This window comes from Acidobacteriota bacterium, from assembly GCA_016184105.1.
Classification (GTDB): Bacteria; Acidobacteriota; Vicinamibacteria; order Vicinamibacterales; family 2-12-FULL-66-21; genus JACPDI01.
This window is the reverse complement of record JACPDI010000027.1, coordinates 57672-115342: the sequence shown is the minus strand read 5'-3', so window position 1 is coordinate 115342 and position 57671 is coordinate 57672. Positions and strand designations below refer to the sequence as shown.

The window sequence follows — 57671 nt, the reverse complement described above, 5'->3', positions numbered from 1 at the left end:
GAACCCCGATCCGATGAGCGCGCTCACGTCGGGCCGCATGCGCACGGTCATCGACGAAGCGCGGGAGACGTTCGAATGGGTGATCATCGACACGCCGCCGGTGACGCTCATCACGGATGCGGCGCTGCTCGCGGCGATGGTCGACGGGATCGTGCTCGTCGTGCAGGCGGCGGCGACGCCCTACACGCTCGTCCGCCGCACCATCGATACCGTGGGGCGCGGGCGGATCGTGGGCGTCGTCCTGAACCGTGCGGCGGAGGCGGCGCCCCGGGCGTCCTACTACGCCAGTTACCTCGCGCACAGTCAATCCGGCCGCGGACTCGCGAGAGGCTGACGTGCAGCGTCCCAACCCCCGGGTTGTCGCGCTCGTGGTCTTCGAGACCGCGCTCATTCTCGGGGCGATCGTCCTGGCGGTCTACGTGCGGTCGGGCTCGCGGGCCGGCATCGTCATCCTGCAGGAGCACGCGCTGGCCAAGGGGCTGGTGATCGCGTTCATCTGCCAGGTGTGCCTGTACTTCTCGGACCTCTACGACCTGCGTCTCATCTCGGATCGGCGGGAGCTGTTTGTCCGCACGGTGCAGGCGCTGGGCGTCACGTCGCTGGTGCTGGCGACGCTGTACTTCTGGTTCCCCGATCTGATCATCGGGCGCGGCGTCTTCGCGATCGCGGTGACGTTCGTGATTTCCGCCGTCACGGGATGGCGGCTCGCGTTCGAGTGGCTCGTCGGGCGTGTCCGCCCGCGCGAGCGGGTGCTGCTCGTGGGCACCGGCGCCGCCGCGGTCAGCCTGGCGAAGGAACTGCACTCGCGGCGCGAGCTGGGCGTCGAGATCGTCGGCTTCGTCGACAGCGACCCCGCCCTGGTCGGCACGCGCCTGTTCAACCCCGGCGTCATCGGGACGATCGACGACATCCCGGACATCGTGCGGAACGCGGTCGTCGATCGGGTGGTCATCAGCCTCGCGGATGCGCGCGGCAGGCTGCCGATGGACCGCCTGCTCGACATGAAGCTGCGCGGCGTCGCGTTCGATCATCTCGCGTCCCTCTACGAGAAGTACACCGGAAAGATCGCGGTCGAGAACCTGCGTCCGAGCTGGCTCCTGTTTGCCGACGGCTTCCACAACAAGCGCCTGGTCCTTCACCTCAAACGCGCGTTCGACGTGGCGGCGTCCCTCTTCGGGCTGCTGCTCGCGCTGCCGCTGATGGCGGCCGCGGCCATCGCGATCCGCGCGACGTCGCGCGGCCCTGTCTTCTACCATCAGCAGCGCGTCGGCCAGAACGGCGTCGTGTTCACCGTCCACAAGTTCCGTTCGATGCGCGTGGATGCGGAGGCCGCCTCGGGGGCCGTCTGGGCCCGCCCCGACGACGACCGCGTCACGCGCGTGGGCCGGTGGATGCGGCTCACCCGCGTGGACGAACTGCCGCAGCTCTGGAACGTGCTCGTGGGCGAGATGAGCTTCGTCGGCCCGCGCCCCGAGCGGCCCGAGTTCGTCGGGACGCTGACGAGGGACATCCCGTTTTACGGCCAGCGACACGTCGTCAAGCCGGGGGTGACGGGGTGGGCGCAGGTGTCGTACTCGTACGGCGCCAGCGTCGAGGACGCGCTGCAGAAACTCCAGTACGACCTGTACTACATCAAGAACACCTCCCTCGCGCTCGACCTGTTCATCATGCTGAAGACGGTCAAGGTCGTCCTCCTCCGCCGCGGCGCGGCCTGATGGCAGACGAAAGTCGGCGGGCGCGCGGACTTGAGGTGCCGCAGGGGGTGCCGTGACCGCGAAGTCCTCCGAACCCGCCACTTTTGCGCCGCTCGCGTTGGCATGCAGGTCGCAGCCCGGGCGCCTTGAATGCACTCGCAGGCGACGGGCGTGACCAACGCCATGACGGTGGACGTCGAGGACTACTTCCAGGTCAGCGCGTTCGACGACGTGGTGGGCCGGCACCAGTGGGACCGGCTCGAAAGCCGCGTCTGCGCCAACACGGATCGGCTGCTGCGGATGTTTGCAGACCACCGCGTGCGCGCGACCTTCTTCGTCCTCGGGTGGGTGGCCGAGCGATTCCCCGCCCTGATCCGCCGCATCGCCGCCGCGGGGCACGAGCTGGCGTCGCACGGTTATTCGCACCGCCTGATTTACGCGATGACGCCGGAGGAATTCCGCGCGGACGTGCGGCGGTCGCGGTACGCGATCGAATCCGCGGCTTCGATGCCGGTTCTCGGGTACCGCGCGCCGAGCTACTCGGTGACCGCGGCTTCGCTATGGGCGCTGGACATCCTGATCGAAGAAGGGTTCGTCTACGACGCCAGTGTGTTTCCGATCCATCACGATCGCTACGGCCTGCCCTCGGCGCCGCGGCATCCTCACACGGTCCGGCGCCCCGGCGGCACGCTCCTCGAGGTGCCCGGGTCGACGATCCGCTGCGGCGCCGTCAATCTTCCCATCGGCGGGGGCGGATACTTCCGCATGCTGCCGTACGCCTGGACGTCGTTCGGCATTCGCCGCCTCAATCTGGTCGAGCGGAAGCCCGCCGTGTTTTACGTGCACCCGTGGGAGATCGATCCGGCGCAGCCCAGGTTCGCGGCGCCCTGGCTGTCGCGCCTTCGCCATTATCGAAACCTTCACCGGACCGAGTCCCGCCTGCGCCGCCTGCTGGCGGAATTCCGGTTCGACACGGTCAGTGCCGCGGTGGGGCTCGCAGCCGTAAGAGCGGGGGCCGCATGAATGTGGGGGTGATCGGCGCGGGATACGTCGGACTGGTCACGGGCGCGTGCCTGGCCGACTTCGGGCACACGGTGACGTGCGTCGATGCGGACGCGGACCGGATCGAAGGGCTCTGCCGCGGCGCGCTCCCGTTTCACGAGCCCGGCGCCTCCGAGCTGGTGCACCACAATGTCGCCGCCGGCCGCCTGCGGTTTTCGCATCGGCTGAAGGACGGCGTCGCCGGCACGCGCGTCATCATCCTGGCGGTCGGGACGCCGGACGACGGCGCGGGAAGCCCCGATCTCACGCAACTGGACCGCGCGATCGTGGAGGTCGCGCGGGAGCTGGACGGCTACCACGTCATCGCCATCAAGAGCACCGTGCCGGTCGGCACCAACCGCCGCGTGTCGGAGCTCGTGCGCGCGCACCTGCTGCAGCCGGCGCGGGTGGACGTCGTCTCGAATCCCGAGTTCCTCCGCGAGGGGTCCGCCGTGGGCGATTTCATGCGCCCGGACCGCGTGGTCATCGGGTCGAACAGCGCGCAGGCGTCCGCAATCATGCGCGACCTGTATCGACCGCTGTACCTGATCGACACGCCGGTTGTCTGCACCGATCCGGAGACGGCGGAGCTGATCAAGTACGCGTGCAACGCGTTCCTGGCGACGAAGATCAGCTTCGTGAACGAGATCGCGAACCTCTGCGACGAGGTCGGCGTGGACGTGCACGTCGTCGCGAAGGCGATGGGGCTCGACAAGCGGATCGGGCCGAAGTTCCTTCACGCAGGCCCCGGCTTCGGTGGATCGTGTTTTCCGAAAGACACGAGGGCGCTCGCCACGCTCGGACGCCGATACGGCGTGCCCCTGCGGATCGTCGAGTCGGCCATCGCCGTCAACATCGCGCAGGGGGAGGCCGTCGTGGCGAAGGTCGCCGCAGCGGTGGCGGGACTCGCGGGCCGGACGATCGCGGTGCTCGGGCTCGCGTTCAAGCCGAACACGAGCGACGTCCGCGAGTCGCCGGCGATCCATCTGTGCATCCGGCTGGTCGAGGAAGGCGCGATCGTACGGGCGTTCGATCCGGTGGCCTGCGCGTCGGCGGCGGCGGTCATCGAGGCGGACGCGGTGACGTACGCGGAGTCCGCCTACGAGGCGGCCGATGGCGCCGATGCCGTGGTCATCATGACCGAGTGGAACGAATTCCGCAGCCTCGACCTGCACCGCCTGCAGGGAGTCATGCGGGACGCCGTCATCGTGGACGTGCGGAACGTGCTGGATCCGGCGCGGGTGCGATCGCTGGGATTCACGTATGTCGCCACCGGACGCCGCGCCCCGCTGGTCGCGGTCGAGAGGGCGGCGCGATGAAGGTCACGCCGGAGCAGCTCGGCGCCCGGTATCTTCCGGCGGACCCCGCCGCGCGGCCGACGCTCTGTGTCGTCGTCGACACGGAAGAGGAGTTCGACTGGGACGCCCCGTTCTCCCGCCAGAACACCCGCGTGCGCGCGATCGAGCAGCTGCCGGTCGCGCAGGCCGTGTTCCGCCGGTACGGCGTCGTCCCCACCTACGTTGTCGACTTTCCCGTTGCCGCCGATGCGAATGCCACCGGCATGCTCCGATCGCTGCTCGCGTCGGGGGAATGCGCGATCGGCGCGCACCTTCATCCGTGGGTCACGCCCCCTTTCCTGGAGCGGCTGAGCGCGGCGAACAGCTTCAGCTGCAACCTCGGCGTGCTGCAGGAGGCCAAGCTCCAGCGGCTCAAGGAACGCATCACGGAGAGTTTCGGCCGCGCGCCGCGGGTGTACAAGGCGGGCCGCTACGGTTTCGATCGGACGACCGTGCGCGTGCTGCAGAAGCTGCAGTTCGGCATCGACGTGAGCGTGTGCCCGCACATGACGTTCGAGGCGTCGGGCGGGCCGTCGTTCACCGCGTTCGACGCGAGGCCGTTTGCCCTCGGGCGCGATGCGGCGCTGCTGGAGCTTCCCTGCACGGCGGGCTTCACCGGGATCGCCGGAAGCGCCCGGCGCGCGCTTCGAGCCCTGGCGGAGCATCCGCGGGCGGCCCGGCTCCACCTCGCAGGCGCGCTGTCCCGTGCGCGCATCACGGACCGCGTGATGCTGAGCCCCGAAGGTCACAGCCTGGCCGAGATGTGCCGGCTGACCCGCACGCTGCTCGCCGAGGGGCTGCGGACGTTCACGCTGTCGTTTCACAGCCCGTCGCTCGAACCGGGCCACACGCCGTACGTCCGCGATCGCGCCGGCCTCCAGCGATTCATTGCGACGCTGGATCGTTACCTGGAGTTCTTCCTCACCGCGGCTGACGGCGTCACCTGCACGCTGGAGGAGTTCCGCGACCGGACGTTCTCGCACCGGCCCCGGCGAATCGCCGCCGGACTGGTGCACTGAGGGCACGAGCTGTCATATGAAGGTACTGGCGATTTCACCGCTCGACACCGACTCCACCGTGACCCTGCTCGAGGACGGACGCATCCTGTTCGCGGCCGGCGAAGAGCGCTTCACCCGTCAGAAGCTGCAGAGCGGATTTCCGTGGCGCGCGCTGCAGGGCGCGCTCGACTGCACGGGCACGGATCCGTCCGAGATCGACGTGGTCACCTACCCGTTCCTCACGTGGGAAGAGGAGACGCGCCTGTTCGAGCGCAATATCGCGCGCGAGCGGGAGCGGCTGCAGCGCACGGAGCCCGCGCCGGTCCAGCAATTGATCGACGACGCGCGCCGGCGCGTGCCGGCGCGCCGCGACCCGGTGCCGGGGCTGCGGCAGCCGAATCAACGCAAGGAAAAACCGCTGATGAAGCGGCTCGCATACCGGGTGGCGTCCGTCGACGGCGTCGTGTCCAGGAACGTGGCGAAGCGCGCGCTGAGCCAGTGGGGGAAGGCGGCCACCGCGTACCACATGCAGTGGCAGGCGGAGCTCGAGACGGCCCTCGACGAACTGGGCCTGCGCGACCGCCTGCGCCGGGTCGAGCACCACGAGAGCCACGCAGCCAACGCGTTCTACACGTCGGGGTTCGACGAGGCGCTGGTGGTCACGCTCGACGGCTACGGCTCCGGCCTGGCCGGGTCCGTCAGCGTGGGACGGGAGGGACGCATCGAACGCCTGTTCGACCTCGAGTACCCGCACTCGCTGGGCACCTTCTACGAGTCGGTCACCTCGGGCCTCGGGTTCCGGCCGTGCCGCCACGAGGGGAAGATCGTCGGGCTCGCGGCCTACGGCGATCCGTCCGTCCTCGGCGACGTCGTGCGCTCGCGGTTCGAGATCCTCGCCGGCGCCTTCCGCATCATCGAGAGCAACAACGTGTTCTTCGTGCGCATGCTCGCCAGCGACTTTCCGATGCAGGACGTCGCGGCCGCGTACCAGCGCGTGCTCGAGGACGTGTCGGTGGGCTTCGTCCGCCACTATCTTCAGAAGACGGGGCTCCGGCACCTCGTGCTCTCGGGCGGCGTCACGGCGAACGTGAAGTTGAACCAGCGGCTCCGCGAGATTCCCGAAGTGGACGCGATCTTCATCCACCCCCACATGGGCGACGGCGGCTGCGGCACCGGTGCGGGCCTTCTCGCGTTTGCCGGCAACGGCTTCCGCGGATCCGCCCTCGACGACGTGTTCTTCGGTCCGTGCTACGGCGAGACCGAGATCGCCGCGTCGCTGCGCAGCGCGGGACTGCCGTTCGACCGCTACTCGCCAATCGAGAAGAAGATCGCCAGCCTGGCGGCGGCGGGCAAGGTGGTGGCGCGCTTCAACGGGCGGATGGAGTACGGTCCGCGGGCGCTGGGGAACCGGTCGATTCTGTACCACGCGCAGGAACCGGCGGTGAACCAGTGGCTCAACCAGCGGCTCGGCCGGACCGAGTTCATGCCGTTCGCGCCCGCGACGCTCTACGAGCACCGCCACGAGTGCTACCAGCGGGTGGATGGCGCCGACTACGCCGCTCAGTTCATGACGATTACCTTCGACTGCACGGAACGGATGAAGACGGACTGCCCGGCGGCCGTGCACGTGGACGGCACGGCGCGCCCCCAGCTGGTGACGAGCCGATCGAACCCGAGCTTCCATCGGATCCTCTCCGAGTATTACGCCCTCACCGGTATTCCCTCGCTCATCAACACGAGCTTCAACATGCACGAGGAGCCGATCGTCTGCACGCCCGATGATGCGGTGCGGGCGTTCCTGGCGGGCAACCTCGATTACCTGGCCATCGGGGACTTCCTCGTGGCGCACCCGTCGGTGCGGCGGTAGCCATGGGTGTCGTGCTGGGCATCGGCGGCCGGAGCGGCGAGGCCGCCGCGGCGCTGTCGGTGAACGGCCAGGTCGTCGCCGCGGTGTCGGAGTGCAGCGTGTCGAGAAACGCTGCGGGCGCTGGCGTCCGGAGCCCCGGCGTGCCGATGGCGGCGCTGGCCGCGTGCCTGGAACGCGCGCACCTGCCTGCGCACGCCGTGACGGCCATCGCGCTCGCCGACCGCGGGGCCGCCGGCGCGGCCGACGTGCGGGCGTTGCGCCGCGGCCTGCGCCTGCGGGCGCGGCTCAACACGGGCCACGCGCGTCTCGCCCTGGCGGATGCCCTCGACGAAAAGCCCGCGTGGCTGGTCGAGGGGCTTCGCGCGCAGGCGCTGCAGGTCGCGGCCTCTTCATCTGCCGAGCGCATGGCCATCGTCATTGTCGATGGAGTCGCGCGCCGCGGGTCGTTGTTCTACAAGGATGGCCCCGTCATCGGGCGCGTGATGGCGATTGGCGGCGTGGAGCGTCTCATCGCGGCGGCTGCCGACCTGGCCGCGCGGCTTGGCTGCGCCGCCGGCGACGGGGCGCTCGATGCGCTCGAGCGGTTGGGCTCCGCCGGGGACGCCACGTTCGCGCAGGCCTTCGGTACGGTGATCGGCTGGAGCGCGCAGCCGGGCTTCTACTTCGACGAATCGCGCCTCGACGCGCTCGTGGCGGGGGCGGCGTCGGGAATCGGCGACCTGGCGCAGGCCGACAGCCTCCACGCGCGTGTGCGCCAGCGACGGCGGGACCTGGCAGCCGGCTTCTGCATTCGCGTCCACGAACTGGCGGCGCGCCTGTGTCACGCGGCCGCGGCGCTGCTCCACGTCGACGCGGTTGGGCTCGGGGGCAGTGTGTTCGGATCGGACGCCGTGAACACCGCGGTCCGCCTCGAGCTCGGGGATCGGGTCTGGGTGGCGCCCGTGCCCGAAGAAGCGGGCGGCGCGATCGGCGCCGCGGTGGCCACCGATTCCGCGGCATCGCGGTTCGACGGGCTGTCGCTCGGTCCCGCGTTCTCGGAACCGGAGATGAAGCAGACGATCGAGAACTGCCGTCTCGACTACGTCTACGAGCCTGCATGGGAACGGCTGCTGACGCGCGTGTCGCGCCTGCTCGAGTCCGGAAAGACGATCGCCTGGTTCCAGGGCGCGCTCGATTTCGGTGCGCGCTCGCTGGGCAGCCGCAGCATTCTCTGCGATCCGTCGCGACCCTACGCGCGCGAGAACCTCACCCACTATCTCGGTCGTCCCACCGACGAGGCGTGGCTGCCCGTGTCGCTGACCGACGCCGCGGCGGACGCGTGCCTGGACGTGCCGCTGCGGTCCCCCTTCATGTTGCTGCGGGGAACCGTTCGTCCGGAGGCGCGGCCGCTGCTGCGCGCGGCGCTCGACGCGCGCAACGCCATGACCGTCCACACCGTCGACCCGGCGCAGGCGCCCGAGCTGGCCGAGCTGCTGCGCATCCATCGCACGCGCACCGGCGTGCCCGGGCTGATCAACACGCCGCTGACCGCCCACGGCGAGCCGACCGCGTGTGCGCCGCGCGACGCGATCCGGACGACGTTCTCGTCCGCCATCGATGCGCTGGTGATGGGCCGGTTCCTGATGATGAAGGACTACTGGCTGCTCAGGAGCGACACCGATGTCTGACGCGCCGCTCTCCGTGACCGAGGCCACCTGCCGCGAGGAATGGGACGCGTTCGTCGACGGGCACCCTGAGGCCGCCGTCTACCACCGCTGGGAGTGGCGGGCGATCATCGCGCGGGCGTTCGGGCACCAGACCAGATATCTGGTGGCAAGGACCGGCGGCGTGATGGCCGGGGTGCTGCCGCTCGTCGCAATGCGGTCGCCGGTCTTCGGGCGCTTCGTCGTGTCGCTGCCGTTCGTGAATTACGGCGGCGTGCTGGCGTCCGCCGCGCGCACGGCCGACGCGCTGCTCGGCGCGGCCGGCGCGCTGGCCCGCGCCGGGGGCTACAGCCACGTGGAGCTGCGCCACCGCGCGCGCCGATTCGGCTCGCTGCCGTTCCGCGCCCACAAGGTGGCGATGGAGCTGGCGCTGCCGTCCACCCGCGACGCGCTGTTCGGGCTGTTCGACCGCAAGCTGCGGAACCAGATTCGCAAGTCGGAGAAGAGCGGCCTGGACGTTGCCGCCGGAGGGCGGGAGCTGCTCGACGCCTTCTATGAGATCTTCGCGACCAACATGCGCGACCTGGGCACGCCGGTGTACGGCCGCAACCTCTGCGAAGAAGTCCTGCAGGAGGTTGGCCCGCGCGCGGCGGTGATCGTGGTCAGCCGCGGCGGAGAGCCGCTGGCGGCGGGCATCACGATCACGTACCGCGACCGCGTGGAGATGCCGTGGGCGTCGGCCCTGCGCCGCGGCCGCGAGTGGTGTGCGAACCAGATGCTCTACTGGGCGGCCATCGGGCGGGCCGTCGACGCGCACGCGCGGCAGTTCGATTTCGGCCGGTCCACCATCGGCGACAGCCACTTCGAGTTCAAGAAACAGTGGGGGGCCGTCCCGGACGCGCTCCACTGGGAGTACCTCCAGGTCGGCGGCGCCGCGCTGCCTGACTTCAGCCCCGCCAGCGCGAAATACCGCCGCGCGGTTGCGATCTGGAAACGCCTGCCGCTGCCGGTGACCCGCCTGGTTGGACCGCACATCGTGCGGTGCATTCCGTAGGGCGATCGCGGCCCGTCACCAGTCTCCGTCGCGTTCGTACCCCAGCTCGATCAGCAGGTCGCCGGCGATCTCCTTGAACCGGCGCTTGTCCTCGTCGGTGAAGTGATTCCGCCAGTCGCCGCGGACGCCCCTGCGGTAGAAACTTCCTCGGTCCTCGTCTCCCGGCCGGCGCCCGGTCATGAAACTGATCGACGAGTAGCGCAGCATCGCGGACACGTGCTCGTCGGCGGGGAGCCCCAGGAACCGCAGCAGCCCGGCGACCGTCCCGGCGCCATCCTCGAGCAGCGACTCGTAAGCGCAGGTGAAGATGCCGTACTTCGACGCGTACGCGCGCTGCGCTTCGATCAGCCGGCGCCAGTATTCGACGCTCGCCGCGAAATTCCACGCCCGGCCGCGCCGCGCCGAGAAGAACCGATCGGAGACGACGACATCGCGCCCGTCGCGATACACGGCGACGAGCCGTGCCTCGGGAAAGACCGACCGGATGAACGGGGTCACGAGCACGTGATTGGGCGTCTTCTCGACCAGGTACGCGCGCGGCTTGAGGCGCGCGCCCACGAAGTCGAAGAAGCGGCGGCAGTAATCCTCGCCCGACCTGCTGGCCAGCAGCTCGCGCCTGAGCGCGCGCTGGTCGAGCAGGCTGAGATCCAGCAGCGTCGAGGGACGCGCGGTCCGCGGGGGGGCCTGCCGCCACAGCCCCTGCACAGCGGCCGCCGCGACCGCCAGCCGATGCCGCGGCAGCCTGGCGAGGCCGCCGCCGCTCCAGTACGAGCTGGTAAACAGGTTACGCGTGGCCGTGGCGATGTCCTGCGTGGCCGCATAACGAAAGACGTTCGTCTCGCCGAGGCAGCGGATATCCGGATGCAGGGCCAGCAGGTTCGCCAGCCACGTGCTCCCGCTCTTGTAGTGCCCGACGATGAACGCGTAATTGGCCCCCGTCGGGGAGGGCATCGCCGCGGGCTCCGGCACTCGAACGGCCGCTGTTCCGGTGGTCATCAGTCGCCTTTCGCGCTCCTCGGGCGACTGCAAGAGTGTCGCCCGGGAGCCGGGCGCCAGGCCACACCGCGCCAGGCGATTGTCTCCTTCGCGGAAGACTTTGGTCTTCCCGGAGGCGGTCAGATGCCGATCGTGACGCTGCTGAGGCGGAAGAAGTCTGCCCCCAGGTGGCCGGCGGTTTGCGAGCGTGCACGGAGGAATGCTGCGCAATCTGTTCGTCATGAGCATCGCCGGCGTGGGTATCTTCTACGGCCTTCGCGGCCCGTTCTACGTCCTCCTCCTCTACCTCTGGATTGCGTACTTCAGACCGGAGCAGTGGGTGTGGGGTGATTTCGTCGGACAGCTCAATCTGTCGTTCATCGCCGGATTGGCGCTCGTGGGATCGCTGTTGCTTTCTCGGGAGCGCGAGCGGATCCGGCTCGACCTGCGGACGGTCGTGCTCTTCCTGTTCCTGCTTCAGAGCATTCTCTCCACGGCGCTGGGTCCGCACGCGGAGTACTCGTGGGCTTACTGGCCCGATCTGGCGAAATCCCTCGTGGTGACGTACGCGGTGGCGACGCTCGTGAGCGATCGGCTGCGCTTCCGGCTCACGCTCCTGGTGATTGCCGTATCGCTCGGGTTCGAGGCGTCGAAGCAGGGATGGTTGCAACTGCTGCTCAACCCGGGAGCAAAGAACGTCAACCGCATTCCACCGTTCGGCGATGAAAACGGTGCCGCGCTGGCGATGTTCATGCTAACGCCGCTGCTGCTCGCGCTCGCGAGCACCGCCGCCCGGCGATCGGAAGCGGTCGTGCACCGTTTCATGGCAGTCGGGGTCGTGTTCCGGGGGATCGCGACCTATTCCCGCGGTGGATTCCTGTCAGCCGGCGTCCTCGGCATGCTGTATTTCCTGCGCTCGCGGCACAAGGTGCGCGCGGCAGTTGGAGTGGGGCTGCTGGCGGGGCTCATTCTGACCGTCTTTCCCGAGAAGTTCTGGGACCGGATGGAGACGATTCGCTTGGCGGCCGATCGCGTCATCAATCGCGACGATGACGGCGGCCCGGAGACTGATCGCGGGGACCGGTCGGCCATGGGACGGCTTCACTTCTGGACGGTCGCCGTCGACATGGCGCGCGACCGCCCGCTGACCGGTGTGGGTTATCTCGGTTACAACCCAAGCTTCGACGCGTACGATTTTTCGGGCGGCGAGTTCGGTACCCACCGCTCCGTCCACAGCGCGTGGTTCGGGGTGCTGGCGGAGCTTGGTTTCCCGGGTCTCATGCTGTTCGGCTCCACCATGCTGCTTGCCCTGATTGCCTGCCGGCGGGCGCGCCGGCAGGCCCGACAGGGCACGATCGACGCCGAGTTCGGCGTGTATGCGACCGCGCTGGAAACCAGTCTCTTCGTCTATGCGGTGGGGGCGTGCTTCATTCCCTTCCAGTACGTGCATATCTTCTGGAACATCGCCGGACTGACGATGGCGCTCGATCGGATCACGAAGACGGCTGTGGCGGCCCGGGCGGTGGATAACGCGCCCGCGCCGGCGTTCGGGGACGCGCCGGTACCATCCGCGGTCGTGTAGGCGCCGGTCAGGCGCACGCCGGATGGTCACGCGTCCGGTGGGGATCGCCTTCTGGCGTTCCTCAGAGCGCCGCGAGGAGCAGCAGCAGCGTGGCCGCCATGATCAGGGCGGCTGCGGAGGCCAGGCGCCGCGCGGCGCGCTGGCGCTGCGACACGAACGGCGCCGGGTGTCCGAAATCCTCGACGGGATCGGGCGATGCGTCGGCGGGGACGGTGAGCCGCGCAGGGGGCGCGACGGTGTTGGTGATGAGCAGCACGAGCGGACGGGTCAGCGTTCGCGTGGGCGCGTTGCGCAGACCACCGATCGCGCGGTCGTAAAAATACTCCGATCGCTCCACATACACCGGCCGGCGCTCGCTCGTGCCGTACGCCGCGGCGAGGCGGAACACATCCGCTTTGCGGAGCTCCTGCGCGGCCCACGTCTCGGTCGGAAACTCGAGCGCCTCCGGATGATCGAGGTAGGCGCGCTCGTGCGCCGCCATCCAGTCGGCGTAGGCGAGCAGGCTGCACCGCGCGTAGCGGTACATTCGATCGCGCTCGCCGCGCTCGCGCTTGATATCGAGATACTTGCCGAGCGCCTGGAGGAACACGGTATAGGACCAGCGCCGCTCGGCGTCCAGCAGCGCGCGCGCCGCGATGTCGTCGCGCGGATGGATGCACCGGCGGATGAACCGCTCGGCGGCCTCGAGATAGCGCGCCTCGCCCGTCAGGCGGAACGCGTCCAGCATCGCGTTGATCGAGTTGCCCGCGCCGCGGCCGGGGCCGTGATAGAGCGGCGACACCGTCCGCGTCGCGGCGCCGGAGGGGGGACGCGCGATCCACCGCAGGATCGCACGCCCCCCCTCTTCCATCTGCAGCACCCACCCGGCGAGCTCCAGCACCGCATCCCGGGACCGGCGCGAGCCGGTCATGAACCAGTGGAGCATGAGCCCCGTCGTGTAGTTGTGCTCGGCGGAAGGGCCTCCGCCGCCGGCGGCGCTGGAGCGCGCGTACGTCCGGTGCGTCGAGCGTCCCGCATCGACGTAGTGGGCGGTGTGCCAGAAGAGCCCGTGGCTGTACTCGGAGCGATCCTCGCCGGTGTGATAGATGTCCACGTCCACGACGTGCGCCGCAAGATCGTCCATCAGCTCGCGCCAGCGCAGGTCGCCGTCGCGAAGGTGCTGGCAGGCGAATCCCGCGACGGCGTCGTACTGGTTGTTGTAGTGGGAGATCAGCGGCCGTTCCGCCGGCGCGTGAACCGACTCGTGGTCCGCGTAGAGATCGCCGAAGTGACGCCAGCCGTATTCGTCGACGACCTCGCGCCTCGCGGCAAACGCGGTGGGACCCTCGATGGCGGCGCGTGCGAGCCGCACGCAGTCCTCGCGAGCATCCTCGGCGAGCGGCAGGACAGAGCCGAACGCGCCGGTGGCGCAGGCCCAGGCGGGATCGACCCACGCGCAGAGCGGCGAGCGAACCCAGTCGAGCGGCTCGTCGGTGATCGCGTCGGCGCCGAAGCCGATGAAGAACGCGTGCGTCTTCTGCTCGCCCCCCTGGATCTCGTGCAGATCCGCCGCCTGCCGCGGGAAGAGCGACAGCCGAAGGCAGTCGCGCTCCCACGCGAGACACTTCGGGAAGTTCTGCCAGAACTGCCGCATGGCGATCGACACGTGCGCGCGCCCGCTCCACGCCGAGACGATGGGCGTCGCACGCCAGCCGCGGCCCTGCCTGCCGGCAACCCTGAACCGATACCCGCGAAACGCCACCGTGGTGCGCCCGTGGCGGCTCACGTGGTTGCGGCTCTGCCAATTGCTGCCGCCGCTCGAGTCCTGGTACAACTCCATCGGGGCGGTCAGGTCGGCGAACGGCGCGCCGGTCTCCGGTGAGCACCGCGCGCGGGCCTCGCCTGCAGGAAGGCGGATCGACACCGTCAGCTCGCGGAGCAGAACAGATCCGCCGCCGCCCAGCTCCCAGTACCCCCCTGGATGCGACGCGCGCCTGGGATTTCGCGTCGTCAGCTCGAAGAGGGCGACCGTCGATCCGCGGTAGAAGTGCATCAGAAGCGCCAGCTCGAGGAGCGCACGCTGGCGCCTCCCTCCGATCCGGCCATCGGCGCGGACAGTCGCCCGCAGCGGGCCGTTCTCCTCGATCGCGACCGACGTGAACGTCGCGTCGAGCCGGTGGCCGTCTTCGTCCTCGATCTCCAGCGCCATCGCGGCAGGGCCCGCGGTCAGAGGAAATTCCCGGCCGCTTCGCGCCTCGAAGCGGGTGGGTCCGGTATCGATCTCGACGGTGCCGTCCGCACGTTCTCGCGCGAGCGACGGCAAGGGCGGCTGAATCGAGCAACCTCGCTCGAGTTGGTAGGTTCCGCGCTCGCCCGCGAGCGTGACCTGAAAATCCAGCAGGAGCCACCGGACGCTGGTATCGCTCCAGAGATCCACCGGCGTCGCCTGAAGCGGGACCTCGCGGCCCGCCGCATCGCGCAGGCGGACCTGCCGGGGATCGCTCAGCCATTCCCGCGGCAGCGGAACGCCCAGTCTGAGCGGCTGGCCGCGGTACATCCGCACGCGGCCGGCGGCCGGCGCCAGCGGCGCAACGTAAACGGCGCACGACGAACGGGGGCCGGCCGGCATGGCTCAGAAGGGGAACACCAGGGGTGTCACCAGCACGGTGACGATCATCAGCAGCAGATCGAGCGGCAGGCCGATGCGGACGAAATCGCCGAACCGGTATCCTCCCGGCCCGTACACCATCATGTGCGTCTGGTAGCCGAGCGGCGTCGCAAACCCGGACGATGCGGCCACCATGACCGTTGCCGCAAACGGCACGAAGTCCACGCCCATGCCGCGCGCCGCGGCGAGCGCGATCGGGAAAGCCAGTGCGGCGGCGGCGTTGTTGGTGACGATTTCCGTGAAGACCAGCGTCAGCAGGTAGATTCCCGCGAGCACGGCCCACGGCCCGGCGGGGCGAAGCGCGTCGACGAGCGTGGCCGCCGCGATGGCCGCGAGGCCTGTTGACTCGATCGCGCGCCCGATGCCGATCGCGGCGCCAATCGCGATGAGAGTCGACCAGTCGATGCTGCGCCGCGCCTGCTCGGCCGAGCAGCAGCGCGTCAGACCCATGAGCGCCGCCGCGAGCAGTCCAATGTTCAGCAGGCTCAACCCGAGGCTCCCCTCGAACGCCGCGGCGACCACCAGAGCGGCGAAGATCGCCAGGGCGATCCAGGCGCGGTCGTGGCGGACCGGACGGGATCCGGGGACGGCGGAGCTGAGGAAGAAGTCGCCGTTGTTCCGGTGCTTCCGGTGAAACCATGGGCGGGTCTGCAGCAACAGCGTGTCGCCGACTTTCAGCACGATGTCGCCAATCTTTTCCTGGATACGCTCGCCGTGCCGGTGCACGGCCAGGACCACGGCGTCGTAGCGGTTCCTGAACTGCCCCTCCCGGATGCTCTTGCCGACAAGAGGGCATCGCGGGCTGACGACCACCTCGGTCAGGCACCGATCCTCGCGCCGATCGTTCACGCGGTACGTGTGCTCGAGCGGCGGCGACAGCCCGCGGACGTTCTGCAGCTCGACGAGCGAGTCCACGATGCCCACAAACACCAGCCGATCCTCGGCGAGCAGGCGCTGCCCCGGCCCGATGCCGGCGAGCGATTCGGCGCCGCGCTGGATAGCCATCAGGTAGGCGCCCGGCAGGTGCCGAAGGCCGGCGTCTTCGACCGTCTTTCCGACGATCGGGCTGTTGCGCCTGACGAGCAGCTCCGCGGTGTACTGTCGCGTCTCGTCGCCGTTCCAGGCGGGCTGTCGCCGATCGGGCAGCAGCCGCGGCGCGAGGACGACCAGGTACGCCAGCCCGGCGAGGGCGACGGGCAGGCCGAGCGGCGTAATCGTGAACATCCCGAACGGCCGGATCGAGGGATCCGTCTTGTTCGCCTCGATCAGCATCCCCTGGACGACGAGGTTCGTGCTGGTGCCGATGAGCGTGCAGACCCCGCCGAGAATGGCGGCATAGCTGAGCGGAATGAAGAGTTTCGACGGGCTCTGGCGTGTCTTCTTGCACCACTCGCCGATGACGGGCACGAACATCGCCACGACCGGCGTGTTGTTGATGAACGCGCTGGTGACGGCCACCGGCACGATCATCCGGACGAGGGCGCGCAGGAGCGTGGCCGGACGGCCCAGGAGGCGTTCGGTCAGCAGCGCGATTCCGCCCGTTTCGGTGAGCCCCGCGGCAATGACGAACAGGACGCCGACTGTCAGCAGTCCCTCGTTGCCGAACGCCAGGGCGGCCTCGCGGGGGGTCGGGAAGCGGCCGGAGAACGCGCTGAGCGACATCAGCGCCGTCAGCCCGCCAACCAGCGTGACATCGGGCGGCGCAAGGTTCCGCCCCAATATATAAAGGATAGCGACAAGGAGGGCGAGCGCGACGAGCGGTTCCCAGCTCATGCGAGGCCCAATGCCGCGGCGCTCTCCCGGCTGAAGGCCGCGGCTTCAAGGATGGCCGGGAGCGCCGCCAGCCGTTGCGGCCAGCCGAGCGACGCCAGGTCGGCGCCCGCGACGAGCGCGCGACGCTCGTCGTCGGCGAGGTGGAGGAGGCGCGCAAGCGCGACGGCGAATGCGTCCGCGTCGGCCGCCTGCACGCACGCGGGCAGCACTTCGTGGGGGAGGCCTTCCGCCACCTGCGGCGTGACGACGCAGGGGGTTCCGGCGGCCACGGCTTCGAGCACCTTGTTCTGAACGCCGCGCGCCGTGGCGAGCGGCGCCGCGGCAGCGACCGCCTGCCAGAGATACGGCCGGACGTCCGATACCGTGCCGGTCACCTCGATCTGCTGGCGTGGCGAGGCCAGCGCGCGGACGGCAGCGGTTGGATCGGCGCCGACGATCAGGAGTCTCGCGTCGGCCACGTCGCGCCGGACGCGCGGCCACACGTCGCGCGCCAGCCACCGCGCGGCGTCCGCGTTAGGGCCGTAGTTCATGACGCCGCAGAAGACGACGTCGCGTCGCCGGGGCACATCCGCCGGAGGCGCGAACGATTCCAGATCCACGCCGTTGGGCACGATTCTCACGTACGCGTCGGGCGCCAGGCGGACGAGCGCCGCGCGCTCGCGCTCGTTCACGACGAGCGCCGCGCGCGCGGCAAGGCTGGCACGCGCCTCGAACGCCCGCAGGCGCTGCGCCTCGCGGGCATAGACTCGACCGAGCGGTCCGCGCGTGGCGAGAGCCAGCTCCGCCCATTTCAGCGAGTCGACGTCGACGAGATCGAGCACGAACGGAATGTCTGCAAGCGGCGGCTCCGCCGCGAAGCGCGCCATGCCCGAGCAGTACGCCAGGACGACCTCCGGCTGCCGGCGCCGCACGATCCGCTCGAGCGCCGGCCGCATCCCGGAGGCGTCGAGCAGGCAGTGCGTCAGCGGACGGCCGGTGGCGAGCCCGCGTGCCGCCCGCACGGCCTGCCCTGCACGCGACACCCGCACGATTTCCAGGTCACGCACCAGCGGTCGAAGCGCCGAGAGGTCGCGCGTCTCCTCCCGGCCGTGCGCCAGCGAGACCAGCGAGACCTGGTGTTCGGCCGCCAGCAGGCGCAGCGCGTGAAACGCGCGCAGGCGGTCGCCGCGGTTCGGCGCGTACGGCACCCGGTGCGTGAGGTAGAGAATCTTCACGACACCAACGCCTCGGGACGGTCGGCATCGGCGGCAACCGCGCGCGCCCGGATGATGCGCGCGGGCACACCGGCCGCGATGACGCAGTCGGGCAGCGGTCGCGTCACGACCGCCCCGGCGGCGACGACCGTGCCGCGCCCGACGTCGGCCATGACCACGCTGCCGCTGCCGATCCACGAGCCCGCACCGATGCGGACCAGCCGCGGCGTTCCGGGCTGCTCGCGGATCGGAATCGTCAGGTCTGCGATCCCGTGCGTGGCCGGCCCGCTCGTCACGTGAACCGCGGCGCCGAGCAGGACGTCGCGCTCGAGGTGCACGAGGCCGAGGTGCGATCCGGGCCCGACATACACGTGCGGCTCGATGCGGGCACCCGCCTGCGAGAACAGCACGCCGAACTCGATCGCCACTTCAGCACTGCATTCCTGGAGTACCCGGCGAAGGAACGCCGCCCGCAGGTACCGTCCGGGGAGCCCCGGAATCAGCGACAGCGCCTGCGTCGATCCGGCCAGCGCACGGTCCCGGCCGAACACGCGGGCACGGATCCAGTAGGACACGAGCGCGGGGGCGACCGCCACGGTCGCGAGGGCCCGCGCAATCGCCTTGGCGGTCGCGCGTATCCCTGTCATCCATGCCTCCGCCGCGATGCGGTACCGTGCTGCCGGTAGACCTCCTCGAGCGCGCGCGTGCGCGCCTCGAACGACAGGGTGGTCTCGACGCGTGCCCTCGCCGATGCCGCCCTGCGCCGCATCGCGTCCGGATTCCGCACGGCCTCATCGATCGCAGCGACGAGCCCCCGCACGTCACGCGGCTCGACCACGAGTGCGTCGATGCCATCACGCACCAGTTCCGCGGTCCCGCCGGCGGCCGTGGCGACCACCGGCGTTTCCAGGGCCATCGCTTCGAGCACCGCGTTGGGCGTGCCTTCGTACTCGGACGACTGCACGAAGAGATCGAATCCGTGGTGCAGGGTCACGATGTCGCCGCGCGCGCCCAGCAGCCGCACCGATCCGTTCAACCGCAGCCGATCGGCCTGGGCCCTGAGCGCGGCTTCGAGCGAACCGCCGCCGGCGACGGCCAGACGCAGCTGCGGATGCCGGCTCGAGAGCTGCGCGAAGGCGTCGAGCAGCAGGTCGAACCGCTTCTGGCGCTCGAGGCGGCCGATCGCGCCGACGATGATGGCGCCGGGCGGGAAACCGAGCGCGCGGCGGGCGGCCGCTTCCCTCGACCGCTCGCGGCGAAACGCCCCGGGATCGATACCGTTGAGGATCGTGCGGACGCGCGCCGCCGGGACTCCCGACCGGACGAGCACATCGCGGATCTCGGAGGACACCGCAATCACGCACGGAAACCGGCGGAGCAGGAGCCGATCCGCGGGGTAGTACACCCGTCGCTCGCGCCAGGACTGGCCGGTCCACCCGTGAGCGGTCGTGAGCGGCGTGACGCCGTCACGCCGGGCGAGCAGCAGCGCCAGCAGGTCGGTCTTGTAGTCGTGCGAGTGCACCAGATCGATCCGCCGTTCGGCGACCGTGCGACGGAGGGCAGGCCAGATCCGCGGGTCGAAGGAACGGCGCTCGACGACTTCCAGGTAGCGGACGCCGGCCGCACCGGCCCGTCGATCGACGTCGAACACGTCGTCCCGCCGATCGCGGATGTAACAGACGGTGACGTCGAACTCCGCGGGATCGTGCCGGGCCGCGCCGAGCAGGATGGTCTTCTCCGGGCCGCCGCCGGTACCGCGGACCGTCCGCAGCTCGAGCACACGAAGCGGCCGCGTCATGGGACGCCAGCCTCGGGACGCCGCCGGGAATAGGCGGCCCCCAGGATGACGGCGAACGCGCGGCCCGAATCGTACGCGCCGGCCACCAGAACGGCCTGCACCGCGTCGGCGAGGCGAACCTGGCGGCCGCGCCGCAGCATGCGCAGGGCCCGCGCGCCGATCAACGCGAAGGGAACCGCGGCTGCGCCGCCAGCCAGCCACGCCACGCCGGGCGGGGCGGCGACGAGGAAGATCGCCGTTGCGGCAAGCGCGGCGAGGTCGAGGACGGGGATGACGGCGCTGGCGAGGGATCGCCACGAGCGCGGCGCGCGCAGGCTGACGCGCAGGTTGTCGCGGCCCCGCCACAACTCGCCGAAGAACACCGAACCGAGCGTGCGGGGGTCGCCGTGGTGCACGCTCCGCATTCGCGGCTCGGCGACGACGGCATAGCCCGCGAGGCGCAAGCGCCGGCAGAAGTCCACGTCCTCGCAGGTTTCGAGCGCTGCGTCGAAGCCCCCCACCGCGTCAAACGCCGCCCGCCACACGGCCATGTTGCCGCTCGCCAGCCACTCGGCGTCCCGCCGTTCCGCCGGCCGCTCCCGCAGCGCGTCGTACGTGCGCTGCACCCATCCGGCGGCGGGCGGCGGCGAGTACGCGGCGCCGGCGGCGCCGGCGCCGGGTTCCGCCAGTGAATCGACAGCGGCCGCGAGCCAGCCCGGATCGAGTTCATGGTCCGCATCGACGAAGGCGAGCAGGGCTCCCGCTGCGCTGCGGGCACCGCGGTTGCGCAGGCCGGCGACGCGCCCGCCCGGCATTTCCAGCACCCGGGCTCCGGCCGTGGCGGCGACGCCGGGCGAGCCGTCGCGCGAACCGTTGTCGACGACGATCGTTTCCACGAGGTCTCGCGGGTAGCGCAGTGTGCCAATCGACGCGAGGCACCGCGCGAGGCACGCCGCGTCGTTGCGCACCGGGACGATGAAGGAGACCCGGGGCAGCGTGCGGCTCATCGTGGTCCGCCACTTCCGCGGGCGGCGGGGGCCGCGCCCGCGTACTCGAACGCGCCGGCGTCTGGCGCCCGCCCGACGCTGCGGCTTCGGCGATCGAAGTCCGTCATCCGTGCATCGACCGGCACTCCCGCGTCGATCGCGCCGGCGGCACGGCCGGTCAGATGGAGATCGGCCGCGGCCGGGTCGACAAACCAGTCGCGGCGTGCGCCCGTGACGTTGCCTTTCATCACGGCCGCGCCGCCGTTGCGGAACTTGATCTCGCGGCTGGTGAGATTGTTCGCGACGGTTCCGCGCGTTTCCGGGAAGCGCACGCTGATCGACCAGTCGAGCGATCCCTCGACGACCACGGTGTTGTGTTCGACCGTGACGTCCCGCGCGCTGTTGACCTCGATGCCTTCGTTCGCCCATCGGGACAGGTTGACGACGACGTTGTTGCGAATCAGCCCGCCATCGTGATCGAACGCGGTTTCCTGGCCGCGCGCCCGCTTGCTTCGTCCCGCCCGCACGCCGAGCGCGATGCCGCGGTACGAGTCCACGATCAGGTTGCGCTCCACGACCGTGCCGCCGGAAGCGGCCCAGAACAGGATCGCCGGACCCGCTTCCCGGCCCCGGGATTCCGGCCCCCGGATGCGCTCGAACCGGCTGTCGCGCACGGTCCAGCCGCGCGCCGCGAGGACGTCGATGCCATTGGTGTAGTCGCTCGGCGCGGCGTCGGTGTACTCGAACAGCGAGCACGCGACGAGGCCGTTGTCCGCATGTTCGCCGTTGGCGGCGACGCTGCCCTTGAGCAGTTGCTCTCCGGTGTCCACGATGCGGACGTTGTGCACGACGAAGCCGCCGGCGCCGCGCTCGCCGCGGACCTGGATGCCGTGGTGCGAGACCCAGCCGACGGTCAGGTCGGCGATGGTGACGTCGCGGGCGTTGACCGCAATGCCGACGCCGACCCTGCCTCCCGTCATCCCCGCGCCGCGCAGGATGACCCGGTCGCGATTGCCGCTGGCGCCGCGCAGCACGAGGCCCGGCACGTCGATCCTGATCGTGCGATCGAGCTGGTACTCGCCATCCGCCAGAAGGATCGTCGCCCCCGGGTCCGCCTCCCTCATCGCCTTGCGAAGCGCCGCGAGACCGCGCACGATCCTCACGCTTCCGGCCTGTCGCGGCGCCCACCCGCAGCGCGGACAGACGGTGGCGGCTGCGCGCGGCCGCACCGCGGTGGCAGAGGTGGGAGGATGCCGGCGCTGCCGCTGGCGCGGCTGCGCCTCCATGCCGGCCGAGCCGGCGAGCCATGCGACGAGGCAGGCGGCGGCGATCGCGCGTGTGGTGATCTGGCGCGTCATGAGTCACACTCCTCGAGCCACAGCTCGACGTTCAGCATCACTTGCAGCAGATAGCCGTAATCCACAATCCCGCCACGGGTGCGGTCCACGGCAGCCCGGACGGTCCCGGCGTCCCACAGGCCGCGATCCTGGCATCGGGGCGAGAGCAGGACCTGCTCGACCGAGTCGAGGAGCATGCGCTTCATCCACACGTCGAATGCGTGGTAGTGCCGGAACCCGGGAACGTGCAGGCGCCGCAGCGCGGTGTTCATCTTGTCGAACAGCGCCTCGACGAGCGGGCCGGCCCCGGCCGGCGCGCCGGTGTTGGCGTTGCGCACGCGAAGCATCTGCGGCGCGCACGCCGCGATCACCGCCCGGTGCAGGCCGGTGTCACGACGCCACTCGGATGGTCCGCGGAAGACGGCCGCGAGCACGTCCTCGTCCACAAACGGCAGCCTCACATCGACCGCGTGCCGGAACAGCTCGAGCGACGCAACCGTGAAGCGCCGATGGTGCTCCCGCAAGTACACGTACGTGCAGAGGTCGTCCGCCGACAGATTCACGCCGTCCAGCGCCCGTTCGAGCGTGGCGGCCGGAGCCGCGGCCGCCCGGGCACGGTGTGGCTCGGCGAAGAGCGATGCGATCGGAAGATCGCGCCGGACGTAGTCCGTGCGCTGAAGCAGATACGGCACGAACTCACGAGGCGACATCTGGCCCGTGTGCGCGTCGGTGTGGAACGGCCAGGCGAGACGCGACTTCAGCAGCTCACCGCCGTGCCCGCGCAGCAGCACGGCGAAGTCCGCCCTCTCGAAGAAGCCGAGCGCGAGCATCTCCGTGAGGCCGTGGCTGAGGTACATGCCGTCGGTGAGCGCCACCATCCGCCGCAGCTGCGGAAGAAAGGCGGAGAGGTACTCCTGGCCGAGCGGCAGGAACCGGTGGCGCGTTCCCGCGGACGTGGCCAGTTGCGCGGCGATCGCCTGATCGGCGCATCCCTCGACACCCACGGTGCACGTGGTCAGCCGCGGTGCCTGCCCGTCGACCGCGCTCAGAATGGCCCGGCTGTCGAGGCCGCCCGACAACGAGAGCCCAATCCGGCAGTCACCCTCCACGCTCCGGCGGACCGCGTGCCGGAACGTCTCGACTACCTCATGGACGTAGTCCTCGCGTCTCCCGCGCGGGCCGCTGAAGTAGTCGGCTGCCTGCGCGTACGTCAGCTCCCCAACGGTTCCCGTCCGCAGGTCGCACGAAACGACCGCGGCTGCGGGGACGAGGCGGACATCCTCGTGAAGCGTGCGGGCGCCGAACGGAAAGCCGAACGCGAGATACGAGGACACCGCCTCGATGTCCACGCTCGTCTTCAACGCGAGCGCCCGGACCACCGGAGCCACAGCCGGACCGAACGCGAAGGTGCCGTCGGCGCGGCGGCAGTAGTACAGCGGGTACGATCCGACCGCATCGCTGACGAGGATCAGCCGGCCGCGTGCCTGGTCCAGCACGGCGAGCGCGAACTGCCCCTTCAGGTGCCTCGGAAACTCGTCGCCGTGGCGCGCGTACAGTTCGGCGATCCGCCGTCCGGCGTCGCGAGTCTCGTCTCCCGCGAGCGCGCAGAGTTCCGCGACGCTGTGCAGGTCGCCGTGGAACAGCACGTGTACGGCGTCGGCCGCGTCAAGCTGCGCGTGCGGGTTGAGCACTCCCAGGTGCGCGCGGCCGATCGCCCAACCGCCGTCGGGCGCCGCAAGCGACTCGACACGCACGCGGCTCCCCACGGCCAGCTCCCGAACGAGCCGGTCGAACACCGCCGCTGTCGCGGGCGCCGGACCGGAGACTCCACAGAGCCCAGGCACGTTGGATCACCCTCGAATGCCCGCGGTCAGCGCGGGGAAGCGGCGCCGACCGTCCACAAAGGATCGGCGCGCGACGGCTCGACGTTGAACCAGTCGTACAACGCCGGCACGCGGGTGAACATCAGGAGGACGAAGAGCACGAACGTGGTGGTGATGTAGGCGAAGAACTTTCTCTCCTTGTAGAGTTTTTCGGGATTCTGGATGGGGCTGTCCGGCTGCAGCCCGATCCGGAGATAGTAGGCGAGCACGCCCGCCGCCGCCGGCACGAACAGGATCAGCTCGAGGTGGTAGCGGACGATGAAGATGCCGGAAAACAGCGCGCAGGTCGTCGCGTAGAACACGATGCTGACGATGAGCCGTTCCTCGGTGTAGTGGCGGAACGACCGGCGGTAGGCCGCCGCGACGGCCGGGTTGCCGATATAGCGATATTCGGCGAGCCGCTTGGTGGCCATGAAGAACGCGCCCACCATCCAGTACGCGATCACGAGCGAGACGGGCGGCACGCGGTCCGGGATCAGCGCGAACCACCCAAGCAGGAGGCGGAGCGCGTTGTTGACCGATTCGGACAAAACGTCGACATAGGGCCATTCCTTCATGCGGATCGGCGGCACGTTGTACAGCACGCCCATGATCCACAGCGCGGACGCCGAGGCGGCGAACATCGGGTTCACCGCGCTCGCGATGGCGAGCCCTGCGGCGCCGACGAGCAGCCATTCCGCGTAGGCGATCGACGGGCGCACCAGGCCCGCGGCGGCGGGGCGCAGCCGTTTGGTCGGGTGCGCGCGGTCGGTCGCCGCGTCGAGCATCTCGTTGAGCACGTAATTGCTCGACGCCACGATGCACGTGGCGAACACGGCGATCGCGAGCGGGACGATCGCCGCCGGCGCGAACAGCGCGGGCTCGTAGAAGAGCGCGAGCACGACGCCGAGCACCATGAAGACGCTCTTGAACCAGTGATCGACCCGCGCGAGCTGGATGTACGGCCAGAGGCTCCAGGTCTCAACAGCGGGCGAGATGACGACCGATCGAGGCGAGCCGGCGGCCGTGAGCCTCCGGTCCGCGGCGCCGGCGCCCGACGAGGACGCAGGATATTCCAGCGGCGTTGGCGCCTGCCGCATCAGTTTCCGGTCGATCGCCGACATAGAGAACCTCCTCCGGAGGAATGCCCAGCCGCTCGCACGCGCGGAGGAATCCGCGCGGGTGCGGCTTGAACGCGTTGATATCGGGGTCGGTCGTGCACAACACCACCGAGAAGACGTCGGGCAGCGCCAGCGCGTGCAGCTTTGCGGCGGCCGGGTAGTCCGACAGCACGCCGAGCGCGACGCGCCGGGCCGCCGCCGTGGCGAGGAGCCGGGGCAGGCCGGGACGCCGGCAGGCGCGCAGGTACTTCAGCGGCCGGCGCTGCACCCATTCCTCGACGAGCCGTGCGACCTCCGCGGGCGGCACGCCCAGCCGGTCACCGGCGATCCCGAACGACACGGCCTCGAGCGATTCGCCGGCCGGCTCGATCCCCCGCAGTTCTTCCCGGACGCGCCGGAACTCCGCGAGCACGCGCGCGGTGCGCGCCGCCCCCCGCGGCGAGCGCAGCGCCGCAGCCGCCAGCTCGCCCGCCATGCACGCGCGAAGCGGCGGCTGCCGGTACAGCGTGCCGTCCACGTCGAAGACGACCGCACGGATGCGATCCGGCAGCGGCAGCACGTCAGCCCACCTTGTCCATCAGCTCGCGAATCCTCGCGGCATCCGTCGTCACCACCTGGCGCGTCCAGATGAACAGCAGGAGGCACACGGCGGCGGCCGGCGCGAGCAGCGCCGGAACGCGTGCCCGCGCCCCGCGCCACGCGCGGCGGTCGATCGCCGTTGCGGCGTAGACGGCGAGCAGCGGCACCAGCGGGAGGTGATAGCGCGGATGGCCGAAGACCACCGTGTGTACGGCGCAGATGAACGCCATGATGCCGAGCAGCACCGCGTGCCCGCGCCGGTCGTCAGGCGGCACGAGGAACACCGCGAGGACCGCAAGAATGGTCAGCGCGATGTACGCGCCTGTCGTCACGGCGGCGATCGCGAACGCCGCCCCGCGTGACGGGCGATACAGCCCCTGCCTGACGCCCCCCAGGTAGTCCCGCTCGAGACCCCAGAAGTCCGCAAACTTGATCGCCGATCGCCGCAGCGTCAGGCCGGGATTCGCCCACATGTACGCGAGCGCCCGCCGCGCGGCCCACTTCTCCTTCTGGCCGTCGGTCCACTTGATGCCGTCCGGGTAGAGCCGCTTCAGCTCGTAGGACCAGTTCTGCTCGCCCCGGATCGCGACGGCGCTCCACATCCGATCCTCGGGCGTGTGCTCGTAGTTGCCCATCCGCAGGTTCATGCCGCCCATCGTGTCGACGACCGTGAACACGCCCTGGAGCCGCGTGTTGCGCAGCGCCCACGGTGCGATGACAACGCCGCAGGCCAGCACGAGGACGAGCGCCGCCTGCGCGCGGCGCGGGAGCGTGCCCGGACCGGCCATCAGCGTCAGGGGCGCGAGGAGCAACGGAAACGGCCACATCACGCTCCGCGTGAGGGCCGCGCACGCGAGCAGGGCTCCCGCGCCGGCGGCGACCGCCAGGTGATCGGTGCGCAGGTACCGCACGTACGCGAGCGCGAAGGCGACGAGCAGGCCCGTAAAGAGCGGCTCGGTCAGGACGAGGACGTTCGAAAAGAGCAGCGAGGGATAGAAGGCGACGATCGCCGCCGCGATGAGCCCGGCGCGCTCGCCGGCAAGCGCGCGGCCGAGCAGGAACACGAGCCATACCGTGAGCAGGCTGATGACGGCCTGCGCCGTGCGCACGGTGAGCAGGCTGCGGGTCCCCGTGGCGGTCCAGAGCCCGGCGATGAGCGCCGGGAAAAGCGGGGGCCGCATCGAGGTCGGCCGGCCGGGCGCCGTCGCGAACCCGTGGCCGTCGGCGATGTTGCCGGCGAGCCGCAGGTAGTGGCGCTCGTCGACGATCTTCGGCTGCGCGTCGGCGCTGGCGACGAGGAGCAGCGCGCGGAGCGCGGCGGCCACGAGCAGCACAGCCACGATTGGCCGCCGCCGCGCGCCGAGCGGGCCCGCGAGCGCACGAAACTTGCTCCGCGTGGGGACGCGTTCTCCAGACATGGTGCGGCGGTTGTGGTGGACGTCTGAGCAAAGACGCGGCCACCGGAAGGGACCGATGCAGAGCGAGGCCACCCGCGTTGGCGATGCGAGCGGAGCCCCAGGCAGGAAGAAGTCACCGTTTTGCGACCAGGATGTCTCGCGTTCGGCAGACTACTTTCGCCGGGGCGCGCGACACAGGGCGCGACGGAGGCTGACAATCGCGGGGATCGCGCTGCTCGTCGCAGCGCCCCTCGCCGTGGCCGCGTGCCGACACGCCGGCGTTGCGCTCGTGCGGACCGTGCCCGTGTCGGATCCGGACGCGATCGTCGTGCTGGCCAGCCACGAGCGCGCGAGGCTGGCCGAAGCGCGCCGCATGGCCCTCCGGTACCGGCGCGCCAGGGTGCTGCTGACCACGCCCAACCATCCCATCGAGACGCCGGCGACGAAAGGGGACGGACGCGTCGAGTGGCTGGTGCAGAACGGCGTCAGGCGTGACCGCATCCACGTCATCCCGGCGCTCGCGCGCAACACGCGTGACGAAGCACGGACCGTGGCGTCCGAGCTGGCGAGGAGCGGCGGCCGGCAGCTTCTCATCGTGACCTCGGCCTATCACACGCGGCGCGCCATCGCGGTGTTCCGGTCTGAATTGGGCGGCGCGGCGGTCAGCGTCGGGATCCAGCCGGCTCCCTCGGGGGTCCGGCCTGCGAGATGGTGGACGCGAAGGTACGACCGGCTGTACGTGGCCTACGAATGGGCGGCGATCGCGACCTACGCGCTCCGATACCGCATCTGGTCGTGAAAGGAGCGCGTCAGGAAGCCTGAAGTCTCCATGACGGCTGACAAAAGTTCGCCGTCTCGAAGGATCGAGCCCGCAGCGCAGACAGCAATCCCGTCCGAAGCTGGTGGCACGGGATTGGCGATGCCGGGCAGCACCCGGTATCGCACCGCAAGACGGCCACCCAGGCGGGGGTTCCCGCGTTTACTGTGCCGCTCGGTTGCGTCCGGAGCGCGGAGGAGAGTGTCTCGCGTCGAGCAAATCGTGTGGCACACCGACGGGCACGCAGCGGGGCAGGTCGCTTCCGCGGGCGTGCCGCCGATTCTGCTGGTCAGCGAGCTCTTTCCTCCCGCCATCGGCGGCAGCGGGGTGCTGTTGAAGAACGTGTACGGCCGCCTGGCCGGCATCCCCGTCGACGTGCTGACCGATGCCGGCCAAGCTGTCGAAGACGTTTCCGACGGGGAGATGAGAATTCTGCGGCGGCGGATCGCCGCGCGCGACTGGGGTGTGCGGCGCCCATCCGCACTGGTGCATCACCTCACGGTCGCTGCCCGCATCCGCGCGCTGAGCCGTCACGCGGCCCCCGTCGTCCACTGTGCGCGCGTGCTCCCCGAAGGGCTTGCGGCGTGGCTTGCGGCGCGCCTCGGGGGTCCCCGCTATGTGTGCTGGACCCACGGCGAGGAGCTGGCGTACGCGCGCGCGTCGCGCGAGCTGACCGCGCTGATGCGGATCGTGCACCGGGGGGCCGCGGCGATTGTCGCCAACAGCCGCAACACGGCTGGGCTGCTCGAGGGCCTCGGCGTCGCCGCCGAACGCATCCATGTCGTGCATCCCGGCGTGGATGCCGATCGCTTTCATCCCGACGCGGACCAGGGCATCGGTCTCCGGCCGACACTCGGGGCGCCCGATGAGGTCATCGTCCTGTCGGTCGGCAGGCTGCAGCGGCGCAAGGGGCACGACCTCGCGCTTCGAGCCGTCGCGGCGCTGAAGCACGTCTCGCCGCGCATCAAGTACGTCGTCGTCGGGGACGGGCGCGAGCGTGTGGCGCTGCGGGAAATGGCGCAGGCGCTCGAGATTGAGGACCGTGTGATGTTTGCCGGCGCGGTCGATGACGCCGTGCTTCCGGCGTATTTCGCCGCGTGCGACGTGTTCCTGTTGCCCAACCGCGTCGAAGGGATCGACTTCGAGGGATTCGGGATCGTCTTCCTGGAAGCGGCCGCATCGGGGAAACCGGCCATCGGCGGCGCCACCGGCGGCGTGTCAGAGGCGATCGAGAACGGGGTCACGGGCCTGCTGGTCGGCGGGAGAGACGTCGGCGAGCTGGCGTCGGCGCTGGAGCGCCTCGTCGGCGCGCCGCGGTTGCGGGCGCGCATGGGTGATGCCGCGCGGAAGCGCGCGCAGCGCGAGTTCGGCTGGCGCCGTGCGGCTGCCGCGGTCGAGCGGCTTCACAGAAATATCGGGATGGCCTGATGCAGTCTGCCGCGTTGGCTCGGTCGGCGGCGGCCGTTCCGGTTGCGCACGCGCACGTGCGGGCAGCCAGGGTGCGTGTCATGCACGTCGTGCTCAGCCTCGACCCGGGCGGCACCGAGCGCCTCGTCCTCGATCTCGTCGGCCGTCTCGAGGCCGAGGCCGAATCCGTCGTGTGCTGCCTGGACTCGCGAGGCCGATGGGGCGCGGCGCTCGCGCAGGACGGGGTGCCCGTTTACGCGCTCGGGCGGCGGCCCGGATTCGACGGCCCTCTCGGCTGGCGGATCGCGGCGCTCGCCGCGCGCCACGACGTCAGCGTCCTCCACTGTCATCATTACTCGCCGTTCGTGTACGGGAGGCTGGCGGCGATGCTGCGTTCCGGCCTCCGCGTCGTGTTCACCGAGCACGGCCGGCTCTCGGATGCCGGCCCCTCCCGGAAGCGGCGGTGGATCAACCCGTTCCTCTCGAGGCTGCCGGCGCGCATCTTCGCGGTCTCCGAGGACCTGCGCAACCACATGGTGGCGGAGGGGATTGCGCCGCGCCGCGTTCGCGTCCTCTATAACGGCATCGATCCCGGGCGGCCGACGACTCGCGCGCTGCGGCGCGCCGCCCGCGCCCTGCTCGGGCTCCCGGAACACGCGACGGTCGTCGGCACGGTCGCGCGGCTGGACGCCGTCAAAGATCTCGGCACGTTGATCCAGGGATTCGCCGCGCTGCCTGCCGCGGGCCAGGACGACCTGCTCGTCATCGCCGGCGACGGGCCGGAGCTGGAGTCGCTGCGGGAGCAGTGCCGCGCTGCGGGGGTCGGCGGCCGCGTCAGGTTTGTCGGCCACCAGAGCGACGTCCGCGCGATCCTGCCCGCCTTCGACGCGTACGCGAACTCGTCGGTGCACGAAGGCGTGTCGCTGACGATTCTCGAGGCGATGGCTGCGTCGCTGCCCGTCGTGGCCACGCGGGTCGGCGGCACTCCCGAAGTGATCGTCGACGGCGAAACCGGCGTCCTGGTGCCGCCGCGCGCGCCGCGCGCGATCGCGCGCGCGCTGGCCTCGGTCCTCGCGCGTCCGGACCGCGGGCAGCGCCTGGGAGAGGCCGGGCGGTTTCGGGTCGAAGCCCACTTTCACATCGACCAGATGCTCGCCGCATACCTGCGCGAGTACGAGGCGGGCGGCTGAGATGTGCGGCATCTGCGGCGCCGTCGCGCTCACCGGGCCGATCGCGCCGGAGGTTCGCGCCTCCGTGCGGCGGATGGCGGCGGCGCTCGGTCATCGGGGGCCGGACGGCGACGGCTTCTTCGCAGACGAGCGGGCCGCGCTCGGCCACCGGCGGCTCGCCATCATCGACCGCGCCGGCGGCGCGCAGCCGATGTCGAACGAGGACGGCACCTGCCGGATCGTCTTCAACGGAGAGATCTACAACCACCGGGACGTCCGGCGGAGGCTGCTCGCGCACGGCCACCGCTTCCAGACGGCATGCGACACGGAAGTCATCGTCCATGCGTACGAGCAGTACGGGCCGGACTGCGTCGCGCACCTCGAGGGCATGTTCGCGTTCGCCATCTACGACCAGCGCGACGGGTCCGTCCTGCTGGCGCGGGACCGCCTCGGGAAGAAGCCGCTCTACCACGCGGTCCTGAACGGCGTTCTTCATTTCGCGAGCGAGATCAAGGCCCTGCGGGCGAGTCCCGCGTGGGACGGCACGGTCGATCTTGGCGCCCTCGAGACGTATTTCGCCCTCGGGTACCAGCTCGCGCCGCGGACCATCTATCGTCACGTGTCGCAGCTCGAGCCCGGGCACTGGCTGCGCGCGAAAGACGGGCGCGTGCAGGTGCGCCGCTACTGGGATGTCGAACAGTTCGGTCACGACGACCGGCCCACGCCCTTGCTGCTCGAGGATCTGACCGCCGAACTGCGCAGCGCCGTGGACGCGCGCCTCGAGAGCGAGGTCCCGCTGGGCGCGTTCCTGTCCGGCGGCGTGGACTCGGGGCTGGTGGTGTCGTTCATGGCCGAGGCGAACACGTCTCCGGTCACGACCTGCACGGTGGGCTTCGGCGCCGCGGCTCACAACGAACTTCACGCCGCGTCGCTCACTGCTGCCAGGTTCGGCACCCGTCACGAAGCGGTCACGCTCGAGCCGGATCTCGACCAGGTCCTGGACTGCATTGCGGCGTCGTTCGACGAACCCTTCGCCGACGCGTCGGCGGTCCCGACCTACTACGTGTCGCAGCGCGCGCGGCAGCACGTGACGGTTGCCTTGAGCGGCGATGGCGGCGACGAGACGTTCGGCGGCTACGATTTCCGGTACGTCCCCCACGGCCTCGAGGCCGCGGCGCGGCACCTCATTCCCGGCGGCCAACTGGGCACCGCGGGGGAGTGGCTGGGATCGGTGTGGCCGCGGCACGTGCCGCGCCCGCTGCGGCTCGGGACGACGCTGCAGAACCTGTCACGCGACCCGGCGGTTTCCTATTACATGGATCTCTGCTTCCTCAAGCCGGCGGCCGTGTCCCGGCTGCTCGGCTGGGCTCCCGGTACGCCGCTCACCGACAGCCCCGCGCTCGCGGCGGTGACCGACGCCTATCGGCGCTGCCCCGCGAGCGATGCGGTGCTCAAGGCGCAGTACGCGGATCTGAAGATCTATCTGCCGAACGACGTGCTCGTGAAGGTGGACCGCATGAGCATGGCGCACAGCCTCGAGGTGCGCTGCCCGCTGCTCGACCGGCGCGTGGTCGAAGCGGCGTTCAGGATCCCGACGTCGCGCAAGATGCCGCGCCTCGCGCCGAAGTACCTGCTGCGCGAGATCGCGCGCCGGCGCCTCCCGCGCCAGATCGCCGGTCTGCGCAAGCATGGCTTCACCGCGCCGGTCGCCGAATGGCTGCGCGGCCGGTACGCGGCCCGCTTCCGCGACGAGGTCCTGACGTCACGTTCGCTGGTGCTCGGCCTGCTCGATCTGGCCGAGGTCCGCCGGCTGTTCGACGAGCACTGCCGCGGCGCCGCCGACCATTCCTACGCGCTGTGGGCGGTATGGATGCTCGAGCGCTGGAGCCGCCTGTCGTCGGCGACGCTGGGAGCGCCCGCGGCCAGCGCGATGGCGCCCGGATTGAGGCGGGCGGCACTGTGATTTACGCCTACCTGGCGTCGGTCGAGCACAGCGGATCCACCCTGGTGGCGTGCCTGCTGTCGGCGCACCCGCAGATTGCGACCGTGGGGGAGTTCGGCGCCAGTTTCCCGGGGACGGAGCGGTGCTCGTGCGGACAACGCTTCGAGGACGATCCGTTCTGGGCCGACTGGGCGGCGGAAGCCGGCCGGCGCGGCCTCGACTTCAGGGTCGGCGCGCCGGACATCAACCTCCAGCCGCGCCGCGGCGCCGGCATCCTCGAAGACCTGTTCTTCTACCAGTTTCAATGGGAAATCTTGAACCGGCTTCGCGATCGCGCCTTTCCCGCCCGCTGCGCGCTTCAGAAGCGCGCCCACACCGCCGTGAGGCGGTCGGTGGCGCTCGCGCGGATCCTCTGCGACAGGACGGGCGCTTCGGTGTTTGTCGATACGACGAAGAATCCGCTGCAGGTACGATTCCTCCGGCGCGATCCATCGATCCGTGTGAAGCTCATCGCTTTGCGACGTGACGGGCGCGCGGTCATGAGCTCGCTGATTGAGAAGGAGAAGCGGACCCCCGATCGCGCCGTCGGCGCGTGGCTGTGGGGAAACCGGAACCTCGAGCGCGCTGCGCAATGCCTGCTGCCTGCCGACGTGTATTGGTTGAAGCACGAAGACCTGTGCCGCGAGCCGGACCGTGTGCTGCGTGAGTTGCTCGCGTTCCTCGAAGTGGATCCGTCCGTGCCGCTCGATTACTCCGACCGCGCCAGCCGGCACGTCGTCGGAAACCGGCGGCGTCATGAGTTCGACGGCGTTGTTCGCGCGGATGACGCGTGGGGAACGAAGCTGCGCGCGGAGGACCTGGCGCTGTTCGAGACCCACGCCGGATCGCTGAACAGGCGGTATGGATATGGTGCGTGAAGCCCCGGACGGTGTGCCTGTCGCTCGGGTCCTCGAAGGTCACGAGGAGATCCGGGATGCGTATCGAGACGAACATGTCGCGCGGTGCTATATCGATGAGCGCTTCCGGCAACCGCTCGGCGCGCTCCTTCACGCGCGCCAGGCGGCGCATCTCGTGCGCCTCATCCGGACTCTGCGCCCCCACACCCTCCTCGAGGTCGCGCCGGGCCCGGCGCGGCTGACCGTCGAGGTCGCGAGGGTACACCGCGGATCGGGCATCGTCATTGATGCGAGCGCGCCGATGTTGGACGAAGCGCGCCGCAGGCTCGAGGCCGTGGCCCGGGGGCGGTGGCGATTCGTTCAAGGGGATGTCTTCAGTCTTCCGATTTCCGGGACGGTTGATCTCGTGTACGCGTTCCGCCTCATCAGGCACTTCGATCGGGAAGACAGGCGCCGCATCTACGCACAGATTCGGGGCGTGCTACCGCCGGGCGGTCTTCTCGTCTTCGACGCCATTAACAAGGATGTCGCCGCGGCTGTCCGGGCGCGGTCGCGGGAATGCCATCACTACGATGCCCTGCTCACCAGCGACGAGCTGCGCTCCGAACTGGGAGAGTGCGGGTTCGACTTGGTGTCGTTGACCGGCGTTCAGAACGGCTATCCGCTGCTCTATCGCCTTCAGGTGCTGCTGGCGCCACGGTCGCCGCTCCTGGCGCGTGCCGCCCTGAGCCTCGTGGACAGGTTAGGGAGCGAGCCGCTCGAATGGATCGTGACGTGCCGGCGGCCGTGACGTACTGGACCGGCGTCTGGGATCCCGCCCGGGAGGCGATCTCCAAGGAAGTACAGACCATCCGCCGGTCGCTTTCGCCTCGCAGCACCATCGTGTCCTTTTCGCCGGGACAGCGTTCGGCCGTTCTCCTGGATGCCGCCGTCGTCAGGCTGTCCGCGAGGCGCTGGGTGACTCTCCGCGTATTGGCCGCTGCTCTCGAGCGGCTGGGAACGATCACGCACCTGTTCGGCCCCGCCGACGCGTGGCACCTGTTGAGGGCGGTCGGCCGGCGCCCCGTGATCTTTACAGTTGTCGCCCCAGGACCGCCACTCGACGCGGAGCTGTACGCCAAAGTGTGCTGTTTCGTGCCGGAGACCGAGCAGCTCGGCGCCGCGCTTCGGCGCGCCGGGATTGCTGGCGATCGAATCCGCGTGGTGCCGCCGGGGATCGATCTCACCCGGTTCGCGCCGGCGCCGTACCCGCAGGACGCGCCGTTCAGGATCCTGTTTGCCAGCACGCCTTCCGATCCGCGGGAGATCGCGCCGCGCGGCGTTCCCCTGCTCGTCGAACTGGCGCGGCAACGATCGGACATCGAAATCGTGCTGTTGTGGCGCCAGTGGGGGAGCGGAACGGCCGCATCGCGGGCGCTGCGCGCTCTCAAGCTGCCTTCGAACGTAATTGTCATGCCGCAGGACGTCGCGGACATGCCGGCCGTCTATGCGGGCGTCCATGCCGTCGCCGCCTGCTTTACTGAGGGCGCGGGAAAGTCCTGCCCGAACTCCATTGTCGAGGGCCTGGCGTGCGGCCGGCCGGCCATCGTATCGCCCGAGTGCGGGATCGCGGAGGAGATTCGCTCGGCGGGCGCAGGGGTGGTCGCCCCGCGTACTGTGACGGCGCTTGCCGAGCAGGTCGAGGAACTGAGAGACAGCTACCGCGAACGCGCGCGCGCGGCGCGCGGGCTCGCGGTAGCCAGCTTCGACGTCAATCGTTTGCTGCGCTCATACCAGGAGCTGTATCTGCGATTCTCCTGATGCGGCCGCCGCGGTGACGTCGGCCCGCGCCGGCTCCAGATAGCCCTCCATCTCCAGGTATCCGACGATCCGATCCGCCGCTTCCTCCGCGGAGCACTGATCGGTGTGGATCACGACCTCGGCGTCCTCAGGTGCCTCATACGGGTCGGAGATCCCTGTGAACTGTTGCAGGATGCCGGCGCGGGCCTTTGCGTAGAGCCCCTTCCGGTCCCGGCTCTCGCAGATGTCGATCGGCGTCGCCACGTGGACCAGCACGAAGCCGGCGCCGCTCTTCACCATCCGCCGGACGTCGCGGCGCACCGAGTCGTACGGCGCGATCGGGGCGCAGATGGCGATGCCGCCGCTGCGCGACACCTCCGCGGCCACGTAGCCGATCCGCCTGATGTTCAGGTCGCGATGCTCGCGTGAGAAGCCGAGCTCCGACGAGAGGTGCTTGCGGACCAGGTCGCCGTCGAGCATCGTGACGCTGCGCCCGCCGCGCTCGAGCAGCTTGACGAGCAGGATGTTCGCGATCGTCGACTTGCCCGATCCGGACAGGCCGGTGAAGAAGATCGTGAAGCCCTGGCGGCGGCGTGGAGGGTGCGTCCGCCGCAACTCGCCCGCCACCTCCGGGAACGTGAACCACTCCGGGATGTCGCGGCCGTCGGCCAGGCGGCTGCGGAGCTCGGTGCCCGACAGGCTGAGCACTCGCGCGTGTGCCGGCACCTCGTCGTCCGGGACGTAGCGGTCCTCGCCCTGGAGGTAGACCATGTTCCTGAACGGCACCATGGCGACGCCCAGTTCCTCCTGGACCGACTGGAGCAGCGCCTGCGCGTCGTAGGCGCCATAGAACGGCCGGCCGGAGCGATCGGCACCCGGCCCGGCATGATCGCGGCCCACGATCAGGTGGGTGCATCCGTAATTCTTCCGGATGATCGCGTGCCACACGGCCTCGCGCGGGCCGGCCATCCGCATCGCGATGGGCAGCAGTGACAGCATTGCGGTGCCCTGCGGGTAGGTGGCCATCACGGACTGGTAACACCGCACACGAGTGTAGTGGTCCACGTCGCCGGGTTTCGTCATGCCGACGACCGGATGGACGAGGAGCTTCGCGTCGCATTCGTCCGCCGCCCGGAGCGTCAGCTCCTGGTGGGCGCGGTGCATCGGGTTGCGTGTCTGGAACGCCACGACACGCCGCCAGCCGCGCGCGGCAAACTCCGCGCGGACGTCGGCCGGGGCGCGCCGCAAGTCGCGGTAGTCGTAGTGCACGGGCAGTTGCAGCCCTTCCACCCGCCCGCCCACGTACCACGCGTTGGTGCGCTCCAGGAGTGCGGCCACGCCGGGATGTTCGCGGCTCGTGGTGCCGTACACGAGCTGCGCTTCCTGCTCGCGATCCGGCCGCCACACGTCTTCGACGTGCAGGATGGCCAGCATGACGCCCTCGGCATCCCGGAGTGCGAGCGTCGACCCCGGGGCGAGCCCGGCCGCGCGCTCCTCCGGCAGATCCAGCACGACGGGTATCGGCCAGAGCAGCCCGCAGGCCAGGCGCATGTCGCGGCACGCCGGGTCGTAATCGGTCCGGGTCATGAAGCCCTGAAGCGGCGAGAACCCGCCGTTCAACAACAGCTCCAGATCGCAGATCTGCCGCGGCGTCAGATCCCAGGACGGCCAGTCGCGCGACGCATTTTGGACCTCACGCCGGCGTTCGGGCGGCGCCACGAGATCCACCAGTGTTCCACCGTGCGGGGCAATCATTCCGGACATTTCAGAGGCTCCTCCCCATGAATGGTGCTGCCAGACTGTGCAGGCAGTCCGGGTTGTTTCCACACGGCAGTCGAACCGTCTGGCAGGTAGCCGAACGCCTCCATCCCGGCGGCGGCCTCGCGCACGACGAGGCGCCGCTCGTAGGAACAGAGCTCGCGTCTCGTGCGCCTGACGCCGGGGCGCGACGAAAGAGCGCGTTCGGGTGCGAGCTGCAGATCCAGGGAATTCCCCAGGCGCTCGAAATCGAACTTCCCCGAGACGAGATCCTCGTACCGGATGACCAGCGGGTCGAGGCCGGTCGTGCGGGCGTTCCAGCTGACCGCGAGACGGTTCCAGTGCCGTGCGAAGGCGACCGCGCAGTCGACCGTTTCGTCCGGCCATCGCGAGTAGAGGCGCCAGTTGCGTGCCGAACGATATGAGTCAAACGGGTGCCGGAGCAGCAGGATGAAGCGAGCTGCGGGATACAGCCATCGGAGCACGCACGCTTCCGCGGCGCCGAGCCGCACCTCCTTGACACCCCACCGCACGTATCCCCGGCGCCGAGCGGGAGCGGCAAGCCAGGAATCGAGCAGCGCGCGGAGCCCCTGACGGAGGTCGCCATTGCCGGGATAGAGGTTCGCGATCCACGACGTCGCGAGCCCGCTCGGATCCTGGGGTAGCGTGGCGGATTCCGGCGTCGGCCAGCGGTCGTCCACTGCCGCGAGCATCTCCGCGAGGCGCGGCAGCAGGGCCATGCGACCCAGCGGCTCCCCCCACATCAGCAGCGCGGGGTCGGTCACGAGCACCCTCTGCAGGAGCGTCGAGCCCGTGCGCCAGCCCGATGCCAGCAGGAACACCGGATCGTCGGCGAGCATCGTGCGGCCGCCGCGGGCGAGCACGTCGAGCGAATGCTGCAGCCTGACGGGGTCCGCGCGGGTGAATCGCGGGGCGCGCCGCGCGCGCCAGTATTCCCGCGCGCAATCACGCGCGATGCGCAGGCGCGGCGTTGCGTCCTGCGACAGCGCAGCGGTCCCGCCGGCCGGGAGGACGTCAGTTCTCACAGATGAGCCCATGGACGCACACGTGGCGGTCGGTCGAAAACGAGAAGACATCGACGAGCGTGTTGCGGCGCCAGTCGATCTCGAGGATCGTCGCGGGGGAGATGCCGGCGAGCACAGTGCCTCGGTCCGTGGCACACAGGCCGCGAACGAACAGCGGTCGCGCGGTGGCCACGCGCTGGAACAACGGCCTGAAGATTCGCGAGGGCCTGCCGTGCCGCGCCAGCCAGCAGCCCGCCTGCGCAAAGGCGTGCCGCCGCAGCACGCGGCGGACAACGTCGAACGCGGTCAGGTCGATGCGCGTGACGAGGCGGCCGTTCCCGTCGTACACGTGGACGGCGCGGCCGACGGTGTTGTTGATGAGGATGTGCCCGTCGGCGACCAGCAGATTGTGCGCGCCGCGGAGCGCGCGGTCCTCGATCAGGACCTCGGTGGGGTCGAGCCGGACCACGCAGCCGAAGCGGTTGAAGAGCATCAGCGGTCGTCCCTCCCACATCGTGGCCGCGTTCAGGTGCACGTGGCTGTGACTGTTGGCCGAGACGCCGACGAACGCCGTTCGGTTGTCGCCGTCCTTCGCCAGCGCGAGCGGCGTCAGGCGGAACCGCCCGGCCGGCACCGGATCCTCCCGTGGCCACCATGCATGGACCATGCGCCCGGCGCGATCGACTTTGACGGCGGCGTCGATGTTGGTCGACGTCGCCCAGATGCACCCATCGCCATCCCACGAGATCTCGTGCAGGTTGACGAACAACGGATGGCTCACCTGACGGCGCAGCCGCAGCGACCGGTCGAACACCAGCAGCGAGTGGTACGAGGCCACCAGCACCTCGTCGCCGTCGAGGAGGATGCCGCGCCCCCCGCGTGTATTGCCGCGCGGGTTGGGATCGCGGACCGTGGGATTCACGGCCGCGACGGGAGCGCGGGCGAGCACGCGCTTGCGGTCCCAGTCGACCTTGACAACCTCTCCGCCGGCGCCCTCGCGGGCGCGGCGGACGACGGTGGAGAAATACACGTTCATGTCACTGCCGCCAGCGCGGAGCCTGTAACAGCGACGGTGGTGCAACACGACGCTGGCACATGCGCAACGCCACGCTCGCTTGTCGTCTCGCGGATCGTCAGGATCGCCGGCGCGAGACGCGCGACGATGCGTCTGGTCGCGCTGTTCATGAGGATGATCTGGACGGAGTAGTGCCCTCGCGTGAGGTTCGCCGCGATCTGCCAGTCGATGCGGACCACTTCCTGTGCGGTCGCGCGCACGGGTGTCTCCCCCACGGACACGGTGGAGGTCTGGAACACGATGTCGTTCGTTTCCAGCCGGCGGATCCGCAGCGCAGAGCCGAGCGAGCCCACGTCTTCCTGCAGTCGTGCGACGGTGCGGACGATGACCTCCCCGCCCGCGTCCATGGCCTCGAGCGGCCGGCCGGAAAAGTCGACGATGCTGACGACCGCTTCGCCTTCCGAAGGCGCCGCCGCGCCCCCGCGCAGCGCCGCCGCATACGCGGCGATTGCCGTGTCGCTCGGGCCGAGCGCCTGTTTCGCGCCGCCGCCCAGCACGAGGACCGAATCGCACAGCGCGGACACCGCCGCCAGGTTGTGCGAGACGAACACGATGGCGACCCCCGCACGCTTGTAGTCCAGCATCCGCTCGAAGCAGCGGTCCTGGAACGCCACATCTCCCACGGCAAGGACTTCGTCAATGAGCAGCACGTCCGGGTCGAGGTGGGCCGCGATCGAGAAGCCGAGCCGTGCATTCATCCCGGAGGAATAGCGCTTCACCGGCGTATCCATGAACTCGCCGACGCCCGCAAACTCCACGATGTCCGCCAGCTTCCTCGCGATCTCCCCGACGCGCATCCCCATGATGGCGCCCTGGAGGAACACGTTCTCGCGCCCGGTGAGGTCGGGATGGAAGCCGGCGGCGACCTCGATGAGCGCGCCCTGCCGGCCGTGCACGCGCGCCTGTCCCCGGGTGGGACGAAGGATCCGCGAGAGGATCTTCAGGACGGTTGACTTTCCGGCGCCGTTCGGCCCGATGATCCCGAGCGCGCGGCCCGGCTCCACCTCGAACGACACGTCGCGCAGCGCCCAGAACTCGCGTCCGGACAGCTCCGCCGGCGGCTGCCGCCCGAGGGCGCGCCGCGCGGCCGCCGGAAGCAGGTCGCGGAGCGTGCGGTGACGCTCGCCGCGCTCGAACTTCTTCCAGACGCCCTCGAACACCACCGGCGCGGTCATCAGATGTTCTCCGCGAAGGTGAACTCGGCCCGGTGGAACCAGAGCCAGCCGAGCGCGAAGGTGACGATCGACAACACCACCGCGGCGCCAAACGCCGGGCCGGGCAGCTCGCCGCGCAACAGCACGGCACGGTAGGCATCGATGATCGGCGTCATCGGATTCAACTGGAGGAGCGCGCCCGTCCGTCCCTTGACGAGCGTCACCGGATAGACGACCGAGGTGGCGAACATCCACACCGTCAGCGTGACCTCGAACAGATACTTCACGTCGCGGTAGAACAGGTTCGCCATCGCCAGCAGCAGCGCGATCCCCGCCGTGAACATCATCTGCACGCACACGATGAGGGGCAGTGCCAGCGCGGTCCAGTGCGGCGCGACGCCGTAATAGGCCATGAAGGCGGCGAGGACGAGCGAGCCCACGCAGAAGTCCACGAGGCCGACCCAGATGGCGGCGAACGGAAAGATCTCGCGGGGGAAATACACCTTCGTGACGAGGCTCGTGTTGTGCGTCAGCGACGTCACGGAGAACCGCAGCGACGACGAGAAGAAGTTCCAGGCAAGCAGCCCGCAGAAGGCGTAGACGGGATACGCGATCCCGTGCGTGTCGATCCGCGCCACCCTGGTGAAGATCACCGAGAAGATCAGCGTGTTGATCAGCGGCATGAAGATCGCCCAGAGGAACCCGAGCACCGTCTGCTTGTACCGGATGAGCAGATCGCGCTGCGCCATCCGGTAGAGCAGCTCGCGATACTCGAACTGCTCCGCGATCATTTCCCGCGCGTCGGCGGCGACCTGTCGAACCCAGTCCGGGAGGTGGAAGGCCATGGCGATTCTACGAGGGGAGGTAGCGGTCCAGGACCGGACAAAGGACGCCCACGAACTCGCGCGCGAGCGCTTCGCCCTCGGCCTCAGCCGCAGCCGATGCATCCTGCAGGGGAACCGCCACGCGCACGATCGCGCCGTCGGTGCGATTGAGGCGCAACGCATCCCAGAGCGCGTACGCCTTCGCCGCGTACTCGCTCGCGACGACGCGGCCGTGGCTCTGGTACCAGTAAAAGACGAGCTGTCGATCCAGTCCCTTTTGCACGAGGTACCGATTCACTTCGATTGGAGGACGCCCGCCGGCGGCAAATCGAAAACGGCCGGACCCCACCGGGCGCCACCCCGTGCCCGGCAGGCAGTTCTGCGGCGAGTGGATGCTGTCCCCCTGCCGCTGCTGCTCGTAGTACCCGACGTACAAGCCCAAAGGGCGCCCGCTCCCATTCGCGTACAACCGGTTCACGTACTGGTCGACGCCCAGCTCCAGCCGAATCCGCTCGTTCAACGGAGCGGATCGCGCGAGCGTCCAGCCCGCCATCATGGTGGGAAACGTCGCAAGCGACTCCCTGAGCAAGACCGGCCGCGGCTCCCACACCTGTCGCAGCCAGACACCGGTGCCCGCGAGGCATGCCGACAGGATCAGCATGCGGGCTGTCATGCCCATCGAGCGGCGCCGCCCTGGGAGATGCGCGCCCGCTGCGCCCAGCCGGCCGCGACGAGGAGTCCGCGGTGGAGCAGGAACAGCAGCCCGAACGCCATGACGAAGAGCAGCCAGCCGGAGAACGTGTGGAAAAACCCCTCGGCGGCGCGGCTGCCGTAGACCTGCGCGGCGACCCCCGTGCCCGCGATGCGGCAGCCGTTGGTGATGATGGCAATCGGCACCGTTGCGCACGCGAGGATCACCCGGATCGCCGTGCGCGATTCCATGAAGTAGGCGTAGACGACGCCGAGGGTGAACAGCGAGACGAGCGAGCGGATACCGCTGCAGGCTTCCGCCACCTCCAGCGTCGTGTCCGTGAGCACGATGAGATTGCCTTCTCGGAGCACGGGCACACCCGACACGGCGAGCGCGGTCTCGCCGAACCACGACGCGAACAACTGGAGTGGGAACGCAATCTGATTGAAGACGATCGCGGGGATCGGAATCATCAGGAGCAGGAACGCCAGCGGAAACGCCAGCACGCGGAGGTGGTGCGGCCCGAGGACGAACAGCACCACGCCCGCGATGGTGCCGACCATCGAAACCCGCGTCAGGAAGAACTCCGATCCGAGCACTCCCGCGACCAGCAGCGAGATGCTGCCGAGCGCGATGAACAGTCCCACGATGCTCGGGCCGCCGGGCGCCTCGGCCAGTTCCCTGCGCCGCTCCCACGCGAAGTAGAGCGCCAGGGGAACGATCAGGAATCCATGCGAGTAGTTCTGGTCCCCCATCCAGTCCGCCACCAGTCCCGTGAGCACGTCACGGTAAAGGAGCGCGAAGCTGATGATGAGAACCACTGGAGCCACAAGCCTCTCCCTCGTGCTGCCTGACATGCGGGCGATGTTGCGGAGGTTCAGCAAAGTGCTCGCCACCGCTGGACCCCCACGCGGCGCCCGAAAAGCCGCGTCCCCGGCGACAATCGCGCCGGCAGCGCCGATTGGCGCCGTTTCGCGTGAGTAATGTCTGCCTCGGGGCAGACACATCTCTCCGCGGGTCCGTCTCTTCGGCCGCCCGTCATCACCAGGCCCGGCACGGGACCGGCATCACATCACCTCGGCGATCCGCGTCGTTCTATCGCCGGAGGACTGTCATCCATGTTGCGACCCGCGCCGCTGTCCGTCGGATTGCTGTTGTCGCTGGCGCCGCTCGGCGCCGGCATGCTTGCCGGACCCGCTGAACCCCCCGCGCTGGATCTCCGCGCGGAGCACCGGAACGGGCAGACATTTCTGACCTGGCGGGAGGCCGGGACCACGCAGGCCGAACGTGTCCCGGAAGGGGAGGACGCACCTCCCCCCGTCCGCCGAGCCGCGCGGCGCGGCATTGCGAGGTCAGACGCGGGGACCGAATACCGCATCTACCGGTCGTCCCAGCCGATCGCCAGCGTCGCCGGTATGCTGCCGGTCGGAGAGGTGCGGCAGGACAGCGCCCGCAACGAGGATTTCTACGGGATTACCGCCAAGCGCCAGGGCGAAGACCTGTACTACGTGATCGAGGATGGTAAGCCTCCTCTCGCGAAAGGAACCGGCCTGTTCGTTTACAACCCGCCAGCCGGCCAGGCGTATTACGCCGTGACGCTCGTCGAAAACGGGGTGGAGAACACCAGCCTCGAGCGGGGCAACAGCCTGTCGGAACCCGTGCGCGAAACCTCCGGTCCGGGGATTCCCGTCCTGCAGCGGGTCGAACACCCGGACCGATTCAACTTCGTGCGCGGCGCCACGCTTCGGTACTACGTGCGCTGGGAGGTGCCACCCAACACCAACACTCCCGGTAGACCCTTCGACTACGTCGTCGCGATTCCCGCGGACGTGCGCTGGCCGGCGCCGATCGGCATCCACATGCACAGTTGGGGAGGGAATCTGAACAAGGGCTACGGCTGGTGGTACAGCACCGAGCGCGGTGCCGTGCTCGTCGCGTCGAACCAAGTGCCGTACGACTGGTGGACCGGCTACCACGAGGCGCTGGATCTCAGCCCAGGGGCTGCGAAGAAGCCACCGCGCCCCAAGGATGCCGCCGTGTGGCAGCAGGGAGTCGTACGCCCGTACACGCAGCGACGCCTGCTCTCGTTCGTCGACTGGCTGGCCACGCAGATCCGAATCGATCCGCTCCGCGTGTTTGCGGCGGGCAGCTCGATGGGCGGCTCCGGATCCCTGATGCTCGCGATCCGCTTTCCGGAGCGGATCGCCTGGGCCGTGTCCTGGGTGGGCGTCCACATCCCGGAACAGTCACCCCGGTTCAAAGCGTCGTACCAGAAGGTGTACGGCCGCGAGGCATGGGGCGTGAAGTTCGAGGACGGCACGCCGGTGTGGGACTACTACAACGACGCCTGGTTCCTCCGGCGTCATCCGGAGAAGGAGATCGGGTTCCTGACCTTCTCCAACGGAAGGACGGACAAGACCATCGGATGGACGCAGGCCGTCGAATTCCTGCAGGCCCTCCAGGAAACCAGGCGCCCGCACATGTTCGTGTGGGGTCCCGGGGGGCACAACCAGCGCGCCAGGATGCCGCTGACGGGCGAGCAGAACGTCATGCCCCTCGATCTCCGTGTCGATCAGAGCCTTCCAGCATTTTCGCGCGGCACGCTCGACGACGATCCCGGAGACGGATCGGCGGAGAGCGGCGACGCCGAGGGCCAGGTGAACGCGTTCCTCTACTGGGACCCGGCGACCATCCGGGACGAACCGGACCGATGGGAGGCCGTCGTCGGCGTGGCGGAACGGTCGGCGCAGTCGGAGGGTGCGGCAGACGTGACGCCGCGGCGTCTCCAGCGCCTGCGTCCGGCACCGGGGCAGGAGTTCCGCTGGACGAATACGGCCGTGTCGAGCGGCCGCGTTGTCCAGTCGGGAACCGTTACCGCAGATCAGTTCGGCCTGATCACGCTGCGGCAGGTGCGCGTGAGCAAGGGCCGCAATCGCGTCGCCATCAGCAGGGAGGTGGCCGCCGGCACCCCAGACCGGTGATGCGCCGACGGCGTCGCGACCCGGAAGGCGGGCAGCCGCAGGAGAGCGTTACGTGAGTCTCTCCTGCGGCCGGAGGCGTGAGCGAGTGGCGGCAGGTGCCCGCCGGCTACAGCGGGCAGTTCCGGTTGTTGTACGCATCGAGTACGTTCTTGAGACCGAGCATCGCGTCGCGATTCCCGCCGGCCAGCGCGGCGTTCACATGACCGAGGATCTGCGCGGTCGACAGCGGGTATCCCACGCCCGCGTTCGTCGAGTTGAGCAGCGCGGCGACCGCGGCCCTCAGCAGGATTCGCGCGGCGTCGATCGTCTCGGTGCCGCCCTTGTACTGCAGCGCCTGCATGAGCGTGTCGCCGGAGAGCGCCGCCAGATCCGGCGGGAGCGCGAAGACGTCGCCCACCGTCTGCACCGGCGTGTAGGTCGCCCAGCTCGCCGGATGGTTCTTCCAATAGCCCGGCGTGCAACCCGCGTCGACGCAGCCTTCGTCGATCTGGCCGTCGCCGTCGTTGTCGATGCCGTCGCCGCAGATCTCGACGCAGCCTTCATCGATCTGGCCGTCGCCGTCGTTGTCGATGCCGTCGCCGCAGATCTCGACACAGCCTTCGTCGATCTGGCCGTCGCCGTCATTGTCGATGCCGTCGCCGCAGATCTCGCCGGGACGGCAGCGCTCGTCGGTGGCCGAGAAGGTCGCGTGTTTGTAATTCCCAGGCCCGGAGAGCGCGGCCGTCTGGAACGCGGTGCCGTCCCAACGAACATGCCACAGGCGCCCCTTGCTCTCCGTCACCAGCACGTCGCAACCCATCCCGGCGAACGCCGACGCCGGTGCGGTCAGCACGTTTCCGCTGAGCGGGATCGTCGTCCGTCCTGCGACCGTGACGTACAGCGTCCCCTCAGGGTTGATGATGTCGACGTCCTTGGCACAGACCGCCAGACTGTAGAATGCCACGCTGCCGTCGCCGGCGATCGCCGCAAGGCCGCAGTACGGCAGCCCGGTGGCCATCACGACCCTGCCCGCCCACGGGCCGTACTGATCGGCATCGTACGGCACGGTGGTCAGCCCTTCGATTGGAAGGCCGGTCGATCCCAGGAACGAGGCGGTGCCGGAGCCGTCGATCCGCCACACGTTGCCACTGGACGTGCCGACGATCAGGCGGCCACCGAAAACACCGGTCGTGTCCACGTGAAGCCCGCGAACCTTCCCTTTTTCTCCGGGCAGCGTGACCCACGGGTTCGTGAACACGGTCCCGTCGGCCGACACCCGCGCCAGCTGGCCCGGCTCGTTGTTGCCCATGAAGACTTCGCCGAGCGGGAACACGCCGCCGGGCGTTCGTTCGGAACCCAGGAGAATCTGCCCGCCAAGGTTCTGCACGGACGGGAGCGTATATGCGGCGTGGCTGCCCCCGGGGTCCACCGTCTCGAGATTGTTCGGTACACCATCGGGATAGTTCACCGAGATGATCAGGCCCCCCGAAGGGACATGCAGGGCGATCCCGAACGGGGAGTCGAGCCCCGTGGTGATCGGGGTGAGCGAAATCGCCGCGACGAGGGTTGCCGCCCCGCTGCAGGCCAGAAGAAACGCCAGGATGATGCGCTTGCCCACGAAGGACTCCTTAGCTGCGAATGATGTTGCCGAAACCCGGGGCACACCTCTTAGCAAGGACGCGGCCACGCGCTGATCGCTCGGATGCATGGAGATGCCGCAACGCACGCTCCCCGGTGTGCCACCTCGTGAAGAGATTTGTCAGCCGCCGCGCCGACAAACAAAAGTCATCCTACGGAGTGACATCGATCCCCGCGCCGCGAAGAGTCTGCGCGCCGCACGAGTTCTGCATGGGCCGCGGCGCGAGACCATCATGGCGACGACTTTGCTGACGTCCCGGGCGATGTTGGCGTCTGTCCGTGCGGCGTCGCCGGTCTTCATCGTCGGCGTCATGAATCGGTGCGGGACGAACTATCTGTCCCACGTCCTCCGGCTGCATCCGGTGTTCAAGCTTCCCGGCCGGATTGTCGAGGACTACCTGCTGGAGCATTCGGATCTCCTCGTCCGCTACGTCGAGAAGACCGGCCGCAGCTGGGGCCAGTCCACCTCGGTCGAACGCCGGGTGTTCCGCGAGCAGCTGCTCTCGCGGATCGGCGACGGCATCCTTGCCTTTCTCGGCGATCAGATCGATGAGGGACGACGGGTGCTGGCCAAGACGCCAAGCGCGCGGCATCTCGAGAACTTCTTCCGGCTGTTCCCGCACGCGCAACTCGTGATTCTCGTGCGCGACGGCCGCGACGTCGTGGAGTCTGCCGGCCGCAGCTGGCGCTACGCGCCGGGCGCGTACTGGATGGAGCGGTGGGCGAGCGGCGCGCGTGCCATTCTGCGGTTCATGGACGAAACCGGCGGTCAGGACCGTGGTTGGTCGTGGACGCTGGTGAAGTACGAAGACCTGATTCGCGACCCGGAGCGCGTCGTGCGCGAGCTGCTCGCGTTCCTGGATGTCGACGAATCCGCGTTCAACTGGTCGGGGCTCCAGTCGATCCCGCTGCGTGGCTCGTCGGTGCACCGCGGCAGCCGCGATCGCGTGCACTGGGATGTCGTCGAGAAACCAGACGAGTTTCAGCCAATCGGACGATGGCAGCACTGGCACTGGGCCAAGCGCCGAATTTTCAAGGTGGTGGCAGGCCGTGAGCTGATCCGGTTCGGCTATGTCGTAAACTCACGCTGGTAGCCCGCGTATCGCGGGCGTAGCCGCCGTCCGGATCGCGGCGCGCCAATAACAGCAGGACCCAGCGTGGATCCCACGCGGTCATCACTTCCGTGTCCAGCCAGCGGCGGACGGCGAGCGCCGCGCACGCCACCCGCCGCCGGCCGGATGCGGAACCTTGCGGCATCAGGGCACCGTCACGGCCACGGACTTCTTGTTGTTCAACTCGTTCGCCTCGGCGATGACCCCCGTCGCATCGGCAAGCCCGATGATCCGGTACGTCCCCGGCGCGGTGCCGAGCGGAATCGTGACCACGGTGACCTGTGAGTCCGTGGCGTTGGGCGCCAGCGCGGGCACGGCATGCGTTCCGAGCAGCACGTCGCCGGCGTCGATCAGGCCGTTCTTCGACAGGAAGTACCGCGTCGATGACGGCCCGCCCGTCGGCGCGCCGCCGACGTTCTTCGTCGTCTCGCTGATCGTCGTCGTCCCACCCGGGGCGATGACCATGGGCGAGACGCTGAAGGACGAGATCATCAGGTCAGGGCCGATCTTGATCTTCTTCGCCCGAGTGTTGTTGCCCTCGTCGGCCTCCGCCTCCGTGTTCCCGGAATCGGCCAGTGCGATCAGGAAGTAGGTTCCCGGCGCCGTGCCCCCCGGAATCGTGACGGCCAGCGAATCGAGCACGGTCAATCCCGGACCGACGGGCGCCGTGGGGTCTGTGCCCAGCAGCGTATCGGAGCCGCTCAACGTGGCGTCGGCCGACAGGTAGATGCTCGTCGTCGTCGGGCCGGAGCCCGTGCTGCCGATGTTCTGGATGCCGTACTTCACCAGGATCGCGGCGCCCGCGCCGGACTTGGCGGGGGCGGCCAGCTTCGACACGATCAGATCGACGTCCGCCACCGCGCCGAGGCAGATGCCGACGCTCGTGCTGCCGCCGTTCGGGACGGTCGCGCTGGTGGAGCCGGTTCCCAGGCCGGCCTTGGCGGCCGACACCGTGTAAGTTCCCGGGGCGACCCTGTTGGTGAACACTCCGGTGCTTCCGGTCGTCCCGTAGAGGACGCCGTTCAATGACACCGTTGCCCCGTCGACGGGCGCGCCGCCCGCGCATTCCGTCACCGTGACGGTCAGACTTCCTATCGGTGCCGGCACGCAGCTCGGATATGCGAAGCGACCGATCCGCGTGAGCCATCCGGCCGGGCTGGTGGCCTGGCTGGCGGCCGTGTAGTACTCCGTCGTGTACCAGAACGTGCACTCATCCACGGGGTCCACGGCCAGCATGCTGTAGTCGCCCCAACGCGAACTGGTCGATGTCTGCACGCCGCTGCCCGGGATGAGCGTCGCCTCACCCTGGAAAAGGCCCCCGGGCGGATCGGTGACGAGCCGTCCCGCGTACCGGATGCCCGGAAACACCGCGGCGCTAGAGACGCTGTAGCCAACCGCCAGGTTGCCCTGATGATCGACCGCCGCGCTGCCCATCCAGCGGTGCGTCGTGTCCGGCGCGAACGTGGCCTGCTCCTGGACGAAGTACGCGCCTCCCGGCGCCGGATTCCGCAGTTCGTAATACCGGACGGCCGCGAGGAACGCCCCGGCCGGATCGGCATCCACCGTGTGGTTGACGACAAGCGACTCGAATCCTCCTCGATTCCGGTACTGAAGCCGGTGCATCAGGCGATCGCTGATGGAGTCGAGAAACTGGCTGAGGACCACGCCTGGCTGCGGGATGTCGTCGCGTCCCGACGGGGAGATCGGATCGAAGGCGGCGACCGCAAGCGGGCTGCCGGGGCGCTCGACGAACGTCGAGCTCGCGGGACTCGCGAAATCCGCGTGGAAGTCGAAGATGCGCAACCCGTCGATCGGATCGCCAAACTCGGTGGCGACAAAGTATGCCATCGGGTTGGGCGCGCCGGCTGGCGGCGTCAGCTTGCCGTCCAGGTCCGCCGGCAGGAGCCCGCCGATCCCCTCGGGGTGCGAGGCGAGATCCAGATTGAAATAGATGAAGCTGGCGGTCGGATCGCCGGCGAGCATCTTCGCGCGGTCGAAGGCGAACGCGCCCGTGCCGTTGAAGGAACCGCCGCTCAGGAACTGCACGTCGGTCATGTAGTACGCGTCGGGCCAGACGCCGAAGTGCGGGTAGTCGTTGAAGTTCGACCCCGGCATCACGAAGTCGTACAGGTTGTACGTGCCGGCCGGATTGCCCGTGCGCGACACGGCAATGCACTGATGGTACGGAGGCGTGGTGAGGCCCGTGAACGCGAACTGGCTGATCAACCATCGATCCGCCAGCGGATCGTAGAGGACGATCGGATCGCCGTTGTCGTTGGTCGAGCAGATGCCGCCAAGCGGAGCGAACAGCGAGCTCATCTTGAACGGCGCGGTCAGCGGCGCCCCGGTCTTGTCGTACACGCGGACGAGCAGATTGATGGTCTGCACGTAGTGACCCGGCCCGACGTCGCCGTTGGTGTCCGGCGGGCTGACCCGGAAGCCGACGACGGTGAAGTTGTCCGTGTTGTTCAACCCCTCGAACGCGCCAAGCGGCGCGGGCATGTTCGGCTCGGGGGCGGTGCTCTGACGCGCCAGGTCGAGCCCGTCCTGCGGATGTGCCGGCGCGGCGGCCTTGGGGAGCTCGCGGTTCGGGATGACGCGGATGCGCGGCCGGTCCCGATCCGGCAGGCCGGATTCCGGTGGCGGCGCGGGCAGGTCTCGGGCAGCCTTTGACACGGCGAATCCCACCGCGGTTCCAACCGCATCGGGACCCTTCGCCGTACCGGCAGACGACTGGGCTTCAGCGCGCCACCACGTCGGCGCGAGGAACACCAGCCCTATCAGAGCCAACGCGGACAGCGTCCTCAAGAAGTGTCGCAGCATCGGGATGTGCCTCCGGGTCGGGTGGCGAACGGGTGGCCGGTCGTGACGCGCCGCGCGCACGCGCTATCCGGCCGACAGAAAGAGATTCAGCTCGGCGTGCGCGCGGCTCTCCGCAGTGGGCGGCGCGGGACGATGGCGCGCGACCCACCGCAGGCAGGCAATCAGGATCTTCACCATTCCGTTCCCTCCAGCGGCGCCAGCCGGCGCACGCTGCCGCGTGCGGCCCTGGCAGGCCACGTGCCAGGGCGCGGGATGGTTTTTGCCGCAAATTCAAGCGTGTGATGGGGACCCGGCGGACGGAGTCTGCGCGTCGTGCGGTTTTTGTTTGCGCTGGCGGAGACTCGAGAGGGCCAGGCATTTCCGCAGCACACCGGGACGCCCGAACCGCAGCTCGAAGGTGCCGACGACTTCGCCCGTGCGTGGAATCGTCACGGTCAGCTCCATGCGATCGCCGGCCACGCGGCCGCGGAAGCGGGCGATCGCTCCCGCCTGCGTCCCGCCCTCTCTTTCCGGGCCTCCTTCACGCACGTGCGTTCCGGCGAGGTCGAACGCGCCGGCCGCGTCGACGACGGGCGGCTCGTCGATCGTTCCGCGCGCGCAGTCGTACTCGATGGTGCCGCCGGCGGTCCGTACGACCAGGCTCACGTGGTCGCCGCCCCACTGGCCCGCACGCACGAGGGCGCGCGAGGGACCGGGACCGGAGGCGCTGCCGCCGTTGCAGGTGCCCGCGGTCGACATCGCTGCGGCGAGCGCCGCGGCCGCGACGCCGGCGCGACGAGCAGGGAGGTTATGCCACACGGTCCACGAACTTCCGCCACGCGCGGTCCGGCATCGACGCATCGCTGAGCGCCACGCCGCACACCGACGAGACGCCGTCGCTGCCGCGCGCCGACCACACCAGCTCCGCCTCCACGCGGAGCCGCTCGCCCGCGAACTGGATGATCATCGGCGATGGCACGTCGACGATCTCACCATCGAGTTCAAATCGCAGGCCGCCGTAGCTCACGTCCACCACTCGTCCGGCGCGGCCGGCCACCTTGACCGGAACCGCGCCGTGCACCGCCTTTCGCGGCCAGCGCTGCCGTCGCCGGACCGCGGCCAGCAGCTCTGCGACGACCATCAACAGGTACACCGATTCGAAAGGGCGGACGAGCAGTTGAAAGCCGTGGCGCCGGGCGTCGATGTCGAGCGGCCGATCCTTCTCGCTTCCGGTCAGGAGGCCGGCGACGAGCGGATGCTTCTTGCGCGCGGCGAGCAGCAGCGCGAGCCCGCGCTCGCTGCCGATCCGCGCGGCGGCGATCATCAGGTCGATCGGCCACTGGTCGAGCCACCAGCGCGCCTGGTTGGCCGACGTCGCGCTCGCCACCAGATAGTCGCGCTCTTTCAGCGCCCGCATGACTTGATACGCCGCGAGCGTGTCCGGCTCGGCCAGCAGGATTTGAAACGGGCGTCGGTACATCCAGCGGCCTGCTCCGCGTCAGCGCCGTTATATCGGAATTCCCGCTCCTTGTCCCGACTATAAAGTCTGACCCAGCGGCGACTTTCCGATCGAATTCCGGAGAGGCGGTATCTCTCTTGCGATCGCGTCGGCGCCCATGTCCCTTAGAACGGCGACGAACGGCATGGCCGCGCTGGGCGCGGTCGCGATCTGCGCCACCGGCGCCTCGATCGCCGCGCAGTCCTCGGCCGCCAGGCCAGCCACGGCGCGCGAGCGCGTCCCGCCGGTCACGATCGAGTATCTCGCCGAACAGGAAGCGCTCCTCGTCGGACGCGCGGACACGCGCGGCGACAGGCCCGGCATCCGCCTCGAAACGGCGTCGCCGGGGCAGCAGGCCGCCGCCGAGCTGTTCGCGCGACTCCCGGACATCGCCGCCGGCGCTCCCATTGCGGTCGTACGTGACGAGGCGAGCGGCTTCGCGGTCGGGGACGTCTTCGTCGCGGGCGGCAGGCCGGGAGAACTGCTGCGGATCCAGGAGGGCCGCACCGAACGGCCATGGCTGACCATCCCGGCTGAACAGGACGTGATCAGCGCCCTCCACGTCGATCGGACCGGCGGGTTCGACCGCGAGCTGATCGCGGCGAGCGCGGGCGGAAACGTCTGGCAGATCGGATCGAACCGCCGCGTATCGCTCGTCGCCGCCACCGGCGTGCACCTGGTCGCGGTGATCACGGTACCGGCCATGCCGGAACGGTACGGGCCATGGTCGGGCGCGATCCTGGCCGCGAGCGATCTGCCCGCCTGCCGCATGGTCGTGATCTCCGCCGACGGCCGGGTCAGCTTCACGAACATTGGCGTCTGCATCGCCGACTTCGACCTGGTCGCCCCGCGCAGCGCCCTGTATGGCATCGCCGAGTCGGCCTTGCCCGACCGCCGCCCCCGCATCACCGAAGTGCCCGCCGAGGATCTCGCCGGCAGGGAGTGCGCGATCGCGTACGCGGCGAGCGACGGCGTCCCGGGCACCCTTTCCTGGGCGAGCGCCGCCCCCGTGGCGCTGCCGCTGCGGGTTGCGGCGAAGCTCCGCGCCGTGACCTTTCCCGTCGCCGAGAACCTCTGCCAGCCGGAAATCTGCGGCGACGGCGTCGACAACAACAACGACGGCAGCGTCGATGAGCGATGCCGCGAGGTCTGCGACGGCGTCGACAACGACGGCGATGGCGAGATCGACGAAGGCTGCGCCGATCCCTGCGGCGACGGCGTGGACGACGACGGCAACGGCGTCGTCGATGACAACTGCGTGGAGATTTGTGGCGACCACGTGGACAATGACGGCGACGGGTCCGTCGACACGCCCTGCGCCGAAAGCTGCGGCGACACGCTGGACAACGACGGGGACGGCGTTGTCGACAACGGCTGTCCGCTCGCGCCGGCCGATCGGGGCTGTTCGGCGGAGGTCTGGGCTGCGCAGCCGGCGCTCCCTGGGGGCGTCGCCCGCACATCGACGATCGGAGCGGTGTTCGCCATCACCGCTGAGGAGCGGGCCGACCTCGCGGGCCTCACGGTGGGTGACGCGCTCCGCTCCACGTCGCACGTCCCCGATCGGGCGCTGCTCAGGGAAGGCGTGGCTGCCCTGCTCAGTGCGACGTCCCCGGCTGTCGGGTATCCGATCCGGTCCGATCGCCTGCTTGCGCAGGTCCGCGATGTGCTGATCAGCCGGTCGGAAGCGCGGATGCGATCGCTCGAACGGGTCCTGCGCGCGCTCAACGCCGCAGGTTGTTCGCTGAAGTAAGTAAGAAGAAAGGGGACAGGCACCTTGGTGCCCGTCCCCCTCGACGCTACTGCGCCCGGTAGCTGACCCTGACGACCTTCTTCTTGCCGGTCGCCATGGTGCCAAGGTTGTAGAGAATACTGATGCCCGGATCGCCAGGCCCGCCGGGCACGCCGACCTGGAAAGCCGGCGAGCACGACGACACGATCGGGGCGGGGTTGCTCATGATGACGCTGTGCGGAACGGTCAGCGTCAGGTTCGACATCGTCACGGCGTTGAAGTCGCGCGTCCATCCGGCATGTGCGCTCTTGTCGAACCGGTCGTCCGAGAAGTCGTTGTCGACGTCCGGATCGGAGGTCCGCAAGAGGAACACGTTCTGCGTCGCCCCGAAGTTGGTCAGCGACATCATCACGGTGAGGTCCCGCTCCAGGGTGTCACGGCTCCACTTCTGATCGAGCTGGAACCTGCCGTCCGTGGTCGTGCGGCGGATGGTGATTCCGCTGCCGCTCAAAGCCAGCACGATCGGAGGTCCCCATCCTGACGCGCTCAGGGCGGTGTCCCAGTAATTTCCCGTCGCCGAAGTGCACACGACGTAGCCCTCGGAGATGCCGCCCACGGCGATGTGCTCGAAGCCCGCGGGCGACGTGAAGCGGACCAGGTTGCCCTCGTTGCTGACGCACCAGACGAGGTTGCCAGCCCCAAACAGGTGGTTGCACGCCGTGAGCAGCGGCTCTGGTGTCGCCCCTGCCGCGTTCGCCTGCTCCTGCGCCATTGCCGTTCCCGGCATGAACGCCAGCATGGCGGCCACGCACACGACCGCCCCGATGATCGATCGTCTCTCGCGCATACGTTTCTCCTCCCGGAAGTGTTGACCGCGGTCCTCGCTCCTGGCACGGACAGCGCGCTGACCCCCGGAGGGCACAGCGCGCTGACGCACGGAGGGCGTCACCGTCCTGTGGGCGGCAGCTGTCCGCTCCACGACAACTCACGTCTGCCGGAGCCGCGGACCAAGGGTTGCGAGGCGGGTGCCATCAAAACACCGCCAAATTGCGTGGATCCCGGCGGGCGGCTGCGCGGAAGTCGAGCGGCGGGGTCCCTTTCGTCGGGGCCTGGGCAGACCTCACGTCCGCCGCTACGACTGAGTTCATCGCGATCGGGTGCCGTCCGGTCCGCCGAGCTGCGCGAGCAGCTTCTGGGCGTCGGGGGCGTTGGGGAACGCGGTTCCCGCCTTCAGCACGCGACCGAGCACGCGCCGTGCGTTCGCCGTGTCGCCGAGCTTCGCGTAGGCGGCGCCAAGGTGGTACTGATATGTCGCGTTCGACGGTTCAGCGGCAACGCTGGCCTGCAGCGGTCGCAGCGCGAGCGACGGCAGACCTTTCTTCACATAGATCCATCCGAGCGTGTCGTTCACCTCCGGGTGGTCCGGGATCTTCTGCTTCGCGGTCTGCGCGAGCTGCAGCGCAATATCGAGGTTCCCTCCCTGCTCGGCGTACAGCCACGCGAGGTTGTTGGCCGCGACGGCCGCGTCGGCCCTGATCTGCAGCGCGCGTTCGTACCATTTCTGCGCGTCCGCGAGGTGGTTCTGCGCGTGCAGGATCATGCCGATGAGGGTGGGCGCCGCCTCGTTCCGGGGCTGCTTCAGGGCGAGCGCCTCGAACTCCCGCCGCCCTTCATCGAGCCGGTTGGTCGCCAGATAGAGGCGCCCGAGCATGGAGTACGCGGGCAAATGGTCCGGGTCGAGCGCGATCGCCCGCCTCAACTGCTTTTCCGCGTCCGCGTGCGCGCTGGTGGCCACGAAGGTGGTGGCCGCGAGCATGGCGGCACTCACATCGTTCGGCGCGGCGGCCACGTGCTCGCGAGCGCGATCAGGCCGGCGCTGACCAGCGCCGGCGCCCGGTCGCGGGCGACGACCGCCTGCAGCGCGCGTTCGGCTCCTGGAACGTCGCGGGTCTTGAGCAGCGCCTGCACGAGGACGATCTGCGCCTCGTCCGACGGTTCGTCGCCGCGCGTGGCGGCCTGCGCGAACGGAACGGCCGAGCGCGCCTCGCCTCGCGCGAGATGGATCTTGGCGAGCGCGAGCGGCGCCGCCGTGTCGCTCGGCCGGAGCCTCAGCACCTCGCTGAATGCCGCCACCGCTTCCTCGTATTCCCGCCGCGCGCCGTGGACGGCGCCGAGCACCGAGTGCGCGTCGGCCGATCGGGGATCGGCGGCGACCGCGGCGCGCGCTTTTGCCGCCGCGCGGTCGAGATGTCCCTCGGAGAGCGCCCATCTGGCCTGCAGCAGCAGCGCCCGCGGCTGCTGCTCGTCGCGCCCGAGCAGCGCCTCGACCTCGCGAGCGGCAACCTCCCGCTCTCCGGAGTCGTACCGGATCGCGGCCTCTCGAAGCCGGGCCTCGGTCGCCTGCGGTCCCTCCCGCAAAGACTCGAGCACGCGCAGGGCCTCCGCGGTGCGTCCCGTTCCCGAGTAGTAGTCGGCCAGCGCGAGTCGCGCCGCGGGATCCTTCGTGTTGTCGGCCAGCGCCTTGAGCGGCGCTTCCGCTTCGGCCGCGCGGCCTGCCGACAGGTAGAACATGGCCAGCGCGCGCTGCGTCAGGTCGTGGTCCCGGTCCAGCCGGAGCGCGGCCTTGAGCGTCTCCTCGGCCTCGTCGCTGCGCCCGTCGGACCAGTAAAAGTTGGCCAGCGCCAGCCGTGCCGGAACGGACCGCGAGTCAATCTCCACGGCCTTGAGGAAGGCGGCCTCGGCCGCCCGACGGTCTCCGGTCGCGAGCTTCAGCGACGCGAGGTTCGTGTAGCTGGCCGCGCGCGACGGATCGGTGGCGACGGCGGTCTCGATCTGCTGGACGGCCTGACTCAGTTGCTGCAGGCCGGCGAGCGCGTTCGCCAGCAGAACCTGGGCGTCGACCTGGCGGGGATCCCTCGCGAGCACCTTCTCGGCCCGTGACCGTGCGTCGGCGAACTGCCTCGCGAGCAGAAGGTACTGGCCTGCCTTCACCTGGAGCGCCGCGTCGCCGGGAAGGAGGTCCGCCGCCCGCAGGTACTCGCGCATCGCCTTCTCGGGTTGGGACGTGCGCTCGAACGCGTCGGCGAGCCGGCGGCGCACGTGACCGTCGCGCGGATCCTGCTGCAGCGCATTCCGATATTCGATGATGGCCTCGGTGTCCGCGCCGGACGCGACGTACCGGTCGCCGCTCGCGACGTGTCGCGCCTTGACGGTCGCCGGATCCGCGCACGCCGCGGCGACGGCCGCGGTAAGCACCGCAACGCCGAGGCGAATTCTGTTCATGGCTGGCATGGGACGCTCCTCACGCCGTTCAGGCAAAGACCCGGCCAGCTTCCGCGCCTCGTCCGGGGCGGGATCGCGCGCCTTTGCGCGCGCGGGAGACGGAAGGTGGCGGCGGCGCAGACAGGAGTCTGCCCGCGCGATCCCAAAACTCTGGCTGGCGGAGGTCTTCACCAAGGCCGCGGGCGCGGCCGACAAGACAAACGCCCGGTCCGCTCTGCAGCAGACCGGGCGTCAGCTCTCTCTCAGTGCAGATGAAAGGTGCGTTCCGGTGACTACGCCTGCTGTTTCCGAGCGCGGAGCCTCCGCCTCGCCGCGCCCGCCATTCCGAGCAGCCCCGAACCGAGAAGCAGGAGCGATCCGGGTTCCGGCACCTGGGCGTTCAGGATATCCGTGCTCGTCGCGGTGTACACCGGTCCGAATGGTGAGGTGAGGTCCGCGCCGAGCGTGAACTTGAAGAACTTGAACGGCAATGCCGGGTTCAGTCCGAGCGCGGCGAGCAGGGCGTGGTTCTTCAGGTCGGCGCCGACAGCGCTCACCGACACGACAGCGCCTGCCGTCGTCAGCGTGAATTTCTTGATCGTTCCGCTCAGCAGCGTCGTCCCGCTCGCGATTCCTAGGGTCGGGACCCCGCCGATGACCGAAATGGTACCGAGCGCGGTGTCAAAGAACAGCTCCGCGCTCGAGCCGCCGCCGGCGGTTGCCGACACCCCCGCTCCCGACAGGTCGTACACGCCGTCGGCCGAAGAGCCGAGCACCGTCATCGCGTCGAGAAGGATGCCGCTGCCGGTGGCGTGCGATCCGCTGACGGTGATTGTTCCGCCCGCGCCCGCAGTTCCGGTTCCGAAGTCGATAATCGCGCCCGCCTGCGCCGCCGGGGCCGAGAGCCCCAACGCCAGCGCGACGGCCGCGGTAACGAGAGAGAGTCTCCTGATCATGTTGTGGTCTCCTCCACACTGAACGAGCTTAGTCGCCTGCCGCGACGTGGCGACACGGAGCAAAGCGGCTGCCACAACCGTCCGCGGGCGCGCCACCGGCGCACGCGACGCGGAAGTCGTTGACGGCGCGCGACGTTTCGCCGCAGCGGCAGTCGTTCGTCAACCGGCGCGCGCGGACGGGCGCCGGAGAACAGACCGCCGGGAGGCCGACTTCAGTCGCCGTCATCGGCCGCGCGGCGCCACCGCGACGAGCGCGCGGGACCGGCCGGGTCGTGCGCGGCTGCGCGGCACGACCGGCTTTTCCCCCAGGCCCCG

General features: G+C 69.6%; 47 protein-coding genes (2 of these 47 cut by a window edge). 19 read left to right on the top strand and 28 right to left on the bottom strand.

Annotated elements, in window-relative coordinates:
- The 8 genes from HYU53_10145 to HYU53_10110 all read left to right on the top strand — a co-directional run.
- Positions 1-334 carry the final stretch of a CpsD/CapB family tyrosine-protein kinase gene (locus tag HYU53_10145; protein MBI2221555.1) on the top strand. The gene continues 524 nt to the left of window position 1, outside the view, so the window shows 334 of its 858 coding nt (coding positions 525-858); its start codon lies beyond the left edge, outside the window; the stop codon is at positions 332-334.
- Position 335: 1 nt separating this feature from the next.
- On the top strand, positions 336-1715 hold the full coding sequence (locus HYU53_10140; protein ID MBI2221554.1) for a TIGR03013 family PEP-CTERM/XrtA system glycosyltransferase: 1380 nt from the start codon (positions 336-338) through the stop codon (positions 1713-1715).
- A 150-nt stretch (positions 1716-1865) separates the two neighbouring features.
- Positions 1866-2717 carry a DUF3473 domain-containing protein gene (locus tag HYU53_10135; GenBank protein ID MBI2221553.1) on the top strand — a complete coding sequence of 284 codons (852 nt, stop codon included), beginning with the start codon at positions 1866-1868 and terminating at the stop codon, positions 2715-2717.
- The gene (locus tag HYU53_10130) at positions 2714-4054 is read left to right on the top strand and encodes a UDP-glucose/GDP-mannose dehydrogenase family protein (GenBank protein MBI2221552.1); all 1341 of its coding nucleotides are present in this window, start codon (positions 2714-2716) and stop codon (positions 4052-4054) included. The genes HYU53_10135 and HYU53_10130 overlap by 4 nt, the downstream gene beginning before the upstream one ends.
- The gene (locus HYU53_10125; protein ID MBI2221551.1) at positions 4051-5091 is read left to right on the top strand and encodes a polysaccharide deacetylase family protein; all 1041 of its coding nucleotides are present in this window, start codon (positions 4051-4053) and stop codon (positions 5089-5091) included. The genes HYU53_10130 and HYU53_10125 overlap by 4 nt, the downstream gene beginning before the upstream one ends.
- 16 nt (positions 5092-5107) lie before the next feature.
- Positions 5108-6937, top strand: a complete 1830-nt coding sequence (locus HYU53_10120; GenBank protein MBI2221550.1) for a carbamoyltransferase — start codon at positions 5108-5110, stop codon at positions 6935-6937.
- 2 nt (positions 6938-6939) lie between these two features.
- Complete coding sequence (locus tag HYU53_10115) at positions 6940-8604, top strand: hypothetical protein (protein MBI2221549.1); 1665 nt, start codon at positions 6940-6942, stop codon at positions 8602-8604.
- Complete coding sequence (locus HYU53_10110) at positions 8597-9634, top strand: FemAB family PEP-CTERM system-associated protein (protein ID MBI2221548.1); 1038 nt, start codon at positions 8597-8599, stop codon at positions 9632-9634. Before HYU53_10115 ends, HYU53_10110 begins: the two co-directional genes overlap by 8 nt.
- A gap of 15 nt (positions 9635-9649) precedes the next feature.
- Here HYU53_10110 and HYU53_10105 read toward each other — a convergent pair whose 3' ends face one another.
- The gene (locus HYU53_10105; protein ID MBI2221547.1) at positions 9650-10630 is read right to left on the bottom strand and encodes a sulfotransferase; all 981 of its coding nucleotides are present in this window, start codon (positions 10628-10630) and stop codon (positions 9650-9652) included.
- 199 nt (positions 10631-10829) lie between these two features.
- Here HYU53_10105 and HYU53_10100 point away from each other — a divergent pair, with 199 nt between their 5' ends.
- The gene (locus HYU53_10100) at positions 10830-12191 is read left to right on the top strand and encodes a putative O-glycosylation ligase, exosortase A system-associated (protein MBI2221546.1); all 1362 of its coding nucleotides are present in this window, start codon (positions 10830-10832) and stop codon (positions 12189-12191) included.
- Between the two features lie 61 nt (positions 12192-12252).
- Here HYU53_10100 and HYU53_10095 read toward each other — a convergent pair whose 3' ends face one another.
- The 11 genes from HYU53_10095 to HYU53_10045 form a co-directional block, all read right to left on the bottom strand.
- Complete coding sequence (locus HYU53_10095) at positions 12253-14010, bottom strand: hypothetical protein (protein MBI2221545.1); 1758 nt, start codon at positions 14008-14010, stop codon at positions 12253-12255.
- Between the two features lie 792 nt (positions 14011-14802).
- Positions 14803-16611 (bottom strand): SLC13 family permease, encoded by a 1809-nt coding sequence (locus tag HYU53_10090; GenBank protein MBI2221544.1) that lies wholly within the window; start codon positions 16609-16611, stop codon positions 14803-14805.
- On the bottom strand, positions 16608-17825 hold the full coding sequence (locus tag HYU53_10085) for a TIGR03087 family PEP-CTERM/XrtA system glycosyltransferase (protein ID MBI2221543.1): 1218 nt from the start codon (positions 17823-17825) through the stop codon (positions 16608-16610). The genes HYU53_10090 and HYU53_10085 overlap by 4 nt, the downstream gene beginning before the upstream one ends.
- On the bottom strand, positions 17822-18451 hold the full coding sequence (locus tag HYU53_10080; GenBank protein ID MBI2221542.1) for an acyltransferase: 630 nt from the start codon (positions 18449-18451) through the stop codon (positions 17822-17824). The genes HYU53_10085 and HYU53_10080 overlap by 4 nt, the downstream gene beginning before the upstream one ends.
- Complete coding sequence (locus HYU53_10075; protein MBI2221541.1) at positions 18448-19602, bottom strand: glycosyltransferase; 1155 nt, start codon at positions 19600-19602, stop codon at positions 18448-18450. The genes HYU53_10080 and HYU53_10075 overlap by 4 nt, the downstream gene beginning before the upstream one ends.
- Positions 19599-20588, bottom strand: a complete 990-nt coding sequence (locus HYU53_10070; GenBank protein ID MBI2221540.1) for a glycosyltransferase — start codon at positions 20586-20588, stop codon at positions 19599-19601. The genes HYU53_10075 and HYU53_10070 overlap by 4 nt, the downstream gene beginning before the upstream one ends.
- Positions 20585-21925 carry a right-handed parallel beta-helix repeat-containing protein gene (locus tag HYU53_10065; protein ID MBI2221539.1) on the bottom strand — a complete coding sequence of 447 codons (1341 nt, stop codon included), beginning with the start codon at positions 21923-21925 and terminating at the stop codon, positions 20585-20587. The genes HYU53_10070 and HYU53_10065 overlap by 4 nt, the downstream gene beginning before the upstream one ends.
- Complete coding sequence (locus HYU53_10060; GenBank protein ID MBI2221538.1) at positions 21922-23748, bottom strand: hypothetical protein; 1827 nt, start codon at positions 23746-23748, stop codon at positions 21922-21924. Before HYU53_10060 ends, HYU53_10065 begins: the two co-directional genes overlap by 4 nt.
- A 26-nt stretch (positions 23749-23774) precedes the next feature.
- Positions 23775-24866 (bottom strand): UbiA prenyltransferase family protein, encoded by a 1092-nt coding sequence (locus HYU53_10055; GenBank protein MBI2221537.1) that lies wholly within the window; start codon positions 24864-24866, stop codon positions 23775-23777.
- Positions 24748-25446, bottom strand: a complete 699-nt coding sequence (locus tag HYU53_10050; GenBank protein MBI2221536.1) for an HAD family hydrolase — start codon at positions 25444-25446, stop codon at positions 24748-24750. Before HYU53_10050 ends, HYU53_10055 begins: the two co-directional genes overlap by 119 nt.
- A gap of 1 nt (position 25447) precedes the next feature.
- Positions 25448-26884, bottom strand: coding sequence for a glycosyltransferase family 39 protein (locus HYU53_10045; GenBank protein ID MBI2221535.1), 1437 nt, complete (start codon positions 26882-26884; stop codon positions 25448-25450).
- Between the two features lie 235 nt (positions 26885-27119).
- On the opposite strand from HYU53_10045, the gene HYU53_10040 reads away from it, so the two are divergent.
- From HYU53_10040 to HYU53_10010, 7 genes are all read left to right on the top strand, one after another.
- On the top strand, positions 27120-27662 hold the full coding sequence (locus HYU53_10040) for a YdcF family protein (GenBank protein MBI2221534.1): 543 nt from the start codon (positions 27120-27122) through the stop codon (positions 27660-27662).
- Positions 27663-27902: 240 nt separating this feature from the next.
- Entirely contained in the window at positions 27903-29108 is a 1206-nt protein-coding gene (locus HYU53_10035) for a glycosyltransferase family 4 protein (GenBank protein MBI2221533.1), read from the top strand.
- Positions 29108-30277: a glycosyltransferase gene (locus HYU53_10030; protein ID MBI2221532.1), complete on the top strand. Its 1170-nt coding sequence runs from the start codon at positions 29108-29110 to the stop codon at positions 30275-30277. The genes HYU53_10035 and HYU53_10030 overlap by 1 nt, the downstream gene beginning before the upstream one ends.
- Before the next feature lies 1 nt (position 30278).
- Positions 30279-32219 carry an asparagine synthase (glutamine-hydrolyzing) gene (gene asnB / locus HYU53_10025; protein ID MBI2221531.1) on the top strand — a complete coding sequence of 647 codons (1941 nt, stop codon included), beginning with the start codon at positions 30279-30281 and terminating at the stop codon, positions 32217-32219.
- On the top strand, positions 32216-33115 hold the full coding sequence (locus HYU53_10020; protein ID MBI2221530.1) for a sulfotransferase: 900 nt from the start codon (positions 32216-32218) through the stop codon (positions 33113-33115). Before asnB ends, HYU53_10020 begins: the two co-directional genes overlap by 4 nt.
- A 13-nt stretch (positions 33116-33128) precedes the next feature.
- Positions 33129-33884: a methyltransferase domain-containing protein gene (locus HYU53_10015; GenBank protein MBI2221529.1), complete on the top strand. Its 756-nt coding sequence runs from the start codon at positions 33129-33131 to the stop codon at positions 33882-33884.
- Positions 33857-34894, top strand: a complete 1038-nt coding sequence (locus HYU53_10010) for a glycosyltransferase family 4 protein (GenBank protein ID MBI2221528.1) — start codon at positions 33857-33859, stop codon at positions 34892-34894. The genes HYU53_10015 and HYU53_10010 overlap by 28 nt, the downstream gene beginning before the upstream one ends.
- On the opposite strand, the gene HYU53_10005 is transcribed toward HYU53_10010, so the two are convergent.
- The 7 genes from HYU53_10005 to xrt are packed head-to-tail and all read right to left on the bottom strand — an operon-like array spanning position 34862 to position 42230.
- Positions 34862-36637 carry a bifunctional sulfate adenylyltransferase/adenylylsulfate kinase gene (locus HYU53_10005; GenBank protein MBI2221527.1) on the bottom strand — a complete coding sequence of 592 codons (1776 nt, stop codon included), beginning with the start codon at positions 36635-36637 and terminating at the stop codon, positions 34862-34864. The genes HYU53_10010 and HYU53_10005 overlap by 33 nt on opposite strands.
- The gene (locus HYU53_10000; protein MBI2221526.1) at positions 36625-37677 is read right to left on the bottom strand and encodes a sulfotransferase; all 1053 of its coding nucleotides are present in this window, start codon (positions 37675-37677) and stop codon (positions 36625-36627) included. The genes HYU53_10005 and HYU53_10000 overlap by 13 nt, the downstream gene beginning before the upstream one ends.
- The gene (locus HYU53_09995) at positions 37667-38692 is read right to left on the bottom strand and encodes a hypothetical protein (protein ID MBI2221525.1); all 1026 of its coding nucleotides are present in this window, start codon (positions 38690-38692) and stop codon (positions 37667-37669) included. Before HYU53_09995 ends, HYU53_10000 begins: the two co-directional genes overlap by 11 nt.
- Positions 38689-39906, bottom strand: a complete 1218-nt coding sequence (locus tag HYU53_09990; protein MBI2221524.1) for an ABC transporter ATP-binding protein — start codon at positions 39904-39906, stop codon at positions 38689-38691. Before HYU53_09990 ends, HYU53_09995 begins: the two co-directional genes overlap by 4 nt.
- The gene (locus tag HYU53_09985) at positions 39906-40730 is read right to left on the bottom strand and encodes an ABC transporter permease (protein ID MBI2221523.1); all 825 of its coding nucleotides are present in this window, start codon (positions 40728-40730) and stop codon (positions 39906-39908) included. The genes HYU53_09990 and HYU53_09985 overlap by 1 nt, the downstream gene beginning before the upstream one ends.
- A gap of 7 nt (positions 40731-40737) precedes the next feature.
- Positions 40738-41382, bottom strand: coding sequence for an EpsI family protein (gene epsI / locus HYU53_09980; GenBank protein MBI2221522.1), 645 nt, complete (start codon positions 41380-41382; stop codon positions 40738-40740).
- Entirely contained in the window at positions 41379-42230 is an 852-nt protein-coding gene (gene xrt / locus HYU53_09975; GenBank protein MBI2221521.1) for an exosortase, read from the bottom strand. The genes epsI and xrt overlap by 4 nt, the downstream gene beginning before the upstream one ends.
- A gap of 288 nt (positions 42231-42518) precedes the next feature.
- Here xrt and HYU53_09970 point away from each other — a divergent pair, with 288 nt between their 5' ends.
- Entirely contained in the window at positions 42519-44381 is a 1863-nt protein-coding gene (locus tag HYU53_09970) for a hypothetical protein (protein MBI2221520.1), read from the top strand.
- Between the two features lie 106 nt (positions 44382-44487).
- On the opposite strand, the gene HYU53_09965 is transcribed toward HYU53_09970, so the two are convergent.
- The gene (locus HYU53_09965) at positions 44488-45978 is read right to left on the bottom strand and encodes a hypothetical protein (protein MBI2221519.1); all 1491 of its coding nucleotides are present in this window, start codon (positions 45976-45978) and stop codon (positions 44488-44490) included.
- A gap of 253 nt (positions 45979-46231) precedes the next feature.
- Between HYU53_09965 and HYU53_09960 the strand changes: the two genes are divergently transcribed.
- Positions 46232-47092 carry a sulfotransferase gene (locus tag HYU53_09960; protein ID MBI2221518.1) on the top strand — a complete coding sequence of 287 codons (861 nt, stop codon included), beginning with the start codon at positions 46232-46234 and terminating at the stop codon, positions 47090-47092.
- A 162-nt stretch (positions 47093-47254) separates the two neighbouring features.
- Here the strand turns inward: HYU53_09960 and HYU53_09955 are convergent, their stop codons facing one another.
- From HYU53_09955 to HYU53_09945, 3 genes are all read right to left on the bottom strand, one after another.
- Positions 47255-49786 carry a hypothetical protein gene (locus HYU53_09955; protein MBI2221517.1) on the bottom strand — a complete coding sequence of 844 codons (2532 nt, stop codon included), beginning with the start codon at positions 49784-49786 and terminating at the stop codon, positions 47255-47257.
- A 417-nt stretch (positions 49787-50203) separates the two neighbouring features.
- Positions 50204-50731 (bottom strand): hypothetical protein, encoded by a 528-nt coding sequence (locus HYU53_09950; protein ID MBI2221516.1) that lies wholly within the window; start codon positions 50729-50731, stop codon positions 50204-50206.
- Positions 50721-51392, bottom strand: a complete 672-nt coding sequence (locus HYU53_09945) for a PilZ domain-containing protein (GenBank protein MBI2221515.1) — start codon at positions 51390-51392, stop codon at positions 50721-50723. Before HYU53_09945 ends, HYU53_09950 begins: the two co-directional genes overlap by 11 nt.
- Positions 51393-51528: 136 nt before the next feature.
- Here HYU53_09945 and HYU53_09940 point away from each other — a divergent pair, with 136 nt between their 5' ends.
- On the top strand, positions 51529-53160 hold the full coding sequence (locus tag HYU53_09940; GenBank protein MBI2221514.1) for a hypothetical protein: 1632 nt from the start codon (positions 51529-51531) through the stop codon (positions 53158-53160).
- Between the two features lie 46 nt (positions 53161-53206).
- Here HYU53_09940 and HYU53_09935 read toward each other — a convergent pair whose 3' ends face one another.
- The 5 genes from HYU53_09935 to HYU53_09915 form a co-directional block, all read right to left on the bottom strand.
- Positions 53207-53986, bottom strand: a complete 780-nt coding sequence (locus HYU53_09935) for a hypothetical protein (GenBank protein MBI2221513.1) — start codon at positions 53984-53986, stop codon at positions 53207-53209.
- Positions 53987-54283: 297 nt separating this feature from the next.
- A complete protein-coding gene (locus HYU53_09930; protein MBI2221512.1) occupies positions 54284-54955 on the bottom strand; it encodes a tetratricopeptide repeat protein in 672 nt (223 codons plus the stop codon).
- A gap of 8 nt (positions 54956-54963) precedes the next feature.
- On the bottom strand, positions 54964-56430 hold the full coding sequence (locus HYU53_09925; protein MBI2221511.1) for a tetratricopeptide repeat protein: 1467 nt from the start codon (positions 56428-56430) through the stop codon (positions 54964-54966).
- Positions 56431-56693: 263 nt separating this feature from the next.
- Complete coding sequence (locus HYU53_09920; GenBank protein ID MBI2221510.1) at positions 56694-57356, bottom strand: PEP-CTERM sorting domain-containing protein; 663 nt, start codon at positions 57354-57356, stop codon at positions 56694-56696.
- Between the two features lie 28 nt (positions 57357-57384).
- A protein-coding gene (locus HYU53_09915) for a TIGR03790 family protein (GenBank protein MBI2221509.1) crosses the window boundary here: on the bottom strand, positions 57385-57671 show its end. 1855 nt of this gene lie beyond the right edge of the window; the window shows 287 of its 2142 coding nt (coding positions 1856-2142); the start codon falls outside the window, past its right edge; the stop codon is at positions 57385-57387.

Excerpts from the sequence above, each read along its gene's own strand:
- HYU53_10090 (MBI2221544.1), bottom strand. The coding sequence starts at position 16,611 with ATGAGCTGGGAACCGCTCGTCGCGCTCGCCCTCCTTGTCGCTATCCTT.
- HYU53_10095 (MBI2221545.1), bottom strand. The coding sequence starts at position 14,010 with ATGGAGTTGTACCAGGACTCGAGCGGCGGCAGCAATTGGCAGAGCCGC.
- HYU53_10045 (MBI2221535.1), bottom strand. The coding sequence starts at position 26,884 with ATGTCTGGAGAACGCGTCCCCACGCGGAGCAAGTTTCGTGCGCTCGCG.
- epsI (MBI2221522.1), bottom strand. The coding sequence starts at position 41,382 with ATGACAGCCCGCATGCTGATCCTGTCGGCATGCCTCGCGGGCACCGGT.
- HYU53_10010 (MBI2221528.1), top strand. The coding sequence starts at position 33,857 with ATGGATCGTGACGTGCCGGCGGCCGTGACGTACTGGACCGGCGTCTGG.
- HYU53_10115 (MBI2221549.1), top strand. The coding sequence starts at position 6,940 with ATGGGTGTCGTGCTGGGCATCGGCGGCCGGAGCGGCGAGGCCGCCGCG.
- HYU53_10030 (MBI2221532.1), top strand. The coding sequence starts at position 29,108 with ATGCAGTCTGCCGCGTTGGCTCGGTCGGCGGCGGCCGTTCCGGTTGCG.
- HYU53_09970 (MBI2221520.1), top strand. The coding sequence starts at position 42,519 with ATGTTGCGACCCGCGCCGCTGTCCGTCGGATTGCTGTTGTCGCTGGCG.
- HYU53_10075 (MBI2221541.1), bottom strand. The coding sequence starts at position 19,602 with ATGACGCGGCCGCTTCGTGTGCTCGAGCTGCGGACGGTCCGCGGTACC.
- HYU53_09925 (MBI2221511.1), bottom strand. The coding sequence starts at position 56,430 with ATGCCAGCCATGAACAGAATTCGCCTCGGCGTTGCGGTGCTTACCGCG.
- HYU53_10105 (MBI2221547.1), bottom strand. The coding sequence starts at position 10,630 with ATGACCACCGGAACAGCGGCCGTTCGAGTGCCGGAGCCCGCGGCGATG.
- HYU53_10070 (MBI2221540.1), bottom strand. The coding sequence starts at position 20,588 with ATGAGCCGCACGCTGCCCCGGGTCTCCTTCATCGTCCCGGTGCGCAAC.
- HYU53_10065 (MBI2221539.1), bottom strand. The coding sequence starts at position 21,925 with ATGACGCGCCAGATCACCACACGCGCGATCGCCGCCGCCTGCCTCGTC.
- HYU53_09940 (MBI2221514.1), top strand. The coding sequence starts at position 51,529 with ATGTCCCTTAGAACGGCGACGAACGGCATGGCCGCGCTGGGCGCGGTC.
- HYU53_10125 (MBI2221551.1), top strand. The coding sequence starts at position 4,051 with ATGAAGGTCACGCCGGAGCAGCTCGGCGCCCGGTATCTTCCGGCGGAC.
- HYU53_10005 (MBI2221527.1), bottom strand. The coding sequence starts at position 36,637 with ATGTCCGGAATGATTGCCCCGCACGGTGGAACACTGGTGGATCTCGTG.
- HYU53_10055 (MBI2221537.1), bottom strand. The coding sequence starts at position 24,866 with ATGCGGCAGGCGCCAACGCCGCTGGAATATCCTGCGTCCTCGTCGGGC.
- HYU53_10100 (MBI2221546.1), top strand. The coding sequence starts at position 10,830 with ATGCTGCGCAATCTGTTCGTCATGAGCATCGCCGGCGTGGGTATCTTC.
- HYU53_09930 (MBI2221512.1), bottom strand. The coding sequence starts at position 54,955 with ATGCTCGCGGCCACCACCTTCGTGGCCACCAGCGCGCACGCGGACGCG.
- asnB (MBI2221531.1), top strand. The coding sequence starts at position 30,279 with ATGTGCGGCATCTGCGGCGCCGTCGCGCTCACCGGGCCGATCGCGCCG.
- HYU53_09935 (MBI2221513.1), bottom strand. The coding sequence starts at position 53,986 with ATGCGCGAGAGACGATCGATCATCGGGGCGGTCGTGTGCGTGGCCGCC.
- HYU53_09995 (MBI2221525.1), bottom strand. The coding sequence starts at position 38,692 with ATGAACGTGTATTTCTCCACCGTCGTCCGCCGCGCCCGCGAGGGCGCC.
- HYU53_09985 (MBI2221523.1), bottom strand. The coding sequence starts at position 40,730 with ATGGCCTTCCACCTCCCGGACTGGGTTCGACAGGTCGCCGCCGACGCG.
- HYU53_09920 (MBI2221510.1), bottom strand. The coding sequence starts at position 57,356 with ATGATCAGGAGACTCTCTCTCGTTACCGCGGCCGTCGCGCTGGCGTTG.
- HYU53_10080 (MBI2221542.1), bottom strand. The coding sequence starts at position 18,451 with ATGACAGGGATACGCGCGACCGCCAAGGCGATTGCGCGGGCCCTCGCG.
- HYU53_10120 (MBI2221550.1), top strand. The coding sequence starts at position 5,108 with ATGAAGGTACTGGCGATTTCACCGCTCGACACCGACTCCACCGTGACC.
- HYU53_09990 (MBI2221524.1), bottom strand. The coding sequence starts at position 39,906 with ATGACCGCGCCGGTGGTGTTCGAGGGCGTCTGGAAGAAGTTCGAGCGC.
- HYU53_09945 (MBI2221515.1), bottom strand. The coding sequence starts at position 51,392 with ATGTACCGACGCCCGTTTCAAATCCTGCTGGCCGAGCCGGACACGCTC.
- HYU53_10110 (MBI2221548.1), top strand. The coding sequence starts at position 8,597 with ATGTCTGACGCGCCGCTCTCCGTGACCGAGGCCACCTGCCGCGAGGAA.
- HYU53_09960 (MBI2221518.1), top strand. The coding sequence starts at position 46,232 with ATGGCGACGACTTTGCTGACGTCCCGGGCGATGTTGGCGTCTGTCCGT.
- HYU53_10130 (MBI2221552.1), top strand. The coding sequence starts at position 2,714 with ATGAATGTGGGGGTGATCGGCGCGGGATACGTCGGACTGGTCACGGGC.